General features: G+C 63.9%; 44 protein-coding genes and 2 pseudogenes (1 of these 46 cut by a window edge). 25 read left to right on the forward strand and 21 right to left on the reverse strand.

Annotated features, from left to right (window positions below):
• The 3 genes from HV796_RS04430 to HV796_RS04440 all read right to left on the reverse strand — a co-directional run.
• Positions 1–495 carry the 5' portion of an amino acid kinase family protein gene (locus tag HV796_RS04430; protein WP_175225231.1) on the reverse strand. Its footprint begins 96 nt before the window's first position, so 495 of the gene's 591 nt are visible here — the first part of the coding sequence; its start codon is at positions 493–495; its stop codon lies beyond the left edge, outside the window.
• 105 nt (positions 496–600) lie between these two features.
• Positions 601–1755, reverse strand: a complete 1155-nt coding sequence (locus tag HV796_RS04435) for a hydantoinase/oxoprolinase family protein (RefSeq protein WP_175225232.1) — start codon at positions 1753–1755, stop codon at positions 601–603.
• Positions 1752–2849: an ATP-grasp domain-containing protein gene (locus HV796_RS04440; RefSeq protein ID WP_175225233.1), complete on the reverse strand. Its 1098-nt coding sequence runs from the start codon at positions 2847–2849 to the stop codon at positions 1752–1754. The genes HV796_RS04435 and HV796_RS04440 overlap by 4 nt, the downstream gene beginning before the upstream one ends.
• 13 nt (positions 2850–2862) lie before the next feature.
• Here HV796_RS04440 and HV796_RS04445 point away from each other — a divergent pair, with 13 nt between their 5' ends.
• From HV796_RS04445 to HV796_RS04505, 13 genes and pseudogenes are all read left to right on the forward strand, one after another.
• The gene (locus tag HV796_RS04445; protein WP_175225234.1) at positions 2863–3612 is read left to right on the forward strand and encodes a HisA/HisF-related TIM barrel protein; all 750 of its coding nucleotides are present in this window, start codon (positions 2863–2865) and stop codon (positions 3610–3612) included.
• A gap of 203 nt (positions 3613–3815) precedes the next feature.
• Positions 3816–5222, forward strand: a complete 1407-nt coding sequence (locus tag HV796_RS04450) for a molybdopterin-binding domain-containing protein (protein WP_175225235.1) — start codon at positions 3816–3818, stop codon at positions 5220–5222.
• Positions 5219–6982, forward strand: a complete 1764-nt coding sequence (locus HV796_RS04455; RefSeq protein ID WP_175225236.1) for a formylmethanofuran dehydrogenase subunit A — start codon at positions 5219–5221, stop codon at positions 6980–6982. The genes HV796_RS04450 and HV796_RS04455 overlap by 4 nt, the downstream gene beginning before the upstream one ends.
• 17 nt (positions 6983–6999) lie before the next feature.
• Entirely contained in the window at positions 7000–8019 is a 1020-nt protein-coding gene (gene fhcD, locus HV796_RS04460; RefSeq protein WP_175225237.1) for a formylmethanofuran--tetrahydromethanopterin N-formyltransferase, read from the forward strand.
• Complete coding sequence (locus HV796_RS04465) at positions 8016–8915, forward strand: formylmethanofuran dehydrogenase subunit C (RefSeq protein WP_175225238.1); 900 nt, start codon at positions 8016–8018, stop codon at positions 8913–8915. The genes fhcD and HV796_RS04465 overlap by 4 nt, the downstream gene beginning before the upstream one ends.
• Positions 8916–9035: 120 nt before the next feature.
• Entirely contained in the window at positions 9036–9602 is a 567-nt protein-coding gene (locus HV796_RS04470) for a cytochrome b (protein WP_175225239.1), read from the forward strand.
• A gap of 52 nt (positions 9603–9654) precedes the next feature.
• Positions 9655–10575 (forward strand): pyrroloquinoline quinone biosynthesis protein PqqB, encoded by a 921-nt coding sequence (pqqB, locus tag HV796_RS04475; RefSeq protein WP_175225240.1) that lies wholly within the window; start codon positions 9655–9657, stop codon positions 10573–10575.
• Positions 10576–10605: 30 nt separating this feature from the next.
• On the forward strand, positions 10606–11343 hold the full coding sequence (gene pqqC / locus HV796_RS04480; protein WP_175225241.1) for a pyrroloquinoline-quinone synthase PqqC: 738 nt from the start codon (positions 10606–10608) through the stop codon (positions 11341–11343).
• Positions 11340–11633: a pyrroloquinoline quinone biosynthesis peptide chaperone PqqD gene (gene pqqD, locus HV796_RS04485; RefSeq protein WP_175225242.1), complete on the forward strand. Its 294-nt coding sequence runs from the start codon at positions 11340–11342 to the stop codon at positions 11631–11633. Before pqqC ends, pqqD begins: the two co-directional genes overlap by 4 nt.
• Positions 11630–12883, forward strand: a complete 1254-nt coding sequence (gene pqqE, locus HV796_RS04490; protein WP_175225243.1) for a pyrroloquinoline quinone biosynthesis protein PqqE — start codon at positions 11630–11632, stop codon at positions 12881–12883. The genes pqqD and pqqE overlap by 4 nt, the downstream gene beginning before the upstream one ends.
• Positions 12880–13107 (forward strand): annotated as a pseudogene (locus HV796_RS04495) (response regulator); the annotation flags it as partial. The gene pqqE and the pseudogene HV796_RS04495, both read left to right, overlap by 4 nt.
• A pseudogene (locus HV796_RS04500) lies at positions 13104–13469 on the forward strand (glycosyltransferase family 9 protein); the annotation flags it as partial. The pseudogenes HV796_RS04495 and HV796_RS04500, both read left to right, overlap by 4 nt.
• A gap of 241 nt (positions 13470–13710) precedes the next feature.
• On the forward strand, positions 13711–14535 hold the full coding sequence (locus HV796_RS04505) for an alpha/beta fold hydrolase (RefSeq protein ID WP_175225244.1): 825 nt from the start codon (positions 13711–13713) through the stop codon (positions 14533–14535).
• Between the two features lie 58 nt (positions 14536–14593).
• On the opposite strand, the gene HV796_RS04510 is transcribed toward HV796_RS04505, so the two are convergent.
• Together HV796_RS04510 and HV796_RS04515 are read right to left on the reverse strand one after the other, a co-directional pair.
• Positions 14594–15556 (reverse strand): quinone oxidoreductase family protein, encoded by a 963-nt coding sequence (locus HV796_RS04510; RefSeq protein ID WP_175225245.1) that lies wholly within the window; start codon positions 15554–15556, stop codon positions 14594–14596.
• Positions 15557–15638: 82 nt separating this feature from the next.
• On the reverse strand, positions 15639–16361 hold the full coding sequence (locus tag HV796_RS04515) for a TetR/AcrR family transcriptional regulator (RefSeq protein ID WP_246355684.1): 723 nt from the start codon (positions 16359–16361) through the stop codon (positions 15639–15641).
• Positions 16362–16779: 418 nt separating this feature from the next.
• Here HV796_RS04515 and HV796_RS04520 point away from each other — a divergent pair, with 418 nt between their 5' ends.
• From HV796_RS04520 to HV796_RS04555, 8 genes are all read left to right on the forward strand, one after another.
• Positions 16780–17247: a hypothetical protein gene (locus HV796_RS04520; RefSeq protein WP_175225246.1), complete on the forward strand. Its 468-nt coding sequence runs from the start codon at positions 16780–16782 to the stop codon at positions 17245–17247.
• A 19-nt stretch (positions 17248–17266) separates the two neighbouring features.
• Positions 17267–20113 (forward strand): hypothetical protein, encoded by a 2847-nt coding sequence (locus HV796_RS04525; RefSeq protein ID WP_175225247.1) that lies wholly within the window; start codon positions 17267–17269, stop codon positions 20111–20113.
• 108 nt (positions 20114–20221) lie between these two features.
• Positions 20222–21445, forward strand: a complete 1224-nt coding sequence (locus HV796_RS04530) for a tetratricopeptide repeat protein (protein ID WP_175225248.1) — start codon at positions 20222–20224, stop codon at positions 21443–21445.
• 8 nt (positions 21446–21453) lie between these two features.
• Positions 21454–22368: a LysR family transcriptional regulator gene (locus HV796_RS04535; RefSeq protein ID WP_175225249.1), complete on the forward strand. Its 915-nt coding sequence runs from the start codon at positions 21454–21456 to the stop codon at positions 22366–22368.
• 248 nt (positions 22369–22616) lie between these two features.
• Positions 22617–23507: an alpha/beta hydrolase gene (locus tag HV796_RS04540; protein ID WP_175225250.1), complete on the forward strand. Its 891-nt coding sequence runs from the start codon at positions 22617–22619 to the stop codon at positions 23505–23507.
• Positions 23508–23853: 346 nt separating this feature from the next.
• Complete coding sequence (locus tag HV796_RS04545) at positions 23854–24651, forward strand: HpcH/HpaI aldolase family protein (protein WP_175225251.1); 798 nt, start codon at positions 23854–23856, stop codon at positions 24649–24651.
• Positions 24652–24751: 100 nt separating this feature from the next.
• On the forward strand, positions 24752–25960 hold the full coding sequence (locus tag HV796_RS04550) for a pyridoxal-phosphate-dependent aminotransferase family protein (RefSeq protein ID WP_175225252.1): 1209 nt from the start codon (positions 24752–24754) through the stop codon (positions 25958–25960).
• A gap of 32 nt (positions 25961–25992) precedes the next feature.
• The gene (locus HV796_RS04555) at positions 25993–26964 is read left to right on the forward strand and encodes a LysR family transcriptional regulator (RefSeq protein WP_175225253.1); all 972 of its coding nucleotides are present in this window, start codon (positions 25993–25995) and stop codon (positions 26962–26964) included.
• 38 nt (positions 26965–27002) lie between these two features.
• On the opposite strand, the gene HV796_RS04560 is transcribed toward HV796_RS04555, so the two are convergent.
• From HV796_RS04560 to HV796_RS04580, 5 genes are all read right to left on the reverse strand, one after another.
• Entirely contained in the window at positions 27003–28658 is a 1656-nt protein-coding gene (locus HV796_RS04560; protein WP_175225254.1) for a thiamine pyrophosphate-binding protein, read from the reverse strand.
• Complete coding sequence (locus tag HV796_RS04565; protein ID WP_175225255.1) at positions 28651–29892, reverse strand: MFS transporter; 1242 nt, start codon at positions 29890–29892, stop codon at positions 28651–28653. Before HV796_RS04565 ends, HV796_RS04560 begins: the two co-directional genes overlap by 8 nt.
• Before the next feature lie 335 nt (positions 29893–30227).
• Positions 30228–31109, reverse strand: coding sequence for a c-type cytochrome (locus tag HV796_RS04570; RefSeq protein ID WP_175225256.1), 882 nt, complete (start codon positions 31107–31109; stop codon positions 30228–30230).
• A 63-nt stretch (positions 31110–31172) separates the two neighbouring features.
• Positions 31173–32165, reverse strand: a complete 993-nt coding sequence (locus HV796_RS04575; RefSeq protein ID WP_175225257.1) for a Gfo/Idh/MocA family protein — start codon at positions 32163–32165, stop codon at positions 31173–31175.
• Between the two features lie 355 nt (positions 32166–32520).
• Positions 32521–32841 (reverse strand): hypothetical protein, encoded by a 321-nt coding sequence (locus HV796_RS04580; RefSeq protein ID WP_175225258.1) that lies wholly within the window; start codon positions 32839–32841, stop codon positions 32521–32523.
• Between the two features lie 435 nt (positions 32842–33276).
• On the opposite strand from HV796_RS04580, the gene HV796_RS04585 reads away from it, so the two are divergent.
• Positions 33277–34464 (forward strand): L-dopachrome tautomerase-related protein, encoded by a 1188-nt coding sequence (locus tag HV796_RS04585; protein ID WP_175225259.1) that lies wholly within the window; start codon positions 33277–33279, stop codon positions 34462–34464.
• A 10-nt stretch (positions 34465–34474) separates the two neighbouring features.
• Here the strand turns inward: HV796_RS04585 and HV796_RS04590 are convergent, their stop codons facing one another.
• Positions 34475–35227: a hypothetical protein gene (locus HV796_RS04590; protein WP_175225260.1), complete on the reverse strand. Its 753-nt coding sequence runs from the start codon at positions 35225–35227 to the stop codon at positions 34475–34477.
• Between the two features lie 241 nt (positions 35228–35468).
• On the opposite strand from HV796_RS04590, the gene gspK reads away from it, so the two are divergent.
• Positions 35469–36467: a type II secretion system minor pseudopilin GspK gene (gene gspK, locus HV796_RS04595; protein ID WP_175225261.1), complete on the forward strand. Its 999-nt coding sequence runs from the start codon at positions 35469–35471 to the stop codon at positions 36465–36467.
• A 10-nt stretch (positions 36468–36477) separates the two neighbouring features.
• Here the strand turns inward: gspK and HV796_RS04600 are convergent, their stop codons facing one another.
• A complete protein-coding gene (locus HV796_RS04600; protein ID WP_175225262.1) occupies positions 36478–38100 on the reverse strand; it encodes a type II toxin-antitoxin system Phd/YefM family antitoxin in 1623 nt (540 codons plus the stop codon).
• A 226-nt stretch (positions 38101–38326) separates the two neighbouring features.
• Here HV796_RS04600 and HV796_RS04605 point away from each other — a divergent pair, with 226 nt between their 5' ends.
• The gene (locus HV796_RS04605; protein ID WP_246355685.1) at positions 38327–39205 is read left to right on the forward strand and encodes a hypothetical protein; all 879 of its coding nucleotides are present in this window, start codon (positions 38327–38329) and stop codon (positions 39203–39205) included.
• A gap of 233 nt (positions 39206–39438) precedes the next feature.
• Here HV796_RS04605 and HV796_RS04610 read toward each other — a convergent pair whose 3' ends face one another.
• The 7 genes from HV796_RS04610 to gspG all read right to left on the reverse strand — a co-directional run bounded on the left by HV796_RS04610 (position 39439) and on the right by gspG (position 45033).
• Positions 39439–40446, reverse strand: coding sequence for a FecR family protein (locus tag HV796_RS04610; protein ID WP_175225263.1), 1008 nt, complete (start codon positions 40444–40446; stop codon positions 39439–39441).
• 11 nt (positions 40447–40457) lie between these two features.
• Positions 40458–41009, reverse strand: a complete 552-nt coding sequence (locus HV796_RS04615; protein ID WP_175225264.1) for an RNA polymerase sigma factor — start codon at positions 41007–41009, stop codon at positions 40458–40460.
• 5 nt (positions 41010–41014) lie between these two features.
• The gene (locus HV796_RS04620; protein ID WP_343052853.1) at positions 41015–41644 is read right to left on the reverse strand and encodes an STN domain-containing protein; all 630 of its coding nucleotides are present in this window, start codon (positions 41642–41644) and stop codon (positions 41015–41017) included.
• A 325-nt stretch (positions 41645–41969) separates the two neighbouring features.
• Positions 41970–42482 carry a type II secretion system protein GspM gene (gene gspM, locus HV796_RS04625; protein ID WP_175225266.1) on the reverse strand — a complete coding sequence of 171 codons (513 nt, stop codon included), beginning with the start codon at positions 42480–42482 and terminating at the stop codon, positions 41970–41972.
• Complete coding sequence (gene gspL / locus HV796_RS04630; protein ID WP_175225267.1) at positions 42446–43996, reverse strand: type II secretion system protein GspL; 1551 nt, start codon at positions 43994–43996, stop codon at positions 42446–42448. Before gspL ends, gspM begins: the two co-directional genes overlap by 37 nt.
• A gap of 52 nt (positions 43997–44048) precedes the next feature.
• Positions 44049–44579, reverse strand: coding sequence for a GspH/FimT family pseudopilin (locus HV796_RS04635; protein WP_175225268.1), 531 nt, complete (start codon positions 44577–44579; stop codon positions 44049–44051).
• A complete protein-coding gene (gene gspG, locus HV796_RS04640) occupies positions 44554–45033 on the reverse strand; it encodes a type II secretion system major pseudopilin GspG (protein ID WP_377693024.1) in 480 nt (159 codons plus the stop codon). Before gspG ends, HV796_RS04635 begins: the two co-directional genes overlap by 26 nt.
• 141 nt (positions 45034–45174) lie before the next feature.
• On the opposite strand from gspG, the gene HV796_RS04645 reads away from it, so the two are divergent.
• A complete protein-coding gene (locus HV796_RS04645) occupies positions 45175–45612 on the forward strand; it encodes a general secretion pathway protein GspC (protein WP_246355686.1) in 438 nt (145 codons plus the stop codon).
• 20 nt (positions 45613–45632) lie between these two features.
• On the opposite strand, the gene gspF is transcribed toward HV796_RS04645, so the two are convergent.
• The gene (gene gspF / locus HV796_RS04650) at positions 45633–46850 is read right to left on the reverse strand and encodes a type II secretion system inner membrane protein GspF (RefSeq protein ID WP_175225269.1); all 1218 of its coding nucleotides are present in this window, start codon (positions 46848–46850) and stop codon (positions 45633–45635) included.
• A gap of 1 nt (position 46851) precedes the next feature.
• On the reverse strand, positions 46852–47115 hold a 264-nt coding region (locus HV796_RS04655), incomplete at its 5' end, for an ATPase, T2SS/T4P/T4SS family (protein ID WP_484555913.1).

The following is a 47115-nucleotide window of genomic DNA, read 5'->3' on the forward strand; positions in this document are numbered from 1 at the left end:
GACGAAACGCGCATCGAGCACGCCCTCCGACACGAGCAGTTCAAGCGGCCGGCCCGAGTCCACCGCGCACGACTTGACCACCATCAGCCGTTCCGCATTCAACGACGTCGACAGCCACGCCGCCAGGCTGTCCGACGTCGTGTCCCAGTTCGTCATCGCATTCGGCGTCGCGGTCAGCAGGCCGATCGGCATCCACACCGCGACCTTGCCATTGCGCAGCGCGCGCCGGATCATGTCTTCGTTGGTCGCGAGCACGAGTTCGGGCAGCACGCCCTGCATCATCAGCGCGTACTGCGTCATCGCGAGCAGGCACATGTTGTGGGCAGCCAGATCGCCGAATTCCCACTCCTTCTGATAGATGCGGACCCGATCAGCGAAATCGCCCCCACCCGGCACGATCACGATGCGCCCGCCGCCCACTTCCCAAAGCTGCGTTAGCCAATCGCGCAGCGACGGGTCGTGACTCAGGCTGCCCCCGATTTTCACCACCCACATGTCGTTCCCTCGCTCTGTTCCGACTTCACCGGCATCGCTCGTCGTATCCGCGGCCGGATGTGTGCTGCATGGGTCGCTTGTAATTCGGCTATCCCCCTTCATGAGTCACGCTACGCGAGCGGGCTCGGCTTCAGCAGCGCGTGTTTCGCTTGCACCCGGCGCCGCATCCGCCGCCATCAGCAACGCGACCGCCACGCTCGGCGCGCAGGTCGCGATCCATTCATTCAGTTCATGCGTATCTGCGTGCGCGCTTGCTGAACACACGCCACCGGCGAGCTCACTGAAATCGACGTAGGCGCGCCCCATGCGGCGCGCCAGTTCAGCCACCAGAAAACGCCCGCACCCCGCGCCGACCAGCGGCGCATCCGCCAACGCAGGATGCGCGTCGCGAACTTGCGCGACGGTTGCACCGATCGTGCGTAACTGCTCGAGCCGCCAGGTCTGCGCGAACGCGCGCCATTCATCCGTGCTTGCATCGGCCGCGTCACGGCCGATCATCCGTGCGAGTCGTGCGCAACTCGCGTCGACGGTTTTTGGGCCGTTATCCGCACTGGGATGCTGATCGTGCGGCGGCCATAGTTCGCCGGTCAGCCGGTAGATATCCGCACTCGTCGCAAACCATTCGTTCATCACGCCGGTAGTTTCGCCACGAAACGCGATACGGTGCGCAACCCCGCACAGCGGCGTGCGTACGACCCCTTGGTAAACCAGTTCGCCGGTTGCGAGCCGGGCCGCATCGTTCGCTCCGCGCGCCACCACCTGCGCGTCGACGATCGGCACGACATCGGTCGTCGTACTGCCGATGTCGATCAAGAGCGCGTGGGGTCGCCGCGTCGCAACCCACTGCGACGTCGCGAGCCAGTTCGCGGATGCCACCGCGCGCCACCGCACGATCGCGTCGGCAGGCGTCAGCCAGCCATGCCACCCGGCGAAAAACCGCACGGCATCCCCTAGCCGCGCGGCAAGCGTCTGCACCAGCACGCGCACGCCTTGCTCGCGATCCGCGAACAGATCGACCATTTCGCCGGTCATCGTCACGGCGTGGCGCGAGCCTTGCGCGCCGGCGTCGGGCCAGCGCACCAACACTTCGTCGACCACACGTTCGAGATGCGCGAGCCCCTGCCACAACGGACAGGCCCACTGCGCGACGTCGACGAGCGTCCCCGCAGCATCGGCGATCGATACCTTCACATGCGCGCCGCCGACGTCCCAGCCGAACACCGCGCGCGTGCCGGTTGCGCGATCGTCGGCGCCGCTCATGATGGCGTCCTGCCGACGAACAGCGGCGCCCGCGCGCTAGCCGCGCCCGGCTGCGCCTGCATCGAATGACCGGTACGCACGCCATGCGCGGCGAGCACATCCGCGGCAAGATTGCGCCCGAGCCGCGCGGACAAGCCGACATACGCCATCGTCACACGCGGGTTAACCTCGATGACGATCGGCCCGCGCGCCGGATGCCACACCACGTCGATACCGACGAACCCGCGCAGGCCCGGCAGCGCGGCCGCCGAGTGTTGCGCCAGCGTCTCCAGCACGCAGCCTTGCGGGCTGCGAGGGTCGATCTGATCGATATCCACGCCTTCGAATGCCACGACGCGCCCCGCATGCGCCGCCGACGCCGCGTCGGCTACGCCAATCCGCTGCCGGTTGATGCTGACGAGCCGTGCGCCCGCTGCCCCCCCGCAGATCAGCGACAGACTCAGCGCTTCACCCTCCACCCACGCCTGCAACACCGGGTTGCGTCCGTCGGCGGCACGTGCGCGATAGTCCGCACACGCTTCACGCACATTCTCGTAGCGCCACGTATCGAGGCCGCCCGCGCCGTCGTCGGGCTTCACCACCCATCCGGCCACGCCGTCCGCGCTGGCGCGTGCAACATCCGTGTCAAGCATGCCGGGATCGAGTGCGGGCGTCGTCGCGATGCCGTGAGCCGCGAGCAGCGCCGCGGTCGCGCGCTTGCTCGACGCGAGGCTGATCGCTTCCGGCGTGCAACCGAGCCAGCGGTTCGCGCCGACCGCTTCGGCAAGCTTCAGCATCAGGCCGTCGCATTCCGGCGCGACGATCGACGCGTAATCGTGCGCGCGCGCCGCCCGCGCGACGAAGTCCATCATCGGCTCCCCGGGCGCGGCACAATAGTGCGGCAGCGGACTGCGCGACGCGGCCGCGGCTTCGAAGCGCGAACTCGCAAAGCTGACGTCGACGTTGTCGAGCGCACGCACGTCCTGCACGATCGCATCGCGCATCGCGCGGCCTTCGACGATCAGCGCACTCAAGTCGGCGAGACCGCTTTCGCCCGCAAGATCGGGGTCGATGCCGCCGCCGGTGAGATACTCGTACACAAACAGCCTGATCAAGGGACACTCTCCGATGCGGGTCATACCGGTTCTCGATCTACTCGACGGACACGCGGTGCGCGCGATACGGGGTGACCGTGCGAACTACCGCCCTATCCAGTCGTCCTTGTGCGCGACGAGCGAACCGCTCGCCGTCGCGCGCGCGCTACTCGAAGCAAGTGGCGCCGACACGCTGTATGTCGCCGACCTCGGCGCGATCGTCGCGCAACACGCCGATACCTCAACCCTCGCCGCGCTGTGCTCCGGCCTGAACCCTCCCAGCTCCACCCCCCGCCATTCCATCCAGATCTGGCTCGACGCGGGCTTCGCCGACTACACATCGATGCATGCGCACCTCATGCGGATCGGCGCGCCGCGCGGCGCACTCGTGCCGGTGTTCGGCTCCGAGACGCTGCGCACACCCGACGCGCTGCGTGAGGCCGAACGCGCCGGCTATCAGCCGATCCTGTCGCTCGATCGCCGTGCGGGCCGTCCGCTTCATGCGCCGGGCACGGCTGCCACGCTGCACGACACACCTGCGTGGTGGCCGGCGCGCGTGATCGCGATGACTCTCGACCGCGTCGGCGCCTACGAAGGCCCCGACCTCGCTACGTTCAACGCACTGCGCGAGCGTGCCGGCGGCGAACGCATCGTGATCGGCGCCGGCGGTATTCGCCATCGCGCCGATCTCGATGCCGCCGCGCAGAGTGGCGCACAGGCGTGGCTCGTCGGCTCGGCGCTGCACGACGGCAAGCTGGCGGCGTCGCCGCATGCTGTCAGGTGAATCGCAAACACAATATCCATGCCAAGCGGCAACACGCGCGTAGAACGCAATCCAATCGCAAGGAACGCGCGGCGCGGCTCGCGCAAGTGACACTGTGTTCCAGCGCGACGCACATACTGTGTTGCGCATGCTGACTTCGCCGCCGCCTGTCATCGTTCAGATCAGCTTGCGCGATCGGCATGGAGCTTGCTGTACGACGCGGCATGCACGATCCAACCTCCCCCGCGCCGCGTGGCGGTCAGGCGGCCGCGCCGGTTGCGCGGCCGGCGTCCGCTTTAGCCGCGTCCCGATCGATCACGCACGACTGGACTTGCCCCTTCTGCCCGCTGCTGTGCGACGACATCGACGCACATGTGCGCGACGACGCGACGATCGTCGCGCCCACGACCGAGTGCCCACGCCTTGCCGACGCGCTCACGCATTACGGCGCCGCCGACAGCCACTGCCCGCCGTCGATCGACGGCCAACCCGCCGCGCCCGACGCCGCGCTTGCGCATGCAGCCGACATCCTCGGGCGCGCGCAGCGACCGCTGTTCGGCGCATGCGCGACGGATGTCGCGGGCGCGCGCGCGCTCTACACGCTCGCAGCCGCATGCGGCGCAACGCTCGATACGCTGCACGGCGACGCGCTGAGCGCAGCGACGCTCGCACTACAGGACCGCGGCGCGTTCTTTACGACCCTGTCGGAGGTGCGTTCGCGCGCTGACCTGCTGATCGTGTTCGGCTGCGCACCCGCGCAAAATCACCCGCGCTTTTACGAGCGTGCGCTTGCCGGTGCAAGCGGCACCGCGAGGCCGCGCACACTCTGCTTCGTCGGCTGTCCGGTCGATCCGGCGGCAAGCCGCGTCGCCCACGCATGTTGCGAAGCGATCCTCGCTGAGGCCGCGCCGCACGATCTGCTTGCGTTGTGGTCCGCCATCGCGGAAGGCCGCAACCCGGCCACGTTCGAAAAAGGCTCGGCTGAAACCGCGCATATCGCGACCCAACTCGCGGCACTGGGCGCGCGCATCGCGTCGGCGCACTACACGGCGTTTGTCTACGAGCCCGCGGCGCTGCCGCAACCGCACGCGGCACTGCTGATCGAAGCGCTGCACCGGATCGTCAAGGCGATCAACCGGACCCGCCGCGCGGGCGCGCTGGCGCTCGGCGGCGCGGACGGCACGCTGACCGTGAACCAGACTGTGACCTGGCTATCCGGCCTGCCGCTGCGCACGCGCGTGTCCCGCCCCGATCGGCCGGAAGGCACGCCGCCCCTTGAGCACGACCCATATCGCTATCGCACCGAACGTCTGCTGCAAGCGCGCGAGGTCGATGCGCTGCTGTGGGTGACGAGCTTCGCGCCGCATCCGCTGCCCGCCGCGCTCGATCCGCAGGTGCCGGCCATCGTGCTTGGGCCGCCCGCGCTGGCGAAAACGCTCGCGCCGCGTGCGGCGCCCACGGTGTTTATGCCCGTCGCGACACCGGGGGTCGACCGCGACGGTCATCTGTTCAGGCTCGATACCTCCGTCGTCACACCGTTGCATCCGGCGCGGCAGAGCGGTCTGCGCAGCGTCGCCGAGATCGCCGCGGATCTGGCCGAGCGTATCGCCGGCGCGAGGAGTCCGTCATGAGCCTTGCGCGACTGACCGGCGGCGTCGTCTACGATCCGGCCAACGGCGTGAACGGCGAGCGGCGCGACCTGTACTTCCGCGACGGCCGCATCGTCGATGGGTCTGATCACGCAGGCGTCGACCACGACTACGACGCGCGCGGGATGATCGTGATGGCAGGCGGTATCGACCTGCATTCGCATATCGGCGGCGGCAAGACGAACCTGTCGCGCCTGCTGCTGCCGGAAGACCATCGCGCAGACCCGCCGCGCGGCGCGGCGTACGAAGCGGTGCGCGACACCAACGGCCGCTACCTGCGCTTGCCGTCGTGCGGCGTTTGCGCACCGGGTACGCTCGCCACCGGCTATCGCTATGCGGAGATGGGTTATACCGCCGCGTTCGAGCCGGCGATGATCGCGTCGAATGCGCGCCATGCGCATCTGGAGATGGGCGACACGCCGATCATCGATCACGGCGCCTACGTGATGCTAGGCAATGACGAACTGCTGCTGCAGATGCTCGCCGCCCATGAAGACTTCGAGCAACTGCGCGACTATGTCGGCTGGACCATGCATGCCAGCCGCGCACTCGGCGTCAAAGTCGTGAATCCGGGCGGCATCTCGGCATTCAAGTTCAATCAGCGCGCGCTCGACGTCGACGAAGCGCACGTGCACTACGGCATCACGCCGCGCGACATCCTGCGCACGCTGACGCGCGCGCTGACCGAGTTGCGCGTGCCGCATCCGCTGCACGTGCACGCCAGCAATCTTGGCGTGCCCGGCAACCTCGCGTCGACCATCGCGACGATGGACGCCGCCGACGGCCTGCCGATCCACCTGACGCACATCCAGTTCCACAGCTACGGCACCGAAGGGCCGCGCAAGTTTTCGTCGGGCGCGCGCGCGATTGCCGAAGCGGTCAACGCGCGGCCCAATGTATCGATCGACGTCGGCCAGATCATTTTCGGGCAGACCGTCACCGCATCCGGCGATACGATGATGCAGTTCAGGAACGCGCCGCTCGCGAACCCGCGCAAATGGATTCTCGGCGACATCGAATGCGATGCAGGCTGCGGCGTCGTGCCGTTCCGCTACCGCGAGCAAAGCTACGTGAATGCGCTGCAGTGGATCATCGGCCTCGAGATCTTTCTGCTGGTCGACGACCTATGGCGCGTGTCGATGACCACCGATCATCCAAACGGTGGACCGTTTACCAGTTATCCGCACCTGATCCGGTTGCTGATGGACAAGTCGTTTCGCGACGCGCAACTCGACCGGCTGCATCCGGAAGCGAAGGTCGCCAGCGCATTGGCGGAACTGAAGCGCGAGTTCTCGCTGTACGAAATCGCCATCATCACGCGTGCGGGGCCGGCGCGACTGCTCGGCCTCGCCGATCGCGGCCAACTGGGCGTCGGCGCGGCCGCCGATATCGCCGTCTATCGCGACGAAGCGGACCGTGAGCGGATGTTCACGTCGCCCGCGTATGTGTTCAAGGACGGCGAACTGGTCGCGCGCGACGGCAACCTCGTGTCGACGCCGACCGGCGGCATTCATTACGTGTCGCCGGAATTCGACCGCGGCATCGTGCAGACCGTGCGCGCGTTCAGCGACGCGAACCTGGTCGGCGACTTCGTGCACGCAGCGATCAGCGACGACGAAATCTGTGCCTGCTGCCGCGGCGGCCGGCTACTGCCGGTCGAATGTTTTACGCATACCGCCGCGCGCGCTGCCGTGCCGCACACGCCGACCGCCCCGCCGTCATCGTCCAGCGGGCAGCCTTGAGCGCGAGCGAGCGAACCATGCAGATCAACGGAACCCTGATCGACGACACCTTTGCGGAAGCCTTCCCGATGAAGGCGACGCGGCTCGTGATCACCGCGCATACGCCCACATGGGCGCGCGCGGCCGCGCAATCGCTGTCCGGCTTCGCGACGTCGGTGATCGACTGCGGCTGCGAAGCGGGCATCGAGCGCGAGCTCGACGCGGCCGACACGCCCGACGGCCGGCCCGGCATTGCGGTGCTGATGTTCGCGGTATCGTCGAAGGAGCTCGCGAAGCAGATCATGCGGCGCGTCGGCCAATGCGTGCTGACCTGCCCGACCACGGCCGTCTACAGCGGCATCGATCCGCAGACCAGCCGCGCGCCGCTGTCCGATCGGGCGCCGCTCGGCGGTGCGCTGCGCTTTTTCGGCGACGGCTGGCAGATCGCCAAGATGCTCGGCGATACGCGCTACTGGCGCGTGCCGGTAATGGACGGCGAGTTTGTCTGCGAAGAGTCGGCGGTGACGGTGAAAGCCGTGGGCGGCGGCAACCTGCTGCTGCTGGCGCGCGACATCGACCATGCGCTCGCGGCCGCCGAGGCGGCGGTTGCCGCAATGCATCAATTGCCGAATGTGATTACGCCGTTTCCGGGCGGCGTCGTGCGCTCGGGGTCGAAGATCGGCTCGAAGTACGCGGGCGCCGTCGCGTCAACCAACGATCCGTTCTGCCCGACGCTAATTGGCGTCGCGAAACGCACCGAGCTGACCGCCGAAGTGGGCTGCGTGCTGGAGATCGTGATCGACGGACTCACCGACGCCGACGTCGGCGCCGCGATGACGGCGGGCATCGCGGCCGCGTCGCGTGCAGGCGGTGTGCTGCGGATTTCGGCGGGAAACTATGGCGGGAAGCTCGGCCCGTATCACTTTCACTTGCATGCGCTCGCCGCGTCGATCAGGGCGGCGACGGGCCCGGCGGGCGCCGACACGTCACGGGGCACGTCGGGACCTCGGCTGGGCAGCAGGACAGCGGGGCCAGGCACCGGCGGGAGCACGCCATGAGCACGACGACGCTGCGTGTGAGAGCAGCGCCAGGTTTTCGCGTGGACGGTTCGGCGCTGCTGCCGGTTGCGTTCGCCGCGCAATCGACTGAGGAGTTGGCCCGTATCGTGCTGCATGCAGGCAATCACCGATGCGCGGTCGGTGATCTATTCGATATCTCGCGTAGCGCGCGTCAAACGGAGAGTGACGCGCCACCCAGGCTGATCCTTGAAGGCGATGTCCAGTGGCTTGACCGCATCGGCGCGCATCTTGCCGAAGGACACCTGCACGTGACCGGCGTGGCAGGCGACTACGCCGGCTTGCGGATGACGGGCGGCGCGTTGCATATCGATGGCCACGCGGGCGCATTCACCGGCTGCGAGATGCGCGGAGGACAGCTGACCGTCGCCGGCAACACCGGCGACTTTGCCGCGGGCGCACTGCCCGGCGATATCGAAGGGATGACGGGCGGCACGCTCGCGATCGGCGGTGACGCCGGTGCACGCGTCGGCGACCGGATGCGGCGCGGCGTCGTGCTAGTCGGTGCAAATGCGGGCGATTTTGCCGCCTCGCGCGTTGTTGCCGGAACAATCTGCATCGCAGGCCGTAGCGGCGCTCACCCTGCATACGGAATGCGGCGCGGCACGCTATTGCTATTGCATGAGCCGGAGCGCATCCCGCCGACGTTCGCCGAAGGCGGCCATGGTTTCGACGTGTTCTGGACGCTGTTCACACGCGCGCTCGCCGCACTGCGCGAGCCGCTTGCCGCAGCCGGCGCGACCGCACTAGGCGCCGCGCTCGAACCGTTTTTCACACTCGATGCGCGCGCGCTGCCACGCCGCCTGTCGGGCGATCTGGCGGTCGACGGACGCGGGGAATTGCTGATCGCAGGCACACACGGCTCGGGCGCACACTGAACACGATGCATTTCCAGCGAGCCGCATGGCCGAACGCATTGCAGCCGCATCGAATGAACTCTGGCGCTCCACGATGCGCCGAAACAGCAAAGAACAAAGGTGTAAAAGCTGGGAGACGGAATGAACGCAACGCATACGAGCGACGCCCCCCGTGCGGACCACGCTACGAACGAACGATACGCGCGGCCAATGGTCGCACTGCACTGGCTGATCGGGCTCGCGATCATCGCGATGATCGCGATTGGGCTCTATATGGTCGGCTTGCCGCGCGGTCTGCCCTTCAAGGCGTCGCTCATCAACTTTCACAAGTCGCTTGGCTTGACGATTTTCCTGCTTGTGCTAATCCGCATCGTGGTCCGAACGGTCTACGGCAGGCCGCCGCTGCCGCCGATGCGAGCGTGGCAACGCGCCGCCGCGAGCGCTACGCAGGGTCTTTTATACGTTGCCATGGTGGTGATGCCGGTTACCGGCTATCTGGGCTCGTCGTTCAACACATACGGCACGCGTTTCTGGGGCATTTTGCTGCCGAAGTGGGGCTGGGACGACAAAGGGCAGCGCCACTTCTGGTTCACGATCCATGAGATCGCCGCGTGGGTGCTGATCGCGCTGATCGCGCTGCATATCGCCGGCGCGCTCAAGCATCAGTTGATCGACAAAGACGGAGTGGTGCGGAGGATGCTACCTTGATAAGTATGAAGTTTGGAGCAGGCTGGCCACACAACACACGGTGGAACGGGCAATGAAAATCAGGGTCCTCGGTTCATCGGCGGGCGGCGGCTTTCCGCAATGGAATTGCAATTGCCGCAACTGCAACGGGATGCGCAATCGCACGATTGCGGCTGAGCCGCGTACGCAATCGTCGCTTGCGGTCAGCGTCGACGGCATCGCATGGCTATTGATCAATGCGTCGCCGGATATCCTCGCGCAACTCGCCGCCAACCCCGAGTTGCAGCCGGCCCGCCATGCGCGCGATACCGGCATCGCCGCGGTGCTGCTGATGGACGCGCAGATCGATCACGTGACCGGCCTGCTGATGCTGCGCGAACATAACGCGCCGCTGCCGATCTACGCGACCGAGCCGGTCTGGCAAGACCTGTCGACTGGCTTCCCTATCGCGTCGATCCTGTCGCATTACTGCGGCGTCGAGCGCCATACGATTGCCCTCGATGCCGCGCCGCTCGAAATTGCCGCGCTGCCCGGCGTACGCATCGAAGCGCTACCGCTTTCGAGTAAGGCGCCGCCGTATTCGCCGCACCGCACGGCCCCGGAGCGCGGCGACAACATCGGCCTGCTGCTCACCGCGGTCGACTCCGGCAAGCGCGCGTTCTATGCGCCCGGCCTCGGCGCGCTCGAGCCGCCCATCCGCGATGCGATGCGCCGCGCGGACCTGCTGCTGGTAGACGGCACGACATGGACGGACGACGAAATGATCCGGCTGGGCCTGTCGAAGAAAACCGCAGCCGATATGGGTCATCTCGCCCAATCCGGCCCGGGCGGCATGATCGAAGTGCTCGACGCGCTCGACCGCCCCGGCGCGCGCAAGGTGCTGATCCATATCAACAACACGAACCCGATTCTGGTCGACGACGGGCCCGAGCGGCGCACGCTCGCACAGCACGGTATCGAGGTCGCACGCGACGGCATGACTTTCGAGCTTTGAAACGCGCAACACGAGACAAAGGAACCCTCGATGAACAGTACAAGCGCAACACGCGCAACCGACATACGAAGCCCGGATCGCGGCACCGCATGGACCCGCGAGGAATTCGAAGCGCAATTGCGCGCGAAAGGCCGCGCGTATCACATCCATCATCCGTTCAACGTGAAGATGAATAGCGGCGGCTGCTCGCGCGAGCAGATCCGCGGCTGGGTCGCGAACCGCTTCTACTACCAGATCAATATTCCGCTGAAGGACTCGGCGATTCTGTCGAACTGCCCGGACCGCGAAACGCGCCGCCGCTGGGTTCTACGGATTCTCGATCACGACGGCTATGGCGACGACGAAGGCGGCATCGAAACCTGGGCGCGCCTGGGCGACGCCGTCGGCCTGGCGCGTGACGAACTGTGGTCGCTCAGGCACGTGGTGCCCGGTGTGCGCTTCGCGGTCGACGCGTATGTGAATTTCGCGCGCCGCGCGCTGTGGCAGGAAGCCGTGTGCTCGTCGCTAACCGAAATTTTCGCACCGCAGATTCACAAGGACCGTCTGTCGACGTGGCCGACGCACTACCCGTGGATCGAGCCTGCCGGCCTGAACTACTTCCGCTCGCGCATCTCGCTCGCGCAGCGCGACGTTGAACACGGGCTCGCGGTCACGCTCGATTATTTCCGCACACGCGAACAGCAGGAGCGTGCGCTCGACATTCTGCAATTCAAGCTGGACATCCTGTGGACCATGCTCGACGCGATCGAAAAGGCTTATCCGGTATGAACGAGACGAACGACGATGCTTCACAACACGCGCTGCGCCCGAAACTGAACAAGCTGTTCCGGATGCAGTGGGAACCCGCCCAGGATGCGCACGTATTGCTATATCCGGAAGGCATGGTGAAACTGAACCAGAGCGCCGCCGAGATCTTGAAGCGCTGCGACGGCACACGCGATGTCGCGGCCATCGTGACCGACCTCGAAGGCACTTTCAACGCGACCGGCATCGCCCCCGAGGTCGAGGCGTTTATCGCCCACGCCATCGAGCGCGGCTGGCTGGAGCCCTCAGCATGACTGATCTTTCGGTTGCAGCGCAGCATACTCCCGAGCGTTCCGCACGGTCTGGCATTGCGCCGCCGCTGTGGCTGCTCGCGGAGCTGACGTACCGCTGCCCGCTGCACTGCGCGTTTTGCTACAACCCGGTGGACTACACCGCGCAAAAGGACGAGCTTGATACCGCGCAGTGGCTCAATGTGCTGCGCGAAGCGCGCGCGCTGGGCGCCGCGCAGCTCGGCTTTTCGGGCGGCGAACCGCTAATGCGCGACGATCTCGAGGAGCTCGTCGCCGAAGCGCGCAAGCTCGGTTTTTATACGAATCTGATCACATCCGGCGTCGGCCTCACCGACCAGCGCCTGCGGGTGCTGAAGGAGAACGGTCTCGACCATATCCAGCTGTCGTTTCAGGACTCGACGCAGCAGCTCAACGATTTCCTCAGCAGCACGCGCACGTTCGATCTGAAAAACCGCGTCGCACGCTCGATCAAGGCGTATGGCTTTCCGATGGTGCTCAACTGCGTGCTGCACCGCTACAACCTGCCGCATGTCGACAAGATCATCGACATGGCGCTCGCGATGGGCGCCGAATACCTCGAACTCGCGAACACACAGTACTACGGCTGGGCGCATACGAACCGCGCGCAGTTGATGCCGACCGCCGAGCAATTGCGCGAAGCGGAAGCGGTCGTCGAGCGGTATCGGAAGGAGATCGGCAACCGCTGCAAGATTTTCTTCGTCGTACCCGATTACTACGAAACGCGGCCAAAACGCTGCATGAACGGCTGGGGCTCAGTGTTTCTCGGCATCGCGCCGGACGGCGCCGCGCTGCCCTGCCATTCCGCGCGCTCGCTGCCGGGGCTCACATTCCCGAATGTGCGCGATATGCCGGTTGCCGATATCTGGTATGAAAGCGATGCGTTCAACCGGTTCCGCGGTTTCGACTGGATGAACGAGCCGTGTCGCAGTTGCGAAGAGAAAACCCGTGACCTCGGCGGCTGTCGCTGCCAGGCTTATCTGCTCACGCAAGACCCGGCCAACGCGGACCCTGTGTGCGACAAGTCTCCGCATCACGAAGCGGTCGTGCGCGTGGTGCGCGACGCGGCGCAACGCGGTGCGCCGCTCGGTCCCGGCGAGCAGACGGTGATTTTCCGCAATGACGCGAACTCGCGGCAATTAACGAGCCAAATGAGCGGCCAAATGAGCGGCCAAACGAGCGGGCAACGAAAGGCCGCCACGGATAAAACCAACGATCAGGGAGCGCACAGATGACCACCGCCGATATCTCCGTGTTGCTCGTCGACGATCACGCTGTCGTGCGTGAAGGCTATCGACGCCTGCTCGAATTGAGCCCCGATGTGCGCGTCGCCGGCGAAGCGGCCGACGCCGCGCAAGCGTACCAGCGTTTCTGCGCGCTGCAACCGGATGTGGTGGTAATGGACCTCGCGTTACCTGGCGCCAGCGGCATCGAGGCGATGCGTCGCATGCTCGCCCGCACGTGCGCTTCTATAGCCTGCAAAAAGGTCCCGCCACACAGCAACTGCGCGAGAGGACGGATCTGGCCGCACGCATCGTCGATCATACCGACGAGTTTGCCGACTTCGCGGACACCGCCGCCTTCGTCGACAATCTGGATCTGGTGATCACCGTCGATACCGCCGTCGCCCACCTTGCGGGCGCGATGGGCAAGCCGGTGTGGATCATGAACCGTTTCGACACCTGCTGGCGATGGCTGCTCGATCGAGCCGACAGTCCGTGGTATCCGAGCGCGCGGTTGTTCAGGCAAGCGGCGCTGGGCGAGTGGGATAGTGCGGTCGAAGCGGTGCGCGATGCGCTGGCGGCACGAGATTATCAGTGACACGACAATAAACAAACAACGCGACGGGGTTTTACTCACCAGGCGTCACTGTAAGCGACGAAAGCAACGTCGGATTCATTGCTGTATCGTCGCCAATCAGTACGCCCGATTACTCTAGCGGACGCAAACTACAGGTTCCGACGACAACCACATCAGACGTTCAAATCTGGATTCTCTTTAGAGAGACCCCGGTCTATCGGCTGCCCCTTTCTTCATTTCGCGCACGCGCCCACATATCGATATGCCATTCATCACGATCGCAGGACAGCAATTGCATTACCAGACTCGCGGCAACGGTTTTCCGGTGCTGCTCGGACACAGCTTTTTGTGGGACTCGGCGATGTGGCAGCCGCAAATCGAAGCGCTGTCGCAATCGTACCAGGTGATCGCGCCTGACCTGTGGGGCCACGGTCGATCCGGCCGCATGCCCGAGAACACCCGCAACTTCGGCGACCTCGCCGCGCAAGCCAGCGAACTGCTGAACGCGCTTGGCATCGAACAATGCGCGATGATCGGTTTGTCGCTCGGCGGAATGTGGGGCTCCGAACTCGCGTTGCGCGAACCGAAACGCGTCAAGGCGCTCGTGATCATGGACTCGGACCGCGGCGCCGAACCCGCGGCGACGCTCGCGCAATACCTCCAGATGGTCGACACGATCGAGTCGCTCGGGCAAATACCGGCACCGATGATCGATGCCATCGCCCCGTTGTACTTCCGCCGCGGCGCGCCGCTCGACAGCGAACTGATCGTGTCGTACAAACGCGCTTTGGCATCGTTTTCGGCGGATCAGCTGCGACAGTCCATCGTGCCGCTTGGCCGACTCTTCATGAAACGTGCGGACGAAGTAGCGAAGCTTTCCGCGCTCGACGCGGCCACCACGCTGATCATGTGCGGTGAGCTTGATATTCCGCGTCCACCGGCGGAAACGATCCGCATGGCCGAGACGATCGGTTGCAAGCACGTGCTGGTGCCTGAAGCGGGCCATATCTCGTGCCTCGAGAATCCATCGTTCGTCAACCGCGAGCTTCTTGGATGGCTCGATAAGCACGTGGGAGCAAACGCGTAACGCGTGGTTCGATAAACAGTGACGGCCGGCGGTCTTTGCAACGCGAGACCGCCTCCGCTCACATCATCAGCACCACGCGCCCGCGCGTTCCGGCCGCGACGGCTTCGTATGCGGCTTTCGCATCAGCCAGCGGGAACGATTGCGCAATCACCGGCGGTTCGTACCGCCCTCGCTCAAAGCCTTCCACCAGCGCACGAAGAAGCGGCGCCGATTCAGCGACGCCGAGCTTCGCGCTATCCGTGCCGAACAATTGCGTCTCGTTGTGATAGAAGTCGATCAAGTCGAACTCGACACGACGCTTGCCCGTCGCACTGATCTCGACGACCCGTCCACGCCGTTTCACGAGACCGAGCGCGACTTCGAACGCAATGCCGCCCACTGCGTCATACACGACATCGACACCGCCATCCGTCAGCGCCTTCACGCGCCCGGCCGCGTCGTCGCCAATCTGCACATACTGGTCGATCAGGCGGCCCGCCGGCGAGTTCGGATCCGGCTCGTGGCGATCCACCGCAATCACGCGCGCGCCGCGCGCCTTCGCAATCTGCGTGACCGCGCCACCGACTCCGCCCGATGCGCCGATCACGGCAATCGTCTCGCCAGCGGCGAGCTTCGCGTGTTCAACCGCGCCCAACCACCCCACGACGAAATTCACACCAATCGACGCCGCCTGCTCGTGGGTTAGATTCGCTGGCTTGCGCACGAGCGCCGAGACCGGGACCCGGATGAACTCCGCATGGGTGCCATCACGCGTAAAGCCGATATCGCCGCCGGTGCCCCATACTTCGGCCCCGATCCACTCCGCAGGACCTTCAGCGACGACACCGCTAAAATCGCGGCCCGGCACGCGTGGCGGCACGGTATGTCCGAAATGCCCGGCCACGTTCTTGACGTCACTCGGGTTAACCGACGCAGCCTTCACCCGCACGACCGCGTTTTCAGCGTCAGCCCGCGGCGTGTCAAGGTCGAGATACTCGAGCACGTCCGGCGCACCGAACGATTTGAATTGAACAGCTTTCATACGTTGCTCCTTGCATGATGGCCACACTTGGCGTTGAACGCTCAGGTGTTAACTCCCCCGTCGATGCCACGGTCTGCGCCGGTCACGAATGCGCTTTACGCTGTTTCGCGCGGCTTGCCTCGCCTGGCCACATCGCGGCCAGCACAGCGGTCACGATCTGGCGAAGCCGGCGTCGCGTTGCGCCCCCTTTTGCCTGAACTGCAAGACCTTGAATGAACGTCGAAATAAATGCAGCGGCAGCCTGACTGTTCATACCGTTGGGCAGCGGCCCCGCACCTTTGATGGTATCGAAGCGCTCACGCAACAGCCGCTCAAATGCATTACGGCTCTCCGAAAGCGCTTCGCTTAGCGGACGTACCTCGGCGCTGCAGGAGAGCGCGGACAATGTGACGAGACAACCGGAAGGCGTATTTCGTCCCGTGTGCAGGTTGACGGTGCCGGACAGCAGCGCTTCTGTCACGAGTTGCGGCGTGGCTTGCGCCAGCGCAACTGCGCGAAAAGCCAGATGGTCGCGGTTGTACCGTTCAAGCACCCGGCGAAACAGCCCTTCCTTGCTGTCGAACGCCTTGTAAAGGCTCGACTTCGTCAGCCCTGTCGCCTCCTGAAGATCGGCGAGCGATGCAGCCTCATAGCCTTTGTCCCAGAAGACGTGCAAAGCGCTTTCCAGAACATCGTCTTCGTCGAATTCTCGCGGCCGTGCCATGATGTACTCCCCGATGTCTGCCGAAACATTATATACCGCTTGGTACATAATCTGCGTCGTCGCGTCTCTGTGACATGAAGTCGTCGAATTCGGCGAATGCATGCCACGACGTCTTCGCAAGAAAACGGCTTGCCACGCTGAACCGCTTATATGCGAACCGCATCGCTATGCTGCGCATCCAACGAGTTCGCATGAATATGTTTCCATTCATGCTGCTGCTTTCGTTCGCCTTGACTTCACAATGGCCTAGACCTATCGTGAAATGGCTTAACGAGCACACAATTAGTATTCCGTACTCTTAATAGCTCCTCGTCGCGAGATGATTGACCTCGCGGCTTCGCGGACTGAATTCCCCGTGGTCCGCCTCTTCTCCCTACGCCCCGTTGGCGGCCGTTTTGCCTGCCGTTGATTTCGCCTTGTCAGAATTGAATGCGCGCTACGCGTCTGGTATGCGACGCGGAACGTTGCGCGTGCCCAGGAACTTTCGATTACGTGCTGCGCTTCAATAGCGGAGACCATCATGCCGAAGACACCCATCATTGAGGAATTGCCAGCCGGCCCCACGGAAGGCGGCGGAGGCCGCCCATTGCCGCACCGCCCGGGCTGGGCAGAGTTGCCTGCGGGGCCCGATTATGCGTTCGCGAGGGAGGCGGCAAACGAACTATTCCGCCTGCGCGATCGGGTGCACGCAATGGAGACACAGTTTCTTGCCACGAGACTGAGAATCCACAATCCGAACATTCATGAGATACCGCGGGTCGAAGCTCTGTCTCGCGTTGGTCTGCCGAACGAGTTGCCTGAAGGCGGTGAGTTCGGAGGCGGTGGGCTTGGGGGCGGTGGCGTGGGCTACCACCCGGTCCCGTGGCCAGGAGAATTGCCGCCGTGGGAGCAGTTGCTCGCCCGCAATCTCGAGGCGATCCTGCAACGCCTGAGCGCGGTTGAAGCAGGGCTCTCCGCATTGAACACAAAGGTCAACGCTGGCGGCTAGGCTCGCGCCACACAACCCCATGACTCCACACCGCGACCTGCTGGCCACGTATTTGCGCGCGCGCGGAATTCTCTACGCGTCACTCGATCAACCGATCCGCCATCGGGACGGCAGCCCCGCGCCGTGGGCGTTCTATAGCTGGAACACGACGCTCACGGCCGAAGGGCTGCGGCTGGCGGCACTTTGCATCCTCGAGCGGCTGCAGGGTTTCCGAGCCACACAACTCGCCACGATCGGCTACACCGGTATGCCGTTGCTGTCCGCCTGCGTGTTGCTCGGCGAAGGCCGCTATACGGGACTGTGTATTCGCGAACAGCGCAAAGCCTATGTGTCATGTCGCCGCGTCGAAGGTCCGTTCGACAAAAGCGCGCCGGTGGTGATCATTGACGATTCGATCAGCTCCGGCACGTCGCTGCGCAAAGCCATCCAGGCAATCGAAGACGAAGGCGCGGAAGTCGAAGGCGCCGTCGCGCTCGTGCGGTTCCCTTATCGCGGCGGCCTCGATTGGGCAAACGCTGCCGGCTATCGCACGGAGACGCTGTTCGACATCTGGACTGATCTACGCATGGTGGAAACCCTCGCGCCTCCGCTTTGTCGGCCTACGCCGACAACCGGCGATCTTGTCGCGCCGGAGTTGCTGCATCCCGCTGCGCTCGCCCGGCTGACTGCCGCCACCTATCTCGCGACCGGCGCGGTCCCGATTGCGCCGCAAGCGATGGATCGCAGCTATGACTGCGCCGGCGGCGTCTTCGTTAGTTTTCGCGAGCGACGCAATGAGTATCGAATCGCACGGAGTGGGTTCTGGCATTTCGACCCAGCCGAGGCGCGACCCGCGAGCGATGTCATCGCCGCCACCGTCGCGACCCTGGATGAGGCGAATGGCCAGATCACGGCGAGCAACCTGGCCCAGTTGAAAATCGCCGTCACGTTCTTTTCGGCGCTCGAGCCAATCGGACCTGGCGGCCTCGACTTCAATCGCTTTGGCATTGTTGCGCAAAGCCGGGTCTGGCCGCATAAGCGTGGCGGCGCGTTGCCCAATACACAGGTTTTTATCAGCGAAATCGAACAGTATCGTCAGGCACGCGAAACGAATGCGCGAATCCTGCCGGGTGAACCGCATGACCTCTTCCGACATGAAGTGACCAAGTACGTCGAACCCGGTGAAATGTGGTTGCCATACGGTGCACGTGAAGACACGGACACCACATGGTGGCGCGATGCAGCCTTGGGGACGCGGATTACCGCACGTGCACGTACGTTGATCGCTCAAGCGTTAGGGCGCGGGAATGCTGAATCGGCTAGTCTGCCCGGCAACGCGATACCGTGTCCCGTATCCGGTGTCGCGGTGCGGCTCTATCGGTCCGGGCTGGTCGCGTACGGCCTGGCGCTGGGCCATTCGCTCGACACCGCGCTGCTCGCTGCGTGTGCCCAAGCGGCAATCGATGCCCGGCTTGCACGCGATATCGATCTCGCCAGTTGTGCGATTGTCGTGTCGGCCCTGCATCATCCCGAACCGCTTGGCCTGGCCTCGATGCGAATGGTGGCGCACAAGCTGCGGCGTGGACTCGACGCGCTCGGCGTCACCCACGCCGGTCACACGACCGTTCTGTTACCGAGCGTGCTCACTTACAACAACCTCTCACGGGAGGACTTCGTCAGAACGGCAGCGCGACACGCGGATGCCGAAGCCGAGGCCGAAGCGTGCCAGGTCGAATGGAACACGTTCCAGTGCACAGAGTGGGTAGCAGCCGGCGCACGCGCTCTGCCGCTTCGCTTCGGCTTCCCGGACAGGACAGCACGCAGCGAACCGCCCGTCGAAACCCATACACTGATCCGCTTGCTCGCGACGTACATCGCGCACTCGGTCAACGCGGATGGATTGCCATGCTACCTTCTGCTTCCTGCATCCGATGACACGCAAACGCACGGCACCGCTGGCCGCGCAATTCATGCGCTAATGGCGCTCGACCTCGCAGGCAGGCTGCTCAACGAAAAAACGTGGCTCGATACCGCGCAGTCCGGCCTTCGGCATTGCCTCGAGCATGTACGCGACGGCACGATCATGCTGGCCCACTGCGCAGGCGGAACGCTGGCTGACGCGGTGCTATTGAGCGCGGTTGCTGCGCATTCAACGCTTGCCACGAGCGCGGCCGCACGTTCGATCGCGCATCGTCTGACGCAGATGTTGCGGCCGGACGGGCGATTCGGCAGCGCCCGCAGAAGGCTCGCCCTGCCTGAGGATCACGAGTTCCTGCCCGGCGCGGCGCTCGCCGCACTCGGACGTTTTGCCGCCGTCGATCCGTCGGCTCTACCTTCATCACTGACCGCGTCCATCGCCTGGTATGCCTACCGATTTTCCGCGTGCCCAGGTTGGGGTTCCGCCGGCTGGCTGCCGCAAGGTATGCAAGCGGTACACCTGGTCACCGCGGACCCCGCCGCCGCGCAGCTTGCCTTCGCCGCCACGGATTGGTGCATCGAACGGCAATTGACAAGCACCGGTGCTTTTCTCGAAGACCTCAGTCCCGACGAACCCAGCTTTAACACCGGCTTCATCGCCGAAGGCGTGGCCGCGTCCTGGGCAATCGCACTCGAAACCGGCGACACCTCGCGCGCGTCGCGCTACGCTGCATCGTGGTCCAATGCGATGCGATTCATAACACGCCTGGTCCTCTTTCCAGAAGACGTCTTCGCGATGCGCGCGGGGCCCATCGCCGTGGGTGGCGTGCGATGCACCTTGTCACGCTCCGATATTCGTATCGACCAGGTAAGCCATTGCCTGCACGCACTCGTGAAAGGTGCGCAACTCGAACAACTGACGCGCTCGCCACTTCCTCAACGCGCGGCGTTTCTGGAACAACAGAAATAGCGGCCGTGCCGTGCCCCAACCCCGGATTCATCGCGGGAACTGTGGTTTACTTGTCAATCGTCCGTCATCGAAGCAAGTCAGATGACCGTCATTGGCAAACGGCCCAATATGAGCACCCGACTTTACCGAACTGTCGTTCGTACCCCCACTCGCACCCGTCAAGCATCCGAAAGCGAACTCGACGAAGCGATCACCCACAACGACACAGCGAATGATCTGCGTCGCGCGGGCCGGCTTCAGGAAGCCGAACAGCACTACCGGATCGCGTTGCGGCACTGGCCGGACTGCCCCGAGATTCACGCCAATCTCGCCGATACGTTCGAAGCACTTGGGCGCATCGACGAAGCGGAAGCGTCCTACCGGAATGCGATCAAATTCAATCCCGAACTCCACGAAGCCCGCTTCAATCTGTCGTTGCTGCTGCTTTCGCAAGGGCGATACCTGGAAGCCTGGCCGCTCTATGAAGCGCGCGGCCCCCTGTTTCAGGAGCATGGCACGCTGCCCTTCCCCAAATGGGCAGGCGAAGCGCTGAGCGGCAAATCCCTATTGTTGCTGCCGGAACAAGGGTATGGCGACACGATCCAGTTCGTCCGCTATGCACCGCTGCTGAAGGCGTTAGGTGTTGCGCAACTGACCGTCGCGTGCAAGCCCGAACTGGGGCCGCTTCTGCGAACGGTGCAAGGCATCGACACGGTTGTCACGGACCCGCACGAATTGCGGGTGCACGACTATTGGGAATCGCTGATGAGCTTGCCGCGCCACTTCGGCACGACACCGCAATCGATTCCCGCGCAGATCCCGTACGTCGGGGTGTTCACGCAGCGGATGGACCGATGGAAAGCGCGCCTTCCCGATCGCGCGCTGCGAGTGGGACTCGTGTGGAAAGGCAACCCCGGACACGACAACGACGCCGCCCGCTCGTTGCCGCACTTTGCCGAACTCGCGCCGCTGCTGTCCGCCGATGGCGTGTCGTTCATCAGCCTGCAGACCGGCGACGCCGAACTCGAAGTCGCCGCCAGCGGCCATCATCAAAACATCGTTTGTCTGGGCAAAGACATCGTCGACTTCGCCGACACGGCGGCGATCGTCGCGCAACTGAACCTCGTCATCGCCGTCGATACGGCGATCGTCCATCTCACTGGCGCGCTGGGTGTCGCGTGCTGGCTGATGCTGCCGAAGACCGGCGTCGACTGGCGCTGGCATCGGACCGGCGCTCAGTCGCCGTGGTATCCGCAGGACATGTACCTGTTTCGACAAGCGTCCGGGGGCTGGGCGGAACAGATTGCATCGGTCAGAAGCGCGCTCGACGAGATCGTGCGTGCCAGGGGCTAAGGAGCGATATGAGAGCGAGCAGCGAAAATCTGTCCAGTGGAATCGGCGTATTTGCCGCCGTCATTGATGCGGGGACGTTCGCGGCAGCCTCCGAGTTGCTGGAGATGACACCGCCCGGTGTGAGCCGCGCGATCGCGCGCCTCGAAAAGAGGCTGAACATCCGGCTCTTTCATCGAACGACGCGCTCCGTTTCGCTCACCGAAGAGGGCCGGCGTTTCTACGAGCAGGTGATGCCGCACTTGCGCGGCATGGAGGAAGCCGCAGCCGCGGCAGCCGGAGGTGCAGCAGTTGTGCGCGGCAAGCTGCGCGTCAATCTGGATGCGGTCACTTCGCGCACCGTCCTCGGGCCGCCTCTCGACGCATTCATGGATGCGCACCCCGAGCTCGACCTCGAACTCATCACACGCGACCATCTCGGCGATCTGATTTCAGATGGCTTCGATCTCGCGCTGCGCTTTGGCGAAGCGCGCAGTTCGAGTCTGGTTGCGCGCAAGCTGCTGGATACGCCAGTGGTCACCGTCGCCGCGCCTGCGTATCTCGCGCGTCATGGACATCCGGCTGAACCGCAAGCATTAAGCGAGGGCCAGCACCGGTGCCTAGAGTTTCGCAATCCGGAGACTGGCAGGCCGTATCAATGGGAATTTCACCGGAAACGCAAAAAGCTCGTTGTCCAAACGAGCGGGCGCTTGATGGTCAACGAACCGGGCGCACTGCTCCACGCCTGTCTGTCCGGTTCCGGCATCGCCCAGATGCTGATGCTTGCCGCCGAACCGCTGATACGCGAAGGGCGCCTGGTCAATCTCTTTCCGGACTGGTCGGACGAGCGTTTCCCGCTGTATGCGTATCACCCATCGAGGCATCACGTACCGGCCAGGACGCGCGCGTTCCTTGACTTTGTCGTCGCTTTGACGAGAAGCGAGTAGGTCTCGCGTACCCTTCGGCTGGCCGCAATCGCGACGCACAGGATCACAAACCGAAAGGTCATTGCCAGTTTGGTTGTCCTTTTGAAAACTGATGAATGCTCGCACCACGATGCGACGAAAGGCGGGTATACCCGTTCTGACAAATAACACGCCGTTCGACAGGCGAATGCACCGGCGTCCGGGAGGAAGCCAGAAAGCAGTCCGCTTTGCACTACCATTCTGCCAACGACCCCGAAAGGAGAGCGTCGATGGCCAATCCGCAAATTGACGCCATTCGCGAATGGCTTGCGTCAAAGCCCCGCCCGACAGCGCTCGCCGAACGGCGCGCTCGTATGTTGACGCTGGTCGACCGGTACACGATTGCACCCGACGTGCGGATCGAAGCCACCGACGCCGACGGCGTTCCCGCCGAATGGACGCTGACACCCGTGGCCGACCCGAAGCGAGTCGTGCTGTTCCTGCACGGTGGCGCTTATATCGCCGGCGGCATCGCGACGCATCGACATATGGTCGCGCAGATCGGCCGCGTCGCACGGGCACGCACGCTTGCGCTCGACTATCGGCTCGCACCCGAGCATCCGTTCCCCGCGGCGCTGGAAGACGCGCTGACCGGCTATCGCTATCTGCTTTCGCGAGGCTACGCGCCCGCGCACATCGCGATTGCCGGAGAAAGCGCAGGCGGCGGACTGGCGCTGGCCATGCTTGTTTCGTTGCGGCAGATCGGCGTCGACCTGCCTGCCTGCGCGTGGCTGAGCTCGCCGTGGACGGACCTCGACATGACCGGCGCATCGATGGAATCGAAAGCGGACGTGGACCCGCTGATCCAGAAACCGTATCTGCTCGAAGCGGCCGCGGCCTATCTGAACGGCGCGGACCCGCGCACGCCGCTCGCGTCGCCGTTGTACGCGGACCTGGCCGGCCTTCCGCCGCTGTTCATTCAAGTCGGCACCGCCGAAACACTGCTCGACGATGCGATGCGGCTCGCGCGCCGCGCGGCACAAACCGATGTGCGCGTGGTGCTCGATGTCTGGCCAGAGATGATTCACGCGTGGAGTCTGTTTTATCAGCAACTCGATGCGGGGCAACAATCGCTGGAATCGATGGGGGCGTTTGTTCGATCGATGCTTGAGCGAAAGTAATTGCCCCGCTCCGCAGCAGTCCGATTGCTCAACTCAGCGCAGTGCTTGCATACGCATCGATCTCCCCGGACTGAAGCGCGGCAATTGCTTCGGCCTGTTGATCTGCCCATTCGATACCCGCCTGCTTCGCCGATCGATCGGCGCCGACCCAGCCATATCGAGGTCCGGAATAACGCAATGATCATTTTCACGGCCTCGCCTCCCCCAACGAGGCAATTGCACAGCCTGATCGTCCAAACGGCCTGGACTAAATTCCCCCGCCACGTGTTATCAAAAACAGGAACCGCTCGCCCGCCCCCCGCCCCCCGCCCCACTGTCAGCCTCGTTCACGTAGAGGAGTCGTCTTATGCAAAAGAGCCCGGCCAACCCGTCCGCTTACCTGTCCAACCCACTGCAAAAACCGGAGGGTGTGACTATCGGAATCGGCGTCACGTCGCCTTCGCCCGAACTGGTGCAGATGTTCGCGCATGCGGGCTTCGATTACGTGCTGATCGATATGGAACACGGCCCCATCTCGATCGAAACGGCTTACAGAATGGTCACCGCGACCATCGGCACACCCGCCGAGCCGTGGATTCGCGTCACGCACAACGACGCCGCGCAGATCAAACTCGCGCTCGACACAGGCGCAAAAACCATCGTCGTACCGATGATCACGTGCCTGAAAGACGCGGAAGACGCGGTGTCCTACGCGAAGTATCCGCCGCAGGGCATCCGCGGCTGGGGTCCGTTCCGTACGCAATACCAATGGCAGACCAATATGCTCGACTACGCGAAGCGAGCCAACGCGGAAACCAGCCTGTATGTGCTGATCGAACATCCGGGCGCGGTGCGCGACCTCGATGCGATCCTCGAGCTCGAAGGCGTCGCCGGCGCGATTCCCGCGCCGTTCGACCTGTCCGTGAACATGGGTTTCAGCGACGGCCCGAATCATCCTGAAGTGCGCAAGACCATCGAAGAAGTGATGCACAAGATCAAGGCAAAACGCGCGCGGCTGCCTTCGTTCGCGATCACGCCCGAGCAGGCGGCCGAAGCGCTGCGCTTAGGCGTGAACGACCTGTTCCTCGGCTTCGATCCAATGTATATCCAGGCATCGGTACAATTGTTTATGGCCTCGCTCGCGAAACTGCGCAACGGCGCCTGAATCCGGCGGCCAATCGCCGCGCCGCGTCGTCGGATTCGCCGTGCAACGAGAACACCCAGGCGCGCGCCAGACCAACAAACAACACGCGTTGACGCTCTCTATGAATCCGAATCTCCCAACGACGGCCGGCATCAAACTTCTCCATACCCCCGGGCCCACGCATGTGCCCGACCTTGTGCGCAACGCGATGAGCGCGCAACCCTTCGATCTGAACGACCCGCGCCTTGGCGCGGTCGTCGAAAACTGCGAGCGCGGCCTGCAGCGGCTGCTCAACACCGCGCACGCCGATGTGATCATGTACACCGCAAACGGCCACGGCGCGTGGGAGGCCGCGATCGTCAATCTGTTGCCACCGGGCGGCAAGGTGCTGGTCGCCGGCACCGGGCATTTCAGCGAAACGTGGGCGCAGGCCGCGGAAGGCTGCGGCGCGCACGCGATTCGCACCGAAGCGCGCGTCGGCGCGCCGCTCGACCCCAGCCTCGTCGAAGCCGCGCTACGCGCGGACAAGTCGCACGAGATCATCGCGGTGTTCGCGGTTCAGACCGATACATCGACCGGCGTGACGAGCGATATCCAGAAAGTGCGGCAAGCGATCGACCGCGCGCAGCACCCGGCACTGCTGGTCGTCGACGTGGTCGCGTCGCTCGGCGCGACGCCATTCCAGATGGACGCGTGGGGCGTGAATGTCGCGATCGGCGCGTCGCAAAAGGCGTTGATGCTGCCGCCGGGCATGTCGTTTACCGCCGTCGACGAAAAAGCGCTCAACGTCGCGCACGACAACCGCACGCCGCGCGTGTACTGGGACTGGACTGCACGCAAAAGCCCGATCGGCTACCGCAAATTCTGCGGCACGCCGCCCGAAAGCCACCTGATGGGGCTCGAAGTATCGCTCGGGCTGATCGAACGCGAAGGCTACGACGCGGTGTTCGCACGGCACGCGCGGATCGCGCGCGCGGTCCACGCAGCCGTCGAACGATGGAGCGAACATGGCGCGCTGTGGCTGATGGTGAAGGACCCAGCGGCGCGATCGACGTCGATCACCGCGATCGGCGTGCGCGAAGGCATCGATCCCGCCGAAATCTATACCGTTGCGCGCGAACGTTTCCATATCGGCCTTGCAGGCGGCCTCGGACCGCACGCGGGCAAGGCCTTCCGCATCGGGCACCTGGGCGACATCAACGAAGCGATGATTCTCGGCTGTCTGTCCGGCGTCGACGCAACGCTGCGTCTGCTGAACGTGCCGATCGGCGACGGTGCGCTGGAAAGCGCGATCGCCGTGCTTAACAAGCACATGTCACCCGTGTGGTGACGGTGGATTTCGCGTCCGCAACGAGGGCCCCGATGAACTCAGACGACCTGGAACTGTTCGCGCACGTCGCCAAGGCGGGCAGCATTTCACGCGCGGCGATGGAACTGGGCGCCAACCAGTCGACTGTCAGCCGGCGCATCGGCATGCTCGAAACCGAGCTCGGCGTCCGTCTGTTCAGACGCAGCGGCCGTGGCGTATGGCTCACCGAACACGGCGAACAGTTGCTCGGCTACGCGACCACACTGGAACGCACGCTGCTCGAAGCGCGCAACGCGATGCGCCACACCGTCGGACTCGGCCCCGCGCGTTTTTGCATCGCCGCGCAGCCGACCATCGCGCGAATCATGTTCGGCAGTCTGGGCCATACGCTGAAAGCGCATTATCCGCACACCCGTGTACGCTTTATCGAGGGTCTGGCGAGCCATATTCTCGGCTGGCTCGCCGACGGCGAAGTGGATCTCGCGATCATGTATGTGCCCGAGTATCCAGGCGCGATGCAGTTCGACCCGCTGCTATCGGAACAGGTCTGTCTGGTCACGCCGCCTGATTTCCCGCAACCGGAAGGGCCAGTCGATGTGAGTGCGCTCGCCACGGTCCCGCTGATTTTGCCGAGCACCCATCACGGCTTGCGCGTGCTGGTCGAAACGATAGCGGCCAGACACGGCTTTACACCGGACATCGCGCTTGAATGCGATGGTTCGATTTCGATCACCAAGCGCCTCGTGCTCGCCCATTGCGGATGCACAGTGTTGCCGTCGGCCTCGGTGATCGAAGAGGTCGCGGCGAAGCGGCTGAAGTGTTATCCGCTGCAAAACCCGGTCATCAAGCGCGATGTTGCGCTCGCATGGCCGCAGAACCGGGTGATGCCGGATGGGCTGTGGGACGTCGCACACCTGATTCGCGAGCAGGCCGAACAGTTGGTCAGCCATGGCGCATGGCCGGGCACGACCTTGCATGCGGCGACCGGCGCGCAGGACGCGCGCCGGCGGTTTCCAGCAAGCTAAGCGGCGCACAGCGCGCCGCCGCGGGTTGAGCTTTAGCCTTAGCCGTTCAAACGGTTGACTGGCGTGATCTGCCGCGGGTCCGTACGCAGTTCGATCAACGCGGCCACACCTGCGCGCTGGGCGCGTTGGAACGCAGCCGGAAAATCCTCGGTCCGTTCGACACGCTCCGCATGCGCACCGAAAGCCTTTGCAAATGCAACGAAATCCGGATTGGTCAGATCGGTGGCCGACACGCGCCCCGGATACTCGCGCTCCTGATGCATCCGGATCGTGCCCAGCATGCCGTTGTTCACGACGAGCACGATCAACGACGCGCCAAACTGCACGGCAGTCGCGAGTTCCTGCGGGTACATCATGAAGCAGCCGTCGCCGGCAAACGCGACCACCGCGCGTGTTGGGTCCCGAAGCTTCGCCGCAATCGCCGCCGGGAACCCGTAGCCCATCGCGCCGTTGGTCGGCGCAAGCTCGGTGGCCGGCTGACGATAGCGATAGAAGCGATGCACCCACACCGTGTAGTTGCCCGCGCCATTCGCAATCACCGCATCGTCGGGCAGCACGTTGTCCAGATGCGCGACCACCTGCGCCAGATCGACGCCCTTGATGTCGGCGCCCGGCTGCGGCGTCGAATGCGCGACATAGTCGGCACGCGCCGCTTCGGTCCACACACGCCACGGCGCGACAACCGGTTCGACCTTATCGAGCGCATGCGCAAACTCACGCATACCGGCATTGATCGGCAAACGCGCCTGATACGTGCGCCCCAATTCCTGCGGGTCCGGATGAATATGAATCAACGTCTGCGTCGGCGCCGGACTTTGCACAATGGTGTAGCCCGACGACGTCGTTTCCGCGAGCCGCGAGCCGACCACGAGCAGCAGATCCGCTGCGCGCGCACGCTCCGCGAGCTTCGGCGACACCCCGAGCCCAAGCTGACCGACGTAATGCCGATCGCGATTGTCGAACAGATCCTGACGGCGGAACGACGCGGCCACCGGCAAGTTGTTCGCGACAACGAAGCGCTTGAATGCCGCACTCGCGTCCGCATCCCACCCCGTGCCGCCGACCACGACGAGCGGCCGCTGCGCAGCCGCCAGCAACGCGCGCAATTCGTGCATCGTGTCGGCTGCCGGCGCCGCCTGCGTCACGCGCACAGCCGGCGCATCGTGGACTGCGGCGGACCCGAACAGCACATCCTCCGGCAACGCGACCACCACCGGACCCGGCCGTCCGGATAGCGCAACGCTGAACGCCTTCGACACAATCTCCGGAATCCGCTCGATGCTGTCGATCTCGGTGACCCATTTCGCGAGTCCGCCGAACATCTGCCGGTAGTCGACTTCCTGGAACCCGCCGCGCCCGATAAAGCCGCTCTCGACCTGGCCGACGAACAGGATCATCGGTGTCGAATCTTCGCGCGCGGTATGCACGCCGTTGCTCGCATGCGTCGCGCCCGGTCCGCGCGTGACGAAGCAGATGCCGGGGCGGCCGGTCAGCTTGCCGTACGCGTCGGCCATATTCGACGCGGCGCCCTCGTGACGCGTGACGATCGTGCGCACACCCTGCGCGTCATGCAGCGCGTCGAGCACCGCGAGATAGCTCTCGCCGGGCACGCAATAGACGGTATCCACACCGTTGCGAACGAGCGTATCGACGAGAATCTTGCCGCCGTTGCGCGAGACTGCTGTGTCAGACATGAACTTCAAGCTCCTGGTTACGGGTTTCCGGAAGGAAGATCGCGACGATAAACACGACCACGTACGACGCGGCGGCCCATACGCCGATCGACGGCGCCAGTCCGAGCGACAGGCTCGTCATGCCGACCGCGGCCGGCACCAGCGAGCCGATACCGCGGCCGAAGTTGTACGAAAAGCCGCCGGCCGTCGCGCGGATATGAGTGGGAAAGAGTTCGGTGAAGCACGCGCCCATGCCGGACACGATGCCCGACTGGAACAGCCCAAGCGGAAAGCCGAGCACGAGCAGCGCGGACATCGGCAGATGCAGACGCGTGTATGCCAGCACGGTCAGCGTCGCGCCCGCGGCGGACAACGCGAACGTCGCGCGCCGCCCGATGCCGTCGCTCAGATACGCCATGCCGATATAGCCGCAGAACGAGCCGAAAATATTCACCGCGAGGTACATCGTCGTCAGGTTCACCGTGAGGCTTTGCGTCTCGCGCAGATAGGTGACGAGCCACGTGAGGATCGTATAGTTGCCGCCGAGTGCGCCCGCTGCCATCAGCGACGCGAGCACGGTGCGCGTGATCATCCCTTGCGAAAAGATCAGGCTGAACGTCTTCAGTGAGTTGCTCTTTTCGCGGTAGTGCGCGGCCGCTTCGAACGCTGCCGATTCTTTGATGTTCCGGCGCATCCACAGCACGAGCAAACCAGGCGCGAGACCGAGCAGAAACAGCGCGCGCCACGCCAGATGCTCGGGCAGCAGGCTATACAGCACCCAATACGCGAGCGCGGCGAGCGCATAGCCGACCGGCCAGCCGCTCTGCACCGAACCGACCGCGCGGCCGCGAATGCGCTTGTCGACCACTTCGCCGATCAGGATTGCGCCGGCCGCCCATTCACCGCCGAAGCCGATGCCTTGCAGGCTGCGCGTCAACAGCAGTTGATGAAAGCTGTTCGTGAATGCGGAAAGACCGGTGAACAGCGAGAACCATAGAATCGCGAGCTTCAACACGCGTACGCGGCCGATCCGGTCAGCCAGCAAGCCGGCGATCACGCCGCCGACTGCCGATGCGACGAGCGCCGAGGTGCCGATCACCCCTGCCTGCGCCTTCGACATCCCCCACGTGGCAAGCAGCGTGGGGATCACAAAGGCGAACAGCTGGACGTCCATCGCGTCGAGCACCCAGCCGAGAAAGCAAGCCCAGAAAGTGCGGCGCTGGGCGGGCGCCATCGTGCTGTACCACGGCTGCATCAAGTATCTCCGTCGCAAACTGGTTGCTTATTGTTGTGCCTGGTCCCGAACGCTGTGCGTTCGCAGTCGACTGCTGCGGGCGCGTTAAGGTGCTCGAAAGTATGAACGCGATTCGCATTCCTGCTCACGGCGCCGCGTGCATAGCAGCTATGAATTCCGTGCAACAGGCATGGAAAGGACGCGGGCGGGCCTGGCCGGCACCCGCCGCCGCGTGGCGTGGACGATAAGAAGAAGGGAAGAGACGGCAGATTCGCCTAAGGCCGATCCGATCCATTCAACGACAATGGCCCGGATGCGCAGTCACTGCTGACTGCTTACTACCCACCGCTTACTGCTCACTGCGCGCTCGAAGAAGGCTGCTTTGCCGCGCCGGCACTCGCCATCGCGTGCAGATACTTAAGTAACGCGTCGACATCGGCATCCGATATCACGGACGGTTGGAACCCGACCATCCGCTGTTCGGGCCATGTGCGCACCTTGTGCGGATCGCGGATCAACGCGCGCAGCCCGGCATCCTTGAAATACTGCGTGACGTTCATCGGCTGGCCGAGATCGGGGCCGACATTGCCCGCGCCGCCGCCGTTCATCTTGTGACACGCGATGCATTGCACGACGAACACATCGTGGCCGCGCTTGACCCCCGCATCGCCAACGAACTTCGCCGGCACCGCCAGTTGCGGCCAGCGATGATCCGGGCTTTCGACCAGCGAAATACGTGTGACCTTATACGGCCATTGCTCGCGGCTCACGCCGGAGCGCTCCGGGAATTGCCAGATCAGATAGAACGGCCCGGCCGATGCGGTCTCTTTCGGCAGCGCGGGCCACGGGTGCGCCGGGTCTTCGACGGCCAACCATGCGACCGCACCATTTTTTGCGCCTCGTTCGACCAGCGCGAGCGGGATCTCGCTGACAAAGCCATCGCTTGCTTGCAGTTCGACGGTATCAAACTGTGCGTCCGGGCGATTGCCGAGCAAGGCCAGCAGCGGCACTGCGCGATACTCGACGTGGTGGTGATACACATCTCCGATCACCGTGCCGGTCAGCGTCACGCTCCGGTTATCGGCTCTGGCCAGCAAGTCAGCCGCGGTGAAACTGTGTTCGCCGTCGCCGTTCCTGACGAGCAGCGCCGACACTTCCGCATAGGCCGACGTGCCGATGCCCATGCCGAAGCCACCGCAGCACAACGCGAGTACGGCAATCTTCACTATGTTCTTCATGGTATTCGACGCGTTCACAGTGGGGCTGCGCAGCAGCGGGACAAGCACGCTCGCAGCAGTAACTTAGCTGGCCGCGAGCACCGGATCAAGTTCGACGCGCTCACCGCTCGACGCCGACCTGACGATCGCTTCGAACACGGCCACACCATGGTAAGCATCCGCCAATGACACCGGAAACGGCGCCTCACCTTTCACCGCGTCGGCAAAGGCTTCGAGTTCCTTGCGCTCGATATCGACCGGCGCATAGTCGAACACCTGCGCGGGCGAGTCGTTGCGCCGCGTCACTTCGAGGCGTGCGATACCGCGCAGCTCGGCATGCGCGGCGGAACCGAACGCATGCAAGCGCCAGCACATCGGCGTCGCGAGCGATGTCGTCAGCGAAGCGCTAGCGCCGCTAGCGAACTCGAACAACACCGCGGTAACGTCGTCGATCTCGCGCAGCATTCGCCTTGATGACACGGCGACCACGCTCCGCACCGGCCCGAGCAGTTCGATCATCGAGTCGACCATATGGATGCCAAGGCCCGCGAGGCCGCCGCAGGGCACTTCCACCGGATCGAGCCGCCACGATCCTTCGCTGTAGAAGCCGATCGCATTCGCCGAATAGTTCGCCTCGACGTGCAGCAGCGTGCCGAGGTCACCCGAATGCGCACGCGATACCAGGTCGCGCACCGCCGGCAGAAAGCGGCGGTTCATGCCGACCGCCAGCACCACGCCCGCCGCTTGCGCGGCTTCAATGCAACGCGCGGCCGACGCGCAATCGAGCGTGAACGGCTTTTCGCAAAGCACGTGCTTGCGGGCAGCCACGGCCTTGAGCACCTGGCTGGCGTGCACGCTATGCGGTGTGGCGAGCACGACCGCATCGATCGAGGGATTCGTGATCACATCGTTGAGCTGATTCGTGAGCGGAATGCCAACCTGATCGGCAAATTCCTGCGCTCGCCCGACGCGCCGTGTGACACCGGCGACAAATTGAATCTTGCTGCTTCCCTGAATCGACAACGTCAGCCGTCGCCCCCATCTACCCAAGCCTACGATTGCCGCGCGAACCGTCATCCACACCTCCCCGCATCGCATTGATCCACACACACGAAATTGCGCGCCAGCACCCGCGCGCGCAAACGCACGCCGATGTGGCGCGAACGACCGCTTCTTCAGGAACATCGCTAAGGATGCGCGTGCACCGACGCACGGACCACGACCGATGCACAAGACTTGCGCATCGCAGGCATCAAGCCAGGCATCAAGCGTCTTCTCTTATCGTTCCGGCTTTATTTTAAACACTTGATGCTGATATTTATTCCGACGAATGCGAATGCACAGCCCGGAGTGGCATTCGTATAGCGCGAGGCAATGTGTAATTATTCGACGCTCCACGACATTCCGCGCACCACCGTTCTCACGCGGCCGGTCACCGCAGGCTGTCCGCACCGTTACCGTTATCGCAGCCGCGAACCGCCGTGACGATCGCGTCCTCACTGCCGGTCAGCGCGTCGACGACCGCGTAGATGCCGACCGGGTGGTCGCCGGTATCGACACGACCGCCCCACACCTGGTCGCGCAGCAACAACGCGGACGATGCCTCAATGCGCGCCGCGTGCACTTCATGCCAAAGCGCCGCACCGCCCGCAACCGCGAGCACCACTGCACCGGCCGCACCCCAACCAAGCAAACGCTGAATACAAGTCTTGCCCTTCTGCCGCAAAACCGGACTGACGTGATCGATCAACATGTCCCGACTCCACTGCAATGCAATTGACTGACAGGCAACGCCCCCACAGCCAGGTATTTGCAATAAACGGGCGAAGTCGAGTCAATTTGAAGCGGCGCGTTACGTGGCGGGCGTGAGCGGCGACGTGGCGAAATACGCGGGACGCGTTGGCGACCGCAAAGCGTTTTGCGTTCAACAACAGTTCGTAACGCAGTGTTGGCGCGTGGCATACACACCCAACCATTCAGCAAACAATCGATGTTAGCCCGCATCGCCGTGCGCCGATGTTCAGTTTCACCGGCCATCGCGGTGCACGTCGCGGCATGCATCTGCGACATCACGCCGGGCTTCGAACTGCTTCAATCGGAAGCTGAACGTCCGCCCACGCGCCACCGTTCGACCGCGCATGAATATGAAGAACACCAACCCGGACGAATCCGCATCAAGGAGTGCAGCATGAAGTTCGACCGGTATGCGGCCGCGGCCACGGCGGCGGCGCTGCTCGCGGCGTGGCCCGGCCTCGCGTACGGGCAGACCACGTACGACGATGCATCGCCCCTGCCGGAAGAGCGTTCGATCGGGCACATCGAAGCGGTCCACGAGTTCTACGGCGCGATGCCGTCTGGCGTCGCGAAAGCACCGAACGGGCGGCTCTTCGTCAACTATCCGCGCTGGGGCGACGACGTGCCGTATAGCGTCGGCGAGATTGTCGACGGCCACGTGGTGCCGTATCCGAATGAGCAGATCAATCGGCCCGACCCGACGCATCCGGCAACGAGCCTGCTGAGCGTGCAGAACATCGTCGCCGACTATCGCAACCGGCTGTGGATTCTCGATACCGGTGCGCCGAAGTTCGCGCCACCGGTGCAAGGCGGTGCCAAGCTCGTCGCCGTCGATCTGACCACCAACAAGGTGGTGAAGACCATCGTCTTCAAGCCGAACGTGCTGCTGCCGATGTCGTATATCGACGACGCGCGGTTCGATTTCCGCTACGGCAAGGAAGGCGTGGCCTATCTGTCCGATTCATCGCCATCGGGTCCGGGCGGGATTATCGTGGTCGATCTCGCGAGCGGCGACGCATGGCGCACACTCGAAGCGCATCCCGCGACGCAGGGCGACCCGTCGTTCATTCCGGTCGTCGAAGGCATCGAGATGATGGAGGACGGCCCTGACGGCAGGCCGCAACCGGTGCGGCTCGCGGCAGACGGCCTCGCGCTGTCGCCGGATGGCGACATCCTCTATTTCTCGCCTTTGTCGAGCCGTCATCTGTATTCGGTCTCGACGAAGTTTCTGCGCGACCGCAACGCTGAAGACGGCGAAGTGGAAGCGAGCGTGCGCGACCTCGGCGAAAAAGGCGCGTCGGATGGCATCACCTCCGATGCGAACGGCGCGGTCTATGCGGGCGACTATGAGCGCAACAGCATCCGCAAGATGCTGCCCGACGGCACATGGGTAACGATCGCGCACGACCCACGCATTCTGTGGCCGGATGCGTTATCGATCGGCACGGACGGCTATCTGTATTTCACCGCGAATCAGTTGAACCGCCAGGCGCAGTTCAATCACGGCCGCGATCTGCGCAAAAAGCCGTACACGCTGTTTCGCATCAAGATCAACGCGCAGCCGCTGCAACTGAAGCCTTGAACGGCGGCGTTCATTCTTCTTCGATCGCCGTATCGTTTTCGAGAAACTTCTCGAACAAGCGCATATCCGCACGGCCTACGCCCCGCGACGCGAGGTCGGCGACACGGTCGACGCGCTCGACACTTTCCCAACGCACGATTTCCGCGCCCGTCGGAAACGGCGTGCGCACGACATCGCGATAGACCACGCGATACAACTGCGGATCGCGCACGCCACCACTACGCCATAAATCGCTTGCTGAACGGACACGCCCGTCGAACCAGAAACGCGTCCACATCGTGACGTCGCCCTTGCGATGCTCGGCGATAAACCCTGCGAGCACGAGCAGCACATACGGCAAATCGCGCTGATCGAGCAGCGGGAAGCCCCACAGGTTCATCACGTCCGCATACTTGACGACAGCGATAAAGCGTTCGAGCGTGAGCGCCGGCGCCATATGCCGCGCAATGCGAAAGTGCCGCTTCCAGTTGAACAGAAACTGCGCACGGTTCATACGCACCGCATTCAGGTCGGGCGTATGCAGGCTGATTTCAAAACGATCGAGCTGATAATTCGGCGTGGTCAGCGGACAGCGCGCGGTCTGCTCTTCGTGCCGATGCTTGAAATAACGATGGCCGCGCCGCTGATGATGCGTCGGCAGCAGTTCGCCCCCACAAAGCGGGCAGCGTACTGTGCCAGTACCAGGGTCGTCGCTACCGTTGCCCTCCCGAATACCATAGGCTTCGATATAGCGTTCATCGAGCGGATGAAGCTCATTATCCACGGTCATCGCGTTGACGAAAAAGAACGGTTTCTCAATGGCGAACTAATGTAATTGGAATACCTAGTTATCCAGAATAATTGTCGACAGATAAATGCTTTCGGCTTTTCTGTCCAAAAGATCATATCGATTAAAGGTGTCAGTTTTTTGCGAAATGTTCCGTAGCATTTTGTCAGTGGCATTTGTCACGCTAAAGCAAAGCGGCAACCTATATCATCAAGCATCTGATGCAACGGAGCCGGTAATGCATCCCTTGACCAAGATCATCGACACACAACCGCGCAAGCGGGAACGGGGTATCGCCATCGTCACCGTGCTGCTGGTGGTCGCGCTCGCGGCAACGCTCGCCGCCAGCGTGCTATGGCGCCAACGCGTCGCGACCCGCGACGTCGAGAACCAGCGGCTCGCGGCGGAGACGATGTGGGTCGAGCGTGCCGCCGTCGAATGGGCGCGCGCGACATTGCGTGCGCAGAGCTCGACATCGAACGTCACGTTCGACGGCCAGGAGTGGTCGGCCCCCGTCAGCGACATACAGCTGTCGAACCTGCTGCCGCGCGATGCGATCGAGGTCAATGGCGAGCTGGCCAATGCGTGGATCTCCGGCCAGGTGGAGGACGCGCAAGCGAAGTTCAATCTCGCGAATCTCGTTTCGCGGCCGGCGCCCGCGCAGCCGTGGCGCATCGACGGCAATGGCATCGCCGCGTATCGCAGACTGCTTGGTGAACTGTCGCTCGATCCGGCGCTCGCGCAAGCCACCGCCGACTACATGCTGCGTTCGCTGCGCGACGGCAGCGGCACCAGCGACTGGCCGCTGCAACTGGTATCGGCAGCGGACTTGCGACGCATTCCGGGCTATGACGCAGCAGCGGTTCATGCGCTGACGCCGTTCGTCACCGTGCTGCCCGACCTCACCGCCGTCAACGTGAACACGGCACCCGAACAGACGATTGTCGCGGCGATTCCCGGCATTTCCGCGGGTCAGGCGCATACGATCGTCCAGCGCCGCAATACCGCTTACTTCGTCAGCACCGCCGAAGTGGCGATGCTGCTGTCGCCTCCGCAACAAGCGACCGCGACGCTCGCCGATGGCGCACAGATAGACGTGAATAGCGGTTACTTCATCGTGCACTGCCGGATTCACTCAAAGCGAATCAACACGCGCATCGATACGCTGATCGCGCGCTACGGCATCGGCGATTACTCCTGGACCTCGGTCATCTGGGTCCACCGCGTGACGACGTAATTCAAAAAACTCAATTCACCGAGGTCTTTAGCGGCGGTGGCTCGAGCACCTCGCGAGCCACGCCCGCGTAACCCATCGCAAGCCGGTCGAGACTGCTTTCGCGAATTTCCGCCTTCATCCGGTTCCATTCTTCGACGGAAATCAGAAACGCGATCGCCTGCCCGTATTTCGTCACCATCACCGGCGCTTCAACCGCATCGCGCAGCGCCTTCGACGGGTTGCTGCTGAAGTCGCGCGTCGCCATCGCAACGGCCCGTTGTTCGGCAAGCGGCTCGGTATCGAGATCGATTTTTCGTTCGCAGCCCAATAGCAGGTCGATGGTCGCGGCGCACATCATCTGCGCGGTCACCGGCGATACTTTCGCTTCGCGTTGCTGTTTGCGCGTGCTGCGCGTGTCGACGTGCGCGGCGATCGCATCGACGAGTTCCCCGAGCTGTTTCGGCGCCATCCGTTCATAGCGCTGCCACTGGTCATCCGGCAGCGCGACCATCATGCCCGCATAAGTCGCACTGACGCCAGCCGCGACATGCGACGGCAAGCGCTCGAATTCGCGCTCGCTCAATTCCTGCTGCGCGCTGACGACACGCACGATGGTACTCAACACGTTATAGGCAAACGCGGCCACCCCAAAGGTCAGCAATGCGGCGCGCGGCGGCCCCGCCGACAGCATCTCGCCATTAAAAACCGGTTCGAGCGGCACCGGCAAGGTCGCGCTCCAGTGGCGGCACGACAGACGCGCGACCTCTTGCGCATCCAGTTGCGTGGCGGGCACGTTCGTCAGAATGCGGATCAGGCGCTCGCCGCCTTCACTGCTGCGATCGAGGCGCACTTCGATGCGCCTGAACACGATCGGCGTGCCCAATTCATCGGCAATGCTCACCGACTGTTCATACACCACGCCGCTTTCGATGCGCCCGTGTTCGACAGGACTGTCCAGTTCGCGATGCTCCGGCGTGCAACCGTGCTCCTGCACGATAAACGCGCTGCCGCGGCGCGGCCAGCCATTCAGAATCGCACGCGTGCTAAAACGCCGGTCGACAATCCATAACTCGCCTGGTTGAACCGAATCGAGCAGCGAGCCGGTCAGCGCGCGCTCATGCGCGTCGTCGCGCTCGCACGGCACGAGATCGACAATCATCGCGAGATCGGGGTCGTACACAATCAACGATTGCGCCGCGAGCGCAGCGCCACGCAGCGCGTTGAGCGGTGTCACCACCGGCGCGCAGCCGTCCGGGCCCGGCGCGCACTTCACGCCCGCCGGCAAATGGCTGCCATGCAGCACGCGCAGCCGATAACCCTGCACGGTCGCCGGCAGCGAGCGCTGCGGCGCCTGAGCGAGCGCACACAAACGCTGCGCGCTATCGCGCACCAGCGCACGGCCCCAGCCGGAACGCGTGCGGCTGATCCGGTCGTGCAACACGGTAATCGACGCGGGCCATTCGTGCGGCACGCGTGCGGCCTCGCTAGCCGGCCGCCGCAAGCGCGCCGACAGCGTCGACATCACTTCGACCGTCGTGCTGAACAGCGACTCGCGCAACTGCACGGCACCGCGCACGTCTTCCTGCTCGAACAGATCGCCGACCCATTGTGCGTCCAGCGCGCATTGCAGCATCAGGCGCGCCATCAACGTCATCGGGCTATGCTCAACAAAGCGTTGTATCACTGCGCGCATCACGTTATCGCCCCGTCTCTATCTGGTGAAGCATGCGAATAAACTGACACTGCCTGTTCAAGTTGCCGCCCGGTTTCGCGTGGTTCCCAAACCGGCAGCGCCGGCCCAATCCTGAATGACCACCATTGACGATTCGTTTTCAGCGACTCAGCATCCGACCTGAGCGGACCGTCCTGGAGGAACCTGCATGTTTGTCGACCCGCGCGTGGCACATGGCCGCGCGAAATTCGAACTCAACCGCTCGCCTCGCCTGTTTGCCGACGAACGCCGCGGCAAGCTGACCGACATCGTGATGAAAAGCCTCGACGACTTCACCGGCGCACCGAACCGTCGCGCACTGATGCGGATGCTGTCGCATCAGGTCGCGCCGAAGATCGCGCGTCTCGGCCTCGAGCCCTACGTCGGCACGGTCGGCAGCGCCGAGGGCCTGTTCGTCAGCTTCGCGACGATGAGCGCCGAACACGGGTTGCGCGAATTCCAGCTGCAAGTCACCGTTCCCGGCCTCGTGCTCACCAGCTTCTCGTCTACTGCGATCAAACCGCACGCGGTCGCGCGCTGCATGCAGCGCAACGGCGTGCTGTCTCTTGACGGCATCGAAGGGGAAACCAGCACCGCGTTCGTGTTCGCACGCACCCTGCGTGCGCTGGCGAAGGTCGAGCATTGGAAGCAGGCCGCGGTGCCGACCACGAACGGCCTGTTCGTCGGCGACGTGATCGATAACGGCGACTTCCATCTCAAGACCTATCTGCGCCCATCGGCGAACGGTCGCGCTTCGCGCTGGAGCGGCTTCTGCGAGCTGTTCTCCCCCATGCCTGCCTGGTCTCTCTCTCAGATTCATGACGGCAGCGATCTATTGCATTGGATGATCGACCAGATCGTCGCGTTGCGTAAAAGCGGCGCGCTGACCGAACGTTTCCCTTTTCTTCTCAAGCCCTACGAGAGCGTTGACGATCCGCTCGATGCTGCATGGGATACCGCGCCCGGCGTTGCCGCACCGCATGCAGCAAGCGGAGACGCGCAATCGTTGCCGCCGGCTACGGGCAGCAATCGTGAACCCCATCGGTGATCGTGAACGCGTAAAGCGGGCTTACATAGACAAGGTCGAAACGAGGGCGGCCTAACCCGCAAACTTTTCAGCGGATGCCGTGACGATGCCGGTTTGCGCGCGAGGGAAGGGACAAGGAGAAGCCGTGCGGATAAGCACCACGCATGGCGCGCGTTGCGAATTGAATAGCGCGGCTTCGTGAATAACCAAGCTTCGCCGATGCGCGAATCCGCATCGTCAAAAGCGAAAGCGCTTTAGCTCAGCAGCACGATATTGCCCGGCAACTGCGTGATATGCGCGCCATACAGCTTGCCGAGCATGCCGACCACGTCGTCGAGCTTGGCGATCGGGAATTGCGCCTGAATCCGGTTATCGCCCAACGACGCGTTGCGCAGAATAATCTTGCCGGGCCGATAACGGTTAATCTCGTCGACCACCTGCGACAGCGGCACTCCGTTAAACACCAGCACACCGCGACGCCACGACGTGACGACGCCCGGATCGACGTCGGTCACCGGGTGCACGTCGCGATCGTCATAGACGATCTGCTGCGACGGTTGCAACGTCAACTTACGGCGCGGATGCTCAAAGGCGACCGTGCCGGATATGCACGTCACGCAAACCTGATCGTCGGTCCGCTTGATATCGAAGCGCGCGACCTGCGCCTGCAGGCGGCCCTTGCCGGCCATCACTGACACCGCCCGCATCGGACCGATATACCCGGCCGGCGGCTGCGCGGCGACAATCTCCGCTTCGCCGGCCACGAGCTCGACGCTATGCATCGTGTCCTGCAAAGCCAGCTTGTCCATCCGCGTCTGCGTATTCATTTCGATTGCGACGCGGTCCGACAACACGACCCGGCGCCGCTCGCCGGTGCCGGTGCGCCAGTCGGCGGCGAAGTCGCCGAGCGCGGGCCACAGCTGCATCGGCGGCTTCAGCGCGAGCCACGACGCACCGGCAGCCAGCGCAAAACCGACGAACGCGCGCCGCCCCGGGCGCAACGGATGCGCGGTTGCGCGACGCTTGGGCTCGCCGCGCCACGCAGTCCCGTTCGCGCGCTCTTCTTCGGCCAGCTCGGCAGCCGCGCCGCGCAACGACGTCCATGTATCACGCAGCAGTTGCGCGGTCTGCGGATTGGCTTCGCACCACTGTTCGAACGCCTGTGTTTCGTCCGCGCTCGCGTCGCCGGAGCGCAGACGGACGAGCCACGCACTGGCTTGTGCGTGGACGTCGGTCGCGGTATCGGCGTCGGCTTTGTTCATCTGTAGCGTGCTCAAAATTTTCTCGGCCCGGCGGTCGAACCGGCGTACGGATCGCCGGTTTCCTGCATGCGCTTGAGGCAGTACTTCATTGCCGCACTCAATTCGCTTTCGACAAGCCGCAGCGAAATGCCGAACTGTTCGGCAATTTCACGGTTCAATAGCCCTTCGACGCGCGCGGCAATCAGAATCGCGCGGCGCCGGGGCGTCAGGCCACGCATAATATCTTTCAGCGATTCGACTTTACGGCGTGCTGCTACGATCCGTTCCGGGTCCGCAAGTTCATCGGGCACGTCGAGCAAAAGCTCGGCATCTTCGTCGTGCTCGTGGCGCCGCTCGCGCCGATGCTGGTCGATCACGACATTATTGGCCATGCCGAGCAGATACGCATCCCCATTCGCGACCGGCGTGGCAATATTCGCGCTTTCGAGACGCAGCCAGGTTTCGTGCAAAGCGTCGGCCGCACCGTCCTTCGACCCGGTCACGCGTTCGAGCCGTTTGGCCAGATACGCATAACGCGAGACGAGCAGCTTCCTGAGTGCCTGCGCGCGACTGGTGTCGGACATGGCCTCTAACCTCGCTTTCCGAGCGGCGGGCAATTGATATGCACGCCATTGCCGGACGGCCGCAGCAGAATCGTCACCGGTTCGGGCAAGCCGGGCGGCGGCGCCGAATCGAGCTTCAATGAGCGCAGCGCCTGTTCGATCGCCGCGTCGCGCCGCGGCGAACCGCTGGTCGCGATCAGATCCGTGTCCGTCACCGCGCCATGGTCGTCGATGCGCATCTGGGCAACCAGCCGGTAATTGCCGGGGCGCGTCACGTCCTGCGCGCATAGCGCCTCGGTCATGCGCTCCTGAATCATCGCGGCATAGGCGCGCTGCTCGTTGTCATCGGCAAGGCCGTCGACCGGCAAAGCGGTCGGCACCGGTTGCGTCTGCACGAGCCCGGCCGTGGCGGTGTTAGGCGCGGCAGGCGCGGTCTGCGCGACGATCATCGCTTCTTCGGGACCGGCGAAGTCGGCTTGCAGGCCGGTGCCTTCCAGCAATTGAATCAGCGCATCGTGCGGCGTGTAGTCGCCGCTCACGGCCGTGCTGGTTCTTCCTTCGAGCAGCGGCGCGGGCGCGAGCAGAACCATCTCGGTCATGCTGCCGAAGGCCTGAAGCGTCAACGCGAGCGGCTGAGCCGGAAGATCGAATTGCATGGTTCTTGCGGACTGACTCCCGGCGGGCGCTGCGTCCTGTGCTCGCGCACCTCGCATGGTGAGCGCGCACAGCATCAGACATACGACCAGTGTGACGACACTGGTCGGCGCCCGGGAGTCGGTCATGAATGAAAAGCCGGAAATGAGGGGACGGTGTGCGATGCCGTCGCGACAATCTCGACAAAAGTGTCGACAAAGAAGCTGGACGACGTATCGTATGTACTGAATATGACAATCAGAAGTCAAGGAACGAGGCGTTTTGACTTGGCTCGCATAGTGGGACGAAGCATCGGCGCTGGCCGATTTCCGGGTCGGCCGCACGGTGTTAGTGCTCCAGAGTGGGCTGTAGCGTGGCCGAAATCGTCACGAGCCCGGGCTTGTCTTCGGCGCTGGCGCGCAGGTTGATCGCGCGCACGTGGTCTTCTTTGCGCACCTGGTCGAGCCAGGTCATCCATGTCGCGAACGGCACCGCTTTCGCATCGATCTGCACGCCTTTGCCGAGCACGGTCAATTGCGCGTTCGCGATGCCGGTTTGCGCAAGCGAAGCGTCAAGCGCGTCGCGCAATGCGGCGCCAGTGGGCGCTCGCTGCGCGGCCGCCGCTTTCAGATGGCGCGCTTCGTCGACTTGCATGCGGATATCCGCGAGTTGCGCTTCGAGTTGCGGCAGGCTCGCGGCAATCTGTGCGCGGCCTTCAAACGCCGGCTCCCACAGCGCGTTATAGACGAGCGCGGCAGCGGCGACTGCGCCGCCTGCGAGCAATAGCTTCCGCTCGCGCGGTGGGCGCGCGTCGAACCAGCTTTTCAGTGGGATGAGCGCTGCGCGGATCTGATTGACCATTTGCCGTTGTCCTCCTGTGCGGAGAGGCCCTGCGCGGCGAGACGCCGGGTCAGCCCGTCGCTGTCGATCGTCGTGCCGGGTTTGAAGGTGACGTCGAGTGCATTGCCGCTGTAGTCGAGGCCGGCGATCGCGCTGGATGGGATGGTGCTTAGTGCTTTCGACAGACCGGTCGCAAGCACCGCGAAGTCGTCGGCGCGCAGTTCGCCGGCCGCGCTGCGCAGGCGCGCGAGGCCTGCGGCCATTTGCGCGTGCGGGTCGAGAATCACGGTCGCGTCGGGGAACGCGGTTTTGACGAGCTCCGTCATTTGCGCGTTGAGTGCGTCGCGGCGGTGGCGCAACTGGAACCATTGCACATTCATTGCGCCGATCGACACGATCACCGATGCCACGACCAGGCCGATTGCCACGCGCCATGGTTTGAGACCACCGGCGCCGGCGCGCGAGCGGCCCGCGTTGGCGAAATCGAACTGGCAGAGGTCGAAGCGGCAGGCGAGCGCGTCGCGGGCTAAAGCGGACCACGGCAGCGTCAACGCAACGAGTGGGAACGCGGTGGACGTTGATGCCTGTTGAACGTGCGTAGCGCGAGCGGCGGGCGGGTTGTTGTGCGATGCGGCCTGGCTTGCGTTTGAGTTCGAGCTTGCGTTTGCGGTGCTGCCGTTCGTGTGCTCGCCAGATGCCTCGAACGCGAGCGAATAGACCGCTAATGGCTGACGTTTCGCGAGTTCCGCAATCGTTGCGTCCAGTTGCGGTGCGCGGATCGTCATGCCGAAGCCGAGCGTGTCTTGCCGGACGGCGATTTCCACGCGTTCTTCGTCGGGGCCCGTCATCGTGTCGGTCGGGTCGGTTGTCCCGGTCTGCGTGCTTTGGACGCCAGTGCGTTCGCGCGGCCGGATGTCATACCGCACAATCAGTGCGCTTGCGATTAAGTCAGTGTTCGCTTCGGCGGTTTCCGGCGGCGACGTCCCGGTTGCGTCGTCTTCTTCAGTTTCGAACGGGGTGTCGCCCACTGCGGCCGTCGCTTCCTCGTGCCGCTGGACCTCGTTAGCGGGCCGCGGCGCGCGCGCGGCTTCCAGCTTCGGAATGCAATGAATCAACGGCACCGCGCGCAGCTTGCGATGCCCCGCCGCGACGAATCGTTCGATCACGCCCGCAAACCACTCACGGTCGACAATCGCCGCGCATCGCTCGCCTGGCTCTCCGGCATCGGGACCGACCGCAATATGACTGCGCTGCGCATCCTGAATCAGATGTTCTTCGACCACATTCGGCAACACGCGCTTCAAGCGCGGACCCGTGACCGGAGGCAGCGTAACCTTTAGCAATAGCGTGTCGCGCGCGGCAACGATGAGCACCGTCGCAAGCGCATGAGGCAGTTCAGCGAGCGGCGCTTGCCCGACACGCAGAGTTTCGCCGCCGCGATGGATCAACGCGAAATGCAAAGGCATCGCGTCAACGTCATGGGCACCCGCTGTTTGCGCATCGGCGGACGGCAACAGCACGATCAGGCTCGACATGGCGAAGCCTCCTCCCACTGAAACTCGCGCCGCACACGGCGATATCCGATATTCATGGCCTACGCACCGCGAAGTTGCCGATGCCCGTGCCCACCACCAGCAAGCTCACCGCACCGGAATACAACGTGATCGTCACCGGCACCTCGATGCTCTCCTCGCCGAACACGACGCGTTGAATGCCCGCGCCGCCGGTATAGCGAATCGACACACCGGTCACATCGGTGCCCCAGCGGTGCGGACCAAGCACGTCGTCGGTCAATGGCAGCCACTTGCCGTTCTCCGTGCGCTGAAAGAAGCGATAACCGCCGTCCATCGGCTCCCATGCGATCGACGTCGAACGCACCTGCGCTTCGTCATCCGCGGATTCGAGCAGCGTCGCAAGACGCTGCGCTTCTTCGTTGAGATCGGTGCGGCGATTGCGCGACGGCGCAAGCGCGACGACCGCGATCAGCAGTCCCGCGATCATCAGCACGACGAGCATCTCCAGCAGCGTAAAGCCGCTGGACCCGCGCAGCGTGATGCGTGGCCCTACGCGCCGCGCAACGCCACGCATATCGCTACTGCCATGAGCCGATATCGGCATCGTTAGCCTCCCCGCCTGCCTTGCCGTCCGCGCCGTAGCTGAACACGTCGATTTCGCCGTGCACGCCGGGGTTCAGAAACTGGTACTGATTCCCCCACGGGTCGTTCGGCAAGCGTTCGAGATAACCGCCGGATTTCCAGTTATTCGGCACCGGTTCTGTCGTCGGCTTTTCGATCAGTGCGCGCAAGCCCTGCTCGCTAGTCGGATAGCGGCCGTTATCGAGCCGGTACAGATTGAGCGCCTGCATCATCGTGCCGATATCCTGTTTGGCGGCGACGCGGCGTGCCTCATCCGGACGGCTCATGATCTTCGGCACGATCAGCGCGGCAAGAATGCCGAGAATCGCGATCACGACCATGATTTCGATCAGCGTAAAGCCGCGCTGCGCGCGTGCGCGCGACGCGCGAACCTGCGCACGCACGCGTGATACGTCACGTATAGTCGAACCAGTCATCACAAGTTCACCCTCTCGCCCAAAAATACGGTTACGCGGTAAGTCCGTCTTGCACACAGAGACAAAAGCGTGGCATGGGGCGCTTCACTCGGACCATCCACCCATGCCGTTCACACGGTTCACACAGCGGGAATTCACGTCATGCTTCGCATCAACGTCATGCATCGGTTTATGTCCTTGCCCACGCTCGGCACCGTTGCGGCCATCGCGCTGTTCGTTGCGGTGCTCGCGTGGTGGGCGCATGTTTTCACCGCAGCGGCACCTGCCGCACCGGCGCAACCCGCGCCGCCCGCCGCACTCGATACGACCGCCGGGGGCACGCTGTTCGGCTCGCAGCCCGACCAGGGGCCGCGCGATACGGTTCAACTGCTCGGCGTACTGTCGTTCGATGCGAATCACGGCGCGGCGATCGTCAGCATCGGCGGCGAGCCGGCGCGAGTGATCCGCGTGAACGGCAAGATCAACGATTCGACGACGCTCGCTGAAGTGCGCGCGCGCTCGATCGTCGTGAAGCGCGGCAGCTTGCGGCGCGAGATCGCATTGCCGGCTGTCGAGAATCCGAGTGCGTTCGTGCGGTGAAGCGTGGGTTGAAGCGCGCATCACTGCACCATGTTGTTGAGTTCGATGATCGGCATCATCACCGCCAGCACGATCACCAGCACCACGCCGCCCATCGCGAGAATCAGCAGCGGTTCGAGCAGGCTCGTCAGGAACATCGTGCGGCGCTCGAGTTCGCGCGATTCGCCTTCGGATGCGCGGTCGAGCATCGTCGTCACGTCGCCGGTTGCTTCGCCTGAACGGATCAGGTGCACGAGCACCGGCGGAAATGTCTTCGTATTGCCGAGCGCGCGCGATAGCGACGTGCCTTCACGCACGCGCACGATGGCGTCGTCGATATTGGTGCGCATCGCGCGATTGCTGAGCGTTTCGCCGGCCGCCTGCAAGGCGCGCAGAATCGGCACGCCAGCCGCGGTCAGAATGCCGAGCGTGCTCGCAAAGCGCACGGTGTTATAGCCGCGCACGAGTTTGCCGAATAGCGGCGCGGTCAACGCCCATCGATCAAACGCGAGCCGCGGCCCCGCTTGCGCGAGAATGCCGCGCACAATCCACACTATCAGCGCCACCGCGATCAGCGCAGCCCACCACCAATGGCGCACGAAATCGGAAAGCGCGAGCATCGCCACCGTCAGAAACGGCAGCTCCTGCTTCGTGCTGGTGAACACGTTCGCCACTTGCGGCACCACATAGCTCAGCAGAAACGTGACGATGCCAAATGCGATCAACGTCACCACGGTTGGGTACGTGAACGCGAGCAGAATCTTCTGCTTTAGCGCATTGCTTTGTTCGATATAGTCAGCGAGGCGCGACAGCACGATGCCGAGCTTGCCGGTATGCTCGCCGGCCGTGACCAGTGCGCGATAAATGTCAGGGAAATCCTTCGGATGCTGCGACAGCGCGTTCGCCAGCGAATGGCCGCCGACCACTTCCGATCGGATCGCCGCCATCAGTTCGCGCACGTAATCGCGCTCACCCTGTTCGCTGAGCACCGTCAGCGTTTCACTGAGCGGCAGGCCCGCGATCAGCAGGCTCGCGAGCTGGCGCGTGAGAATCGCCTGTTCACGCTGCGACAGCTTGCGGCCCAGCGACAGGCGCTGGCCGCGCTCGCCCTGCGAGCGCTGTGCGGCCAATTCAACGATCAGCGGCGTCAACCCTTGCGCACGCAGCTGACTGCGCCCCGCTCGCGCGCTGTCCGCATCGAGTACGCCCTTTAGCGTTTTGCCCGCAGCATTGATCGCTTCATAACGGAATGCCGACATGTCATTCTCCGCCTGTCACCCGCAGCACTTCTTCAAGGGAAGTGAAACCTGTTGCAAGCCAACGGTTCGCATCCTCACGTAGCGTGCGCATGCCCGATGCGCGGCCGGTCGCGAGGATTTCCGCGTCGGACGCGTTGCGGTGAATCAAGGATGTGATTGCGTCGTCAACCAGTAGCAGTTCGTAGACGCCGCGTCGTCCCGCATAACCCGAATGCCCGCACTTCTCGCAGCCGACCGGGTGCCACTGCTTGTGGCCTTCTTCTTC

Source organism: Paraburkholderia humisilvae (assembly GCF_902859855.1).
Classification (GTDB): domain Bacteria; phylum Pseudomonadota; class Gammaproteobacteria; order Burkholderiales; family Burkholderiaceae; genus Paraburkholderia; species Paraburkholderia humisilvae.

Bases quoted from the DNA above. Each gene is read 5' to 3' on its own strand.
- pqqE (WP_175225243.1), top strand. From the start codon at position 11,630: ATGACTGATCTTTCGGTTGCAGCGCAGCATACTCCCGAGCGTTCCGCA.
- HV796_RS04510 (WP_175225245.1), bottom strand. From the start codon at position 15,556: ATGAAAGCTGTTCAATTCAAATCGTTCGGTGCGCCGGACGTGCTCGAG.
- HV796_RS04535 (WP_175225249.1), top strand. From the start codon at position 21,454: ATGAGAGCGAGCAGCGAAAATCTGTCCAGTGGAATCGGCGTATTTGCC.
- HV796_RS04605 (WP_246355685.1), top strand. From the start codon at position 38,327: ATGTTTGTCGACCCGCGCGTGGCACATGGCCGCGCGAAATTCGAACTC.
- gspF (WP_175225269.1), bottom strand. From the start codon at position 46,850: ATGTCGGCATTCCGTTATGAAGCGATCAATGCTGCGGGCAAAACGCTA.
- HV796_RS04465 (WP_175225238.1), top strand. From the start codon at position 8,016: ATGAGCACGACGACGCTGCGTGTGAGAGCAGCGCCAGGTTTTCGCGTG.
- gspM (WP_175225266.1), bottom strand. From the start codon at position 42,482: ATGGTCAATCAGATCCGCGCAGCGCTCATCCCACTGAAAAGCTGGTTC.
- HV796_RS04515 (WP_246355684.1), bottom strand. From the start codon at position 16,361: ATGCATTCGCCGAATTCGACGACTTCATGTCACAGAGACGCGACGACG.
- pqqC (WP_175225241.1), top strand. From the start codon at position 10,606: ATGAACAGTACAAGCGCAACACGCGCAACCGACATACGAAGCCCGGAT.
- HV796_RS04470 (WP_175225239.1), top strand. From the start codon at position 9,036: ATGAACGCAACGCATACGAGCGACGCCCCCCGTGCGGACCACGCTACG.
- HV796_RS04570 (WP_175225256.1), bottom strand. From the start codon at position 31,109: ATGAAGAACATAGTGAAGATTGCCGTACTCGCGTTGTGCTGCGGTGGC.
- HV796_RS04445 (WP_175225234.1), top strand. From the start codon at position 2,863: ATGCGGGTCATACCGGTTCTCGATCTACTCGACGGACACGCGGTGCGC.
- HV796_RS04645 (WP_246355686.1), top strand. From the start codon at position 45,175: ATGCTTCGCATCAACGTCATGCATCGGTTTATGTCCTTGCCCACGCTC.
- HV796_RS04545 (WP_175225251.1), top strand. From the start codon at position 23,854: ATGCAAAAGAGCCCGGCCAACCCGTCCGCTTACCTGTCCAACCCACTG.
- HV796_RS04575 (WP_175225257.1), bottom strand. From the start codon at position 32,165: ATGACGGTTCGCGCGGCAATCGTAGGCTTGGGTAGATGGGGGCGACGG.
- HV796_RS04435 (WP_175225232.1), bottom strand. From the start codon at position 1,755: ATGAGCGGCGCCGACGATCGCGCAACCGGCACGCGCGCGGTGTTCGGC.
- HV796_RS04585 (WP_175225259.1), top strand. From the start codon at position 33,277: ATGAAGTTCGACCGGTATGCGGCCGCGGCCACGGCGGCGGCGCTGCTC.
- fhcD (WP_175225237.1), top strand. From the start codon at position 7,000: ATGCAGATCAACGGAACCCTGATCGACGACACCTTTGCGGAAGCCTTC.
- HV796_RS04560 (WP_175225254.1), bottom strand. From the start codon at position 28,658: ATGTCTGACACAGCAGTCTCGCGCAACGGCGGCAAGATTCTCGTCGAT.
- HV796_RS04455 (WP_175225236.1), top strand. From the start codon at position 5,219: ATGAGCCTTGCGCGACTGACCGGCGGCGTCGTCTACGATCCGGCCAAC.
- HV796_RS04530 (WP_175225248.1), top strand. From the start codon at position 20,222: ATGAGCACCCGACTTTACCGAACTGTCGTTCGTACCCCCACTCGCACC.
- pqqB (WP_175225240.1), top strand. From the start codon at position 9,655: ATGAAAATCAGGGTCCTCGGTTCATCGGCGGGCGGCGGCTTTCCGCAA.
- HV796_RS04555 (WP_175225253.1), top strand. From the start codon at position 25,993: ATGAACTCAGACGACCTGGAACTGTTCGCGCACGTCGCCAAGGCGGGC.
- HV796_RS04520 (WP_175225246.1), top strand. From the start codon at position 16,780: ATGCCGAAGACACCCATCATTGAGGAATTGCCAGCCGGCCCCACGGAA.
- HV796_RS04580 (WP_175225258.1), bottom strand. From the start codon at position 32,841: ATGTTGATCGATCACGTCAGTCCGGTTTTGCGGCAGAAGGGCAAGACT.
- HV796_RS04525 (WP_175225247.1), top strand. From the start codon at position 17,267: ATGACTCCACACCGCGACCTGCTGGCCACGTATTTGCGCGCGCGCGGA.
- HV796_RS04540 (WP_175225250.1), top strand. From the start codon at position 22,617: ATGGCCAATCCGCAAATTGACGCCATTCGCGAATGGCTTGCGTCAAAG.
- HV796_RS04635 (WP_175225268.1), bottom strand. From the start codon at position 44,579: ATGCCGATATCGGCTCATGGCAGTAGCGATATGCGTGGCGTTGCGCGG.
- HV796_RS04600 (WP_175225262.1), bottom strand. From the start codon at position 38,100: ATGACGTTGATGGCGCGCCTGATGCTGCAATGCGCGCTGGACGCACAA.
- HV796_RS04610 (WP_175225263.1), bottom strand. From the start codon at position 40,446: ATGAACAAAGCCGACGCCGATACCGCGACCGACGTCCACGCACAAGCC.
- HV796_RS04505 (WP_175225244.1), top strand. From the start codon at position 13,711: ATGCCATTCATCACGATCGCAGGACAGCAATTGCATTACCAGACTCGC.
- HV796_RS04450 (WP_175225235.1), top strand. From the start codon at position 3,816: ATGCACGATCCAACCTCCCCCGCGCCGCGTGGCGGTCAGGCGGCCGCG.
- gspL (WP_175225267.1), bottom strand. From the start codon at position 43,996: ATGTCGAGCCTGATCGTGCTGTTGCCGTCCGCCGATGCGCAAACAGCG.
- HV796_RS04550 (WP_175225252.1), top strand. From the start codon at position 24,752: ATGAATCCGAATCTCCCAACGACGGCCGGCATCAAACTTCTCCATACC.
- gspK (WP_175225261.1), top strand. From the start codon at position 35,469: ATGCATCCCTTGACCAAGATCATCGACACACAACCGCGCAAGCGGGAA.
- HV796_RS04620 (WP_343052853.1), bottom strand. From the start codon at position 41,644: ATGCAATTCGATCTTCCGGCTCAGCCGCTCGCGTTGACGCTTCAGGCC.
- HV796_RS04565 (WP_175225255.1), bottom strand. From the start codon at position 29,892: ATGCAGCCGTGGTACAGCACGATGGCGCCCGCCCAGCGCCGCACTTTC.
- HV796_RS04615 (WP_175225264.1), bottom strand. From the start codon at position 41,009: ATGTCCGACACCAGTCGCGCGCAGGCACTCAGGAAGCTGCTCGTCTCG.
- pqqD (WP_175225242.1), top strand. From the start codon at position 11,340: ATGAACGAGACGAACGACGATGCTTCACAACACGCGCTGCGCCCGAAA.
- gspG (WP_377693024.1), bottom strand. From the start codon at position 45,033: ATGACTGGTTCGACTATACGTGACGTATCACGCGTGCGTGCGCAGGTT.